This window comes from Ralstonia sp. 110700041-2, assembly GCF_056280165.1.
Genome location: NZ_JBSFAI010000003.1, coordinates 1 through 56,350, shown reverse-complemented (window position 1 = coordinate 56,350; position 56,350 = coordinate 1). Strand labels below are relative to the sequence as shown.

Below are 56,350 nucleotides of genomic sequence, written 5' to 3'. Positions count from 1 at the left end.
CGCCTGCGCCATCAGGCTGGCGTATGGGAACTGTTCCTGCCCAGCGGCCTGGGCGTCGGCCCCGGCGCACGCTACAAGTTCGAACTGATCGGCGCCGACGGCCGGCTGATGGTCAAGGCCGACCCCGCTGCCCGCCAGACTGAACCGCCGCCCGCCACCGCATCGGTGGTGGCCGACCCGGCGCCGCTGCGCTGGAACGACGACGCGTGGATGCAAACGCGCGCCGAACGCCAGAAGCCCGACGCGCCCATCAGCATCTATGAAGTGCATGCCGGCTCCTGGCTGCGCGATCTGGAAGACGGCGGCCGCAACCTGCAATGGGATGAGCTGGCCGACCGGCTGATCCCCTACGTCACGGCGCTCGGCTTCACGCACATTGAACTGCTGCCAGTGGCGGAACACCCGTTTGGCGGCAGTTGGGGCTATCAGCCGCTGGGGCTGTTCGCACCGTCTGCGCGCTTTGGGGCGCCCGAGGCGTTTGCGCGCTTTGTCGACCGCTGCCATCAGGCTGGCCTGGGCGTCATCGTCGACTGGGTGCCCGCGCACTTTCCGACCGACGCGCACGGGCTGGCGCAGTTTGACGGCACCGCGCTGTATGAACACCAGGACCCGCGCGAAGGCTTCCATCAGGACTGGAACACGCTCATCTACAACTTCGGTCGCAACGAAGTGCGCGGATTCCTCATCGCGAGCGGGCTGGAATGGCTGGAGCGGTTCCACATTGACGGCCTGCGCGTGGATGCCGTGGCGTCGATGCTGTATCGCGACTACTCGCGCCGCGCCGGCGAATGGGTCCCCAACCGCTACGGCGGCCGCGAAAACCTCGAGGCCGTGGCGTTCATCCAGCAGATGAACACGGTCGTGCACGAACGCTGCCCCGGCGCCATCACCATCGCCGAAGAGTCGACCGCCTGGCCGGGCGTGACCGCGCCCGTGGAATTCAACGGCCTGGGCTTCGACTACAAGTGGAACATGGGTTGGATGCACGACACGCTGCACTACATGCAGCGCGACCCCGTGTACCGGCAGCACCATCACGACGGCATGACGTTCGGGCTGGTGTACGCGTTCTCCGAACACTTCATCCTGCCGATCTCGCACGACGAGGTGGTTCACGGCAAAGGTTCGCTGCTGGGCAAGATGCCCGGCGATGAGTGGCAACGGCTGGCGAACCTGCGTGCCTACCTCGCGTTCATGTGGACGCATCCGGGCAAGAAGCTGCTGTTCATGGGCTGCGAGTTTGGGCAAGTGGGCGAATGGAATCACGACGCATCACCCGAGTGGCATCTGCTGGATGACCCGCGGCACCGTGGCGTGCAGCGGCTGGTGCATGACCTCAATGCGCTGTACCGGAACGAACCGTCATTGCATGCGCGAGACACCGCGCCCGAAGGGTTCAACTGGGTGATTGGCGACGACCGCACCAACAGCGTGTTTGCGTTCCTGCGGCTCGACGGCGAAGGGCGGCCGATGCTCGTGGTGGCGAATATGACGCCGGTGCCGCGGGAGGGGTATCGCATTGGCGTGCCGCCGGCGGACGGGGCCACGCAGTGGCGGGAGGTGCTGAACACGGATGCTGCCGTGTATGGCGGCAGCGATTTCGGGAACGGTGGGGCGGTGGATGTGGACCACGTGGCGGCGCATGGGCAGGGGCAGTCGTTGGTGTTAAGGCTGCCGCCGTTGGGGGTTGTGGTTTTGAAGGTTTGAGTTTTGTTTTGGCGTTGGTGGCTTGCCTTCCTTTCATCCCCTGCCGGGGCTGACTTACTTTCTTTGTCTTGCCAAAGAAAGTAAGCAAAGAAAGGCGCGCCCGAGATGGCGAAAGACTCCTTGAACTTATGTCGCGGAGAGGGGAAAAACTCGCTTCGCTCAGACAGTTTCCCTTCCTCTTTCCTCTCTGCAACAGAAATTCCAGGCGCCATCTAGGGCTCCAAGGGCCAAACCATCGACCACAAGTGCAGTAGGCACCAGCAGCACAACGCGAAGCAAAGCGAGCAACACAGCAACAAGCAAGTGCCACTCGGGCACGCATACCAACGGTTCGGCCGTTGACGTTCCTGCCCTTGATGGCGCCTTGAATTTTTGTAAGCGGGCGGAAACAAGACGGAGAACTGTCTGAGCGAAGCGAGTTTTCCCCGTCTCCGCCCGATTACGAAAATTCAAGGGATGGGTCGCCATCTCGGGCGCGCCTTTCTTTGCTGACCTTCTTTGGCAAGACAAAGAAAAGTGAGTCGGGCCCGGCAGGGTACGAAACAGGGATGCACCACCAAGCCAAAAAGACGCACAACGAAACAACCTCTAATGCTCCGCTTCCCCAAAACCCTCTCCCCCGGCAAACCCTTCCCCCTAGGCGCCCAATGGGACGGCCTGGGCATCAACTTCGCCGTCTTCTCCGCCAACGCCAGCAAGATCGAGCTCTGCATCTTCGACCCCGCTGGCCGCAAGGAACTGACCCGCTTCGCCCTGCCCGAATGCACCGATGAGGTCTGGCACGGCTACCTGCCCGGGGTGGAAGCCGGCCTCGTCTACGGTTACCGCGCCTACGGCCCGTGGGAGCCGCAGCACGGCCATCGCTTCAACCCCCACAAGCTGCTGCTCGACCCCTACGCCCGCCGGCTGGTAGGCGCGCTGCGCTGGTCCGATGCGCTGTTCGGCTATCGGCTGAACTCCAACCGTGGTGACCTTTCATTCGACCGGCGCGACAGTGCACCGGCCATGCCCAAGGCCGTGGTCACCGATGAGTCGTTCAACTGGGGCAACGATATCCGCCCGAACACACCATGGTCGCGCACGGTCATCTATGAAGGACATGTGCGCGGGATGTCGATGCTGCGCGAAGACCTGCTGCCGCCCGAGCGCGGCACCTTCAGCGCGCTGGGCGACAGCGTCTTTATCGAGCGCCTGCAGCGGCTGGGCATCACCGCCATCGAACTGTTGCCCATTCACGCCTTCCTGCAGGACCAGTTTCTGGTGGAGCGCGGCCTGCGCAACTACTGGGGCTACAACACGCTGTGCTTCTTTGCGCCAGAGCCGTCGTACCTGTCGGCGCCTTCGCTGCATGAGCTGAAGGTGGCGATCCGGCGGCTGCATGCAGCCGGCATCGAGGTGTTGCTCGACGTCGTCTACAACCACACGTGCGAGGGCAGCGAGTTGGGGCCGACGCTTTCGTTCCGGGGGCTGGACAACGCGAGCTACTACCGCCTCGTGCCGGGCCAGGAACGCTACTACATCAACGACACGGGCTGCGGTAACACGCTGAACCTGTCGCATCCGCGCGTGCTGCAGATGGTGATGGATTCGCTGCGCTACTGGGTCAACGCATTCCATGTGGATGGCTTCCGCTTTGACCTGGGCGTCACGCTCGGGCGCGAGGGCAACGGCTTCGATCCGGGCTCGGGCTTCTTCGATGCCATACGCCAGGACCCGGTGCTCTCCACCGTCAAGCTGATCTCCGAACCTTGGGACGTCGGCCCTGACGGCTACCAGGTCGGCAACCACCCGCCTGGCTTTGCCGAGTGGAACGACCGCTTTCGCGATGGCATCCGCCGCTTCTGGCGTGGCGATTCGGGCCAGCGCCCGGACCTCGCCGCGCGCCTGACCGGCAGTGGCGACATGTTCGACCGCCGCCATCGCCGGCCGTGGGCGTCGATCAATTACGTGGCCTCGCACGACGGCTTCACGTTGCACGACCTCGTGAGCTACGCCGACAAGCACAACGATGCCAATGGCGAAGACAACCGCGACGGCCACAATGACAACTGCAGCGCCAACTGGGGCACCGAAGGCCCCACCCAGGACCCTGCCATCCAAGCCCTGCGAGAACGCGTGACGCGCGCACTGCTGGCCACGGTGTTCTTCTCCAACGGCACGCCGATGCTGTTGGCAGGCGATGAATTCGGCCGCACGCAAGACGGCAACAACAACGCCTATTGCCAGGACAACGCCCTTTCATGGCTCGATTGGTCGCTGCTGCAGAAAGACCCCGGGCAGGCGCTCGCCCGCTATACGGCGCGGCTGATCGCGCTGCGCAAGGCAAGCCCGGCGCTGCGCTGGCCGCATTACGTGCACGGCAACACCGAGATCCTGCCGGGCGTGCCGGACATCGCCTGGTTTGACGAGCGCGGCCAGACGCTCTCACCCGACGCGTGGAACGACAGCGAGGCGCGGGCGTTGGCGCTGCGCCGCGCCTGCGTCGAGACCATCGACGCAGAGGCGCGCCCTCACGTGGCGTTGTTGCTCATCAACGGTGCGGCGACAGACCTGACGTTCACGCTGCCCGAGCCGGCCATGGACTGGCTACTCGCCATCGACAGCGCAGCGCCCGAGCAAGACGCTCGACCACACAGCGGCGGTACCCTCAACGTGGCAGGGCGCAGCGTTGTGCTGCTGCTCGCCACGCAGCTCGCCACGATCGCCCAGATTGCCGGGCAGCCCGATGCAGACGCCAGCGGCGAAACCCTCGGGCACGTTCCCGACGCGCACAACGCAGCGCAGAACGCACTGCAGAACGCCACCCCAGAACAACCGGCGTCTGACGACGAGCGCACCGCCCCAACCGCCGGCCAAGCAGCCAGCGATGCCAATGGAGACGCCACGCGATGACCGCACCCGCCCCCCGGTTTGCGCACGACATGCCGTTCGGCGCCACCGTCCTGGCTGACGGCAACACCCGCTTCCGGTTGTGGGCGCCCGACGCGACCGCGGCCTGGATCGACTTCGACGACGTGCGCGGCGACGAGGCCATCCGCATGGACCCGGAACCCGACGGCTGGTATGCAGCCGTGGCACCCGTGGGTGCCGGAACATGCTACCGGTACCGCCTCACCAATCGAGACGGCGTGACGCTGTCAGTGCCCGACCCCGCCGCACGCGCACAGTGGCAGGACATACCTGGCCCAAGCCTTGTCGTTGATCCGCAGCGTTACCGCTGGCAGCACGCCGACTGGCAAGGGCGGCCCTGGCACGAGACGGTGCTGTACGAACTGCACGTCGGCGCGCTGGGCGGTTTCAAGGGTGTGCGGGGGCGGCTGCCGGAACTGGCGCGGCTGGGCATCACGGCCATCGAGTTGATGCCGGTGGCGGAATTTCCGGGCGCGCGCAACTGGGGCTATGACGGCGTGCTGCCCTTTGCGCCCGACGCCAGCTACGGCACGCCGGACGATCTCAAGGCATTGATCGACACCGCGCACGGGCTCGGCATGATGGTGTTTCTCGATGTGGTCTACAACCACTTCGGGCCGGATGGAAACTACCTGCACCACTACGCGCGCAGCTTCTTCCGCGACGATGTGCATACGCCCTGGGGCGCCGCCATCGATTTCCGCAAGCCGCAGGTGCGCGAGTTCTTCATCCAGAACGCGTTGATGTGGCTGATGGAATACCGCTTTGACGGCCTGCGGCTCGACGCCGTGCACGCCATCACCGAGCGCGACTGGCTGGGCGAACTCGCCGCCCGCGTGCGACTGTCGGCCGAGCCTGGCCGGCATGTGCATCTGGTGCTGGAGAACGAGCACAACGCCGCATCGCTGCTGCGCGATGGCAACACCCATGGCGACTTCGATGCGCAGTGGAACGACGACGGCCACAACGTGCTGCATGTGCTTCTCACCGGCGAGCGCGAAGCCTATTACGCCGCATACGCCGAAGCACCGGCGCAGCGCCTGGCGCGCGTGCTGCAAGACGGCTTCTGCTACCAGGGTGAGCCGTCACCCATCCATGACAACGCGCCGCGCGGTGAACCGAGCGCGCACCTGCCGCCGACCGCGTTCGTGCTGTTCCTGCAGAACCATGACCAGATCGGCAATCGTGCCTTTGGCGAACGACTGACGCAGCTTGCCCACCCCGATGCGCTGCACGCCGCGCAGGTGCTCTTGCTGCTGAGCCCGCAGATTCCGATGCTGTTCATGGGCGAGGAATGGGGCAGCACATGCCCGTTCCAATACTTCACCAGCCACCACGGCATGCTGGCCGAAGCCGTGCGGGAGGGCCGCCGCAGGGAGTTTGCCAAGTTCGAGGCGTTTGCCGATCCGCACCAGCGCGAGCGCATTCCCGATCCCAACGACGAGCTGACCTACCTCGCCTCCTGCCCCGGCGAGGCGAACCTGGCCGAACCCGCACAGCTCAACACACTGAACCGCATGCACCGCCTGCTGGCACTGCGTCACGCAGAGATCATCCCGCGCCTGCCCCATGCGCGCGCGCTCGATGCGGTGGCGCTGGGCCACGCCGGGGCCATTGCCCGCTGGCGCATGGGCGATGGCAGCGTGCTCACGCTGATGCTCAATCTGGCCGATCAACCCGTGGCGGTGCCCACGGTGCTGGCGGGCAGCCCAGCCGATCTGCTGCACGAATCGCGCGAGGGCGCCGCCGCGGCACTCATCGCACACCGCCTGCCGGAGCGCGCATGCGTGGCATTGCTGCACACGCCATCACCCGGCTGACGTCTGACAACCGCAACGCGCCAACGCACCCGCACACCATGGATCGCACGACCAACCTATCCGGCACGCCGCGCACGCCGCTCCAGCAACTGGCCACCGATGCCGGGCTGCTGGTCGACTGGGAAGATGCTGCCAGCCGGCCCATGCGCGTGGCCGACGAGGTGCTGCGCGCCGTGCTCTTCACGCTCGGCCTGCCGGCCGGCACCCCGGCCCAGGTGTCGGAAAGCCAGGCGCGCCTGCGCGCGGAAGCCGAAGCGGTGGCCATACCGCCGCTCGTGACCGGCGTGGTCGGGCAACCGATCGTGCTGCAGACGTCTGCGCCCCAAGCCGCGTTGCTGGACGGACAACCCTATCGTGTTGATTTCGAGTCCGACGGCAGCACCGAGGGCAGGATCAGCGTCAGCGCAAGCGAGCACCATGCAACGCTGCGCCTGGCAGCGGTACAGGCCGTTGGCTACCACCGCCTGGCCATCGACGCCGGGCCGGGCACCGTGATCGAAGCCACGCTCGCCATTGCCCCTGCGCGTTGCTATGGCGTGGCCGATGCGCTGCGCCAGCACGATCGCCCCACCGACACACGCCTGTGGGGCGCCTCCGCACAGCTCTACGGCTTGCGATGCGATGCCGAACGCGCAGCCAGCAGTGCAGGCCTGGGCGACTACACCGCTGCGGGCACGCTGGCGCGGCACCTCGCGCAGCGCGGCGCGGATGCGTTGGCACTGAGCCCTGTGCACGCCATGTTCACGGCCGACGCGCGTCGGTATTCGCCGTACTCGCCATCGAGCCGCCTGTTCCTGAACGCGTGGATGATCGACCCAGCCGCGCTCTTTGGGAACGAAGCCGTGCGGCAAGCCGTGGTCGACTGCAACCTCGTCGCGGACTATGCCCGGCTGGAAGCCGCACCGCTCATCGACTGGCCGGCCAGCGGCAACGCCCGCATGACGGTGCTGCGCGCGCTGCATCGGCGCCTGCTGCAAGCACCGCTCGGAGACACCATCGGCCAGACGCTGCTGGACGATTTTCGCGCGTACTGCATCAATGGCGGCGCCAGCCTGCGCGACCATGCGCACTTTGAAGCGCTGAATGCGCACCTTGGGCCCGCGCATTGGAAGCAGTGGCCCGCGCAGTATCAAGATCCGAGCTACCTGGGCGTGCAGGCCTTCGCGCGTGAGCATGAAGATGCGGTGAACTTCCACCTCTTCCTGCAATGGGCGGCGGCACGCCAGTGGGCCATCGCGCAGCGCACCGCGGAGGGCGCCGGCATGGCCATCGGCCTCGTCGCCGACCTGGCTGTTGGCACCGACAGCGCAGGCAGCCACGCGTGGGCCCGGCAACGCGACTTGCTGATCGGCGTGACTGTGGGTGCGCCGCCCGATGTGTTCAACGCACAGGGCCAGGGCTGGGGCCTGACCACCTTCAGCCCGCGTGCCATGCGCACGCAAGGCTTTTCGGCCTTTATCGAGATGCTGCGCGCGGTGATGGCCGTGCCCGGCGGTGTGCGCATCGACCACGTGCTCGGGCTCATGCGACTGTGGGTGATTCCCGATGGCGCGCGGCCGCTCGACGGCGTGTACCTGCGCTACCCGATGCAGGATCTGCTGCGGCTGGTGGCGCTGGAATCGTGGCGCAACCGATGCATCGTCATTGGCGAAGACCTGGGCACCGTGCCTGCTGGCCTGCGCGACAAGCTCGCCGACGACGGCCTGCTCGGCATGCGCATCCTCTGGTTCGAGCGCGAATACACGCGCGACGATGCGCCCTTCAAGGCGCCGCGCACGTGGGCGCCAGCCTCCGTCGCGATGACCAGCACGCACGACCTGCCCACGCTCGTCGGCTGGTGGATCGGCAACGATCTGCGCTGGCAAGCCCAGCTCGGCCTGCTGCCGGCCGGCATGAGCGAGAGCGAGGCGCACGCGCGCCGCATGGACGATCGCGCCGCACTGGTTGCCGCCTTTGCAGAGCACAACCGGCTGGTGCTGGCCGATGGCGGCGTGCCGATGATCGGCGTGGCGTCGCTGCAGGCGGCGCTGGAACAGACGCGCGTGGCCACCGCGGCGCAAGCTGAAGTCATCTTGCAAGCCAGCGCGCAGGACTTTGCCACGGCAGCCACCGTGTTTACGGGCGCGGCCAATACGCCGCTTGCGCTGGTGCCGCTGGAGGACTTGCTCGGCCTTGTCGAGCAGCCCAACCTGCCGAGCACGATCGACACACACCCGAACTGGCGACGTCGTCTGCCAGGGCCGGCCGGCACGCTGATCGAGGCACCCACGGTGCTGGCGCGCCTGTCAGCGCTGGCCAACGCGCGCAACAGCATGTCATGAGCGAACTGACCACACCCCCCGCACCCGTCACCCTCCAACGTGTGCCGCGCGCCACGGTGCGGCTGCAACTGCACCGCGACTTTACGTTCGACCATGCGCGCGCGTTGCTGGATGACTTCGCCGCGCTCGGCATCTCGCACCTCTACACGTCGCCCATCACCACGGCGCAACCGGGCTCCACGCATGGCTATGACGTCGTCGACCCCACACACGTGAACCCCGAGCTGGGCGGCGAACGCGCGCTCGAACAGTTGGTGGATGCGCTGCATGCGCGCGGCATGGGGCTCGTCGTCGATATCGTGCCAAACCACATGGGCGTGGGGGGCGCGCACAACACGTGGTGGTTGGACGTGCTCGAATCCGGCCCCGAGAGCACCTACGCCAACTTCTTCGATATCGACTGGCAACCGCCCAACCCGGCTCTGCGCAACAAGGTGCTCGCGCCCTTCCTTGGCGAAAACTACGCCGACGCGCTGGCCGGCGGCCGACTGCAGCTGACCTACGACGACACGGCTGCGCGCCTGGCGATTGCGTACTACGATCACCGGTTCCCGATTGCGCTGGCCGACTATGCCGCGTTGCTTCGCGCGGGCAACGCTGACACCGCCACCCACGCGGTGGCCGACCGCTTTGCCGCGCTCGGCACGATCCGCTCACTGCGCACGCGCCGCGAACGTGCCGACGAAGCACGCGACGCGCTGCGCAACCTCGCCACCACGGAAGCCGGCGCCGCACACATCGCAGAAGCCGTGCGCACGCTCAATGCGCAACCCGATCAACTCGATGCGCTGATGGCGCGCCAGCACTGGCGCCTTGCCCACTGGTGCACCGCCAATGATGAGATCAACTGGCGCCGCTTCTTCGATATCGGCTCGCTGGCCGGCCTGCGCATGGAGCGCGCCGAAGTCTTTGAAGCCACGCACGCGCTGCTGTTCCGGCTCTATCGCCTGGGCTGGATTGACGGCGTGCGCATCGACCACGTTGATGGCCTGGCCGATCCTGCCGCCTACTGCCGCCAGCTACGCCGCCGTCTGCAAGACGAGCATGCCGCACGCCCCGCCGACCGGCTCACGAACCACCCGTGGATCGTCGTCGAAAAGATCCTCGCCAGCGATGAACCCATGCGCACCGACTGGGGCGTCGACGGCACCAGCGGCTACGACTTCATGAACCAGGTGGGCGCACTGTTGCACGACGCGCACGGCGAGACCGCCCTCACCCAGGGCTGGCTGGAGTGGATCGGCGCACCGGTGGCTGACGCGCCGTTCTCCGCGACGACTGCGCCCGCACGCCGCCAGATCCTGCATGTGCACTTTGCGGCGGAACTCGATTCAGCCACGTCGGCGCTGCACGCGGTGGCGCAGCAGAACCACAGCAGCCACGACGTGACGTGGCACGCCATCCGCCGCGCACTGGCCGAGGTGATCGTCCACTTTCCGGTGTATCGCACCTATGCGAATGCGCAACAACGCGACGCACAGGATTCGGCCATCCTGCAAACCGCCATGTCGCGGGCGGCGACCTGCCTGCGGCGCGTCGATCAGCCTGTGCTCAGCTGGCTCGATGCTTGGCTGGGCGGGCAACCGGCCGGGCAGGACAAACTGCGCCAACTGGCCTTGCGGCGGTGCCAGCAGTTATCGTCGCCGGTGGCGGCCAAGGCGGTGGAAGACACGGCGTGCTACCGATACGGGCGGCTGCTGTCGCGCAACGAGGTCGGCGCGAATCCGGGCGAGTTTTCCATGAGCGCCAACGCGTTCCATCACGCCATGCAAGCGCGCGCCCACACGTGGCCTCACGCGATGCTCACCACCGCCACGCACGACCACAAGCGCGGCGAAGACGTGCGCGCGCGATTGGCCGTGCTGTCTGAGCGTCCGACGCAGTGGCTGGCCGCCGCACACCAATGGCGTGCGGAACACGCTGCGTGGGTGCAAAAACTGCCTGCCGGCCCCGCGCCCTCGCCCGCCGCGCAGTGGATGCTGTATCAAACGCTGGTGGGCATCTGGCCGGCGGACCTCGACTGGCATGACGCCGATGCCGTGCGCGAGTTGGCCGAGCGCGTCGCACAGTGGCAGGAAAAGGCGCAGCGCGAAGCCAAGCTGCGCACTGACTGGTTCGCGCCCGATGCGGACTACGAAGCCGCCAGCCGCAATTTCGTCTTCACGCTGCTGACAGGCGAAGCGGCCCCGACCTTCCTGCCTTCGCTCTGCGCTTTCGTGCAAAGCGTGGCGCCCGCCGCGGCCATCAACGGCCTCGTGCAGACCTTGCTGCGCACCACGCTGCCCGGCGTGCCCGACCTCTATCAGGGCGCCGATTTCTGGGACACCAGCCTCGTTGATCCCGACAATCGCCGGCCGGTCGACTACGCCGCTCGGCACCGCGCATTGCGGGCATTGCACTTGCATGCGGGCCATGGCCTCGCGTCACTGCTCGCGCATTGGACCGACGGCCGCATCAAGCAAGCCGTACTGGCACGTGCACTGGCCCTGCGTGCCGCGCTGCCAGCCGTGTTCGAATCCGGCGACTACCAACCGCTGGCCGTGACCGGCAGCGGCGCACAGCACGTGTTGGCGTTTGCGCGTGTGCATGGCACCAACGCGATCATCGTGATCGTGCCGCTGCATGCCTCCGCACTGCTGGGCCATGCCCCCGCACCAACGTTCGCGGATGGTGCTTGGCGGGACACCACGGTCTGTTTGCCGTCCACGCTCTCGCATCTTCCCCTGCATAACGCATTCGACGGCCAGACACTGCACAGCCCGCGCCTGGCGTTGGGCCAGGTGCTGGCGCACTTGCCGGTCGCCCTGCTGCATACCTGATCGCTGCTGCACCCCTCCGCACGGGTTAACACCGACTGCACCGTCCCTTGGCTCACTCTAGAATTCCTCTATTCATATAGATGACTAGAGCAATGCGTGAATCATGCATCGCTCACGTCACCCGGAGGAGACTGCATGTTCGGCTGGTTCAAAGAGATTTCGAAAGGGGAAAAGCGCACGTTCTGGGCCTGCTTTGGCGGCTGGGCGCTCGACGCGCTGGACGTGCAGATGTTCAGCCTCGTCATCCCGACCATCATCGCGGCCTGGCACATCGGCAAGGCCGAGGCGGGGCTGGTGTCGGGCGTCACGCTGGTGGCGTCGGCCCTGGGCGGCTGGATTGCCGGCGCATTGACCGACCGCTTCGGCCGCGTGCGTACGCTGCAGATCACGGTGCTGTGGTTCTCGCTGGCCACATTCGCCTCGGCCTTCGCGCAGAATTTCGAGCAGTTCCTGGTGCTCAAGGCCATCCAGGGTTTCGGCTTTGGCGGCGAATGGGCGGCGGGCGCCGTGCTAATGGCCGAGAGCATTCGCGCCAGCCACCGCGGCAAGGCCATGGGCACCGTGCAGAGCGCATGGGCCGTGGGCTGGGGCGCCGCGGTGCTGCTGTATGCGCTCACATATACCTTCATCGAGCCCGACCTCGCCTGGCGCGTGATGTTTGCTGCGGGGTTGCTGCCGGCGCTGCTCATCATCTACATCCGCCGTGGCGTGAAAGAACCGGTGCCGGCCGCCAAGCCGGATGCGAACGCCAACGCGATGCCGATCTCGCGCTTTCCGCTGCTCGACATCTTCCGCCCGCAGGTGCTGCGCATGACGCTGATCGGCGGCCTGCTGGGCGTGGGCGCGCATGGCGGCTACTACGCGCTGATGACGTGGCTGCCGACGTATCTGAAGACAGAGCGGCACTTGTCGGTGCTCGGCACGGGCGGCTACCTGGCGGTGATCATCTTCGCCTTCTGGTGCGGCTGCGTGGCCAGTGCATGGCTGCTGGACGTGCTCGGCCGTCGCGGCAACATCCTGCTGTTCTCGTGCTGCTGCGTGGTGACGGTGCTGGTGTATCTGCTCGTACCGCTGTCGGATGGCGCGATGCTGGTGCTGGGCTTTCCGCTGGGCTTCTTTGCGGCGGGCATTCCGGCCAGCATGGGCGCGTTGTTCAACGAGCTGTATCCGCAGGGCGTGCGCGGCACGGGCGTGGGCTTTTGCTACAACTTCGGCCGCGTGGTGTCTGCCGCGTTCCCGGTGCTGGTGGGCAAGATGAGCGCCTCGATGTCGCTGGGCACGGCCATCGGCATCGACGCGGCCATCGCGTATTCGATCGTCGCAGTGGCCGTGCTGATGCTGCCCGAAACGAAGGGCCGCGACCTCGCTGCCGTTACGGTCTGAACACCCATCACAACATCATGACGACGCACTCGATCCGTCGCCGCCAGGAGACCCCATGCCCACCCGCCGCGCCTTCAACACCGGATTGCTTGCCATGCTAGGTTCCACCGCCCTTGCCGGCTGCGCCGCCACCGGCAACAGCGACGCCACGCGCGGCACTTCCGCGGGCATCACTGCCATCGATACGCATGCGCATGTATTCGAGCGCGGCTTGCCGCTGGCCGATGCGCGCCGCTATGCGCCCACGTATGACGCGCCGCTGCCGGCCTACCTGGCGCAGCTCGACGCGCATGGCGTGTCGCACGGTGTGCTGGTCCAGCCGAGCTTCCTGGGCGTCGACAACAGCTACCTGCTGGCCGCGCTCAAACAGGCGCCGCAGCGCTTGCGCGGCGTGGCCGTCATCGACCCGGCCGCGCCCGAAACCCTGCTCGCGCAGATGAACGCCGAGGGCATCGTCGGCATCCGCCTGAACCTGATCGGTGCGGCAGACCCGCAATTGAAATCGCCCGTGTGGCAAGCCGCGCTGGCACGCCTGCATGCGCTGGGCTGGCATGTGGAACTGCACGTCGAGGCACGCCGCCTGCCCGCGCTGCTGCAGCCGCTGCAGGAAGCGCAGGTGAACGTGGTGGTCGATCATTTCGGCCGTCCCGACCCGGCACTCGGCGTGGACGACCCCGGCTTTGCCGCATTGCTCGCCGCCGGCCGCTCGCGCCGCGTGTGGGTGAAGATTTCCGGTGCCTACCGTAACGGCGCCAACGGACGCGGCGAAGCCATCGCGCAGGCCGCCATGCCGCGCCTGAAAGATGCGCTCGGCCTGGACCGCCTGGTATGGGGCAGCGACTGGCCGCACACGCAGTTCGAATCGCAGATCGACTACGACAAGATGTGGGCCTTCGCCGGCGTGCTCCTGCCCAGCGCAGCGGACCGCAAGCAGGTGCTGGTCGACACGCCCGCGCAATTGTTCCGCTTCGGCTGAACGCGCGATAACCCGAAGCGCTCGCGCGATACCCCGTTTCGCGAATCACGAATTTCGCCGCGCGGGCCGCGCTCCTACACTGGCCGCTCCTCATCCCCACAAGCCGTAAGGAGCAGCCATGCAGCAGCATCGACTCGTCGACCAGCAATTCGGCCAAGTCGCCCAGGCCTACCTGACCAGCGCCGTGCACGCGCAGGGCGCCGATCTCGACGCGCTGGCCGCGCTGGCGCAATCGGCGCCGCACGCCAAGGTGCTCGATCTGGGCAGCGGCGGCGGGCACGTGAGCTTTGCCATGGCGCCGCACGTGGCCGCCATGGTGGCGTATGACCTGTCGGAAGACATGCTGGGCGTGGTGGCCGCCGAAGCCGCGCGCCGCGGCCTCGCGCAATTGCACACGCAAGCCGGCCGCGCCGAGAGCCTGCCCTTCGACGATGCTGCGTTCGACATCGTTGCCACGCGTTTTTCTGCCCATCATTGGTACGACGTGCGCAAGGGCCTGTCTGAAGCGCGCCGTGTGCTCAAACCCGGCGGCAAGCTCGTCATCGTGGATATCGTCGCGCCGGAGGTGCCGCTGCTCGACACACTGCTGCAAACCGCCGAGGTGCTGCGCGATGCGTCGCACGTGCGCGACTACCGTGTGTCCGAATGGCAGGCCATGCTGGCCGAGGCCGGCTTCCAGCCTGGCACACCGCGCACCTGGAAGCTGACGATGGCCTTCGACAGCTGGATCGCCCGCATCCGCACCCCGCAGGTCCGGGCCGATGCCATCCGCGACCTGTTCGACCGCGCAGCCGACGAAGCGCGCGCGTACTTTGCCGTGGCGCCCGACCATTCATTTGCCATCGACGCGATGCTCATCGAGGCCACCTGAGTCACATGAGCGGCTTTGGCGCCTTCACCCCTCTCATCCTTTTTGTCACACCCATTCGAGGGGTGCCGCGATACGGCGCCATTTTCAGGGTTTCGCTTAATCCTGAATGAAAAAAATGTGATATCGGAACACGTTTACGAACGCGGGGTTGCCGGTAGCCTTCCGGGTTACCGTCGACTCCGGTCGCCATTGGCGCGCGGCCATCGCGCCGACTTCCGATTTCCATGTACGCCCTGTTCCCCGCCTTCGTCTCGTCGCTCTTCCTGTTCTACGGCGTCTACGTCGTGACCACGCGCGGCCGTACGCGAGCGAGCCTGGCGTTTCTCGGCATGACGACACTCACGTGCCTGTGGCAAGGCATCTGGGCGTTTCTCTTCCAGACCCATGACATTGGCACCGCCCAAGTGCTCGCCAAGCTCGGCTGGATTGCCATCCTCGTCATGCCGACCATGCTGTATCACTTTGCCGTGGAGGTGGCCGAAGCGCCGAGCGAGCGGCCCTGGCTCCTGGCGGCGTATGCGCTGGATGCCGCGCTGATCGCGTTGTTGCTGACCACCAACCTCGTCATCGATGGTGTGCATCAGTTCCACTTCGGTTTCTATCCGAGGGCCGGCGTGCTGGAAGCCGTGCACATCGCCCAGACAGTTGTGCTCGTCACGCGCGGCATGTGGGTGCTCTACCGCGAGCAGCGACATGCCACCGCCGAAAAGCGCAAACGGTTGCTGACGTGCCTGTTCGGCGTCGGGCTGATTTCGTTGGCGGCGGCCGACTACGCGGTCAACTACGGCATTGCGTTCTACCCGCCGGGTGTGCTGCCGCTGGCCGTTGCGCTGGGCATCATCGCCGTGGGCGTGGTCAAGTTCGACCTGATGCGCCCGTATGCACTGGCCGCCACCGTTGCGCATGAAGTACGTACGCCGCTGACCACCATCCGCTTGCAGGCAGCCGAAATCGCCCGCGCCTGGCCCGACGTTTACCGCGGCTATCAACTCGCCATCGACAACGGCCTGTGCCAGCCGCCGCAACATCCGGCCATGCTGGATCGGCTGTCCAAACTGGCGGGGGCTATCACGTCGGAAGTCGCGTCCGCGCACAGCGTCATCGAAATGGCGTTGGCCTCTGTCACGCTGGAGCGCCTCGACCGGCGCACCTTTGCGGCCCACTCGCTGCGCGAATGCGTAGAGACGGCCGTGGCGCAGTATCCGTTCCAGGCCGGGGAGCGCGAACGCGTGCACGTGCAGCCGTTCAACGCCGACTGGCGCTTCGTGGGCTCCGACACGCTGCTCGTCTATGTGCTGTTCAACCTGCTGAAGAATGCGCTGCATGCCATCCAGATCGCGCGCAAGGGGCACATCGAAATCTCCGCCCGCCAGGATGGCGACAGCTATGTGCTCGTGGTGCGCGACAGTGCCACCGGCATTCCGCCCAGCGTGCAACGTCGTATCTTTGACCCGTTTTTCTCCACCAAGCATGTCGGCAAGGGCTCGGGCGTGGGGCTGACATTCTGCCGCCGTGTCATGCAGGCATTCGGCGGGCGCATCCAGTGCGAATCCGTCGTTGGGGAATACACGCTGTTCTCCATGCGGTTTCCCCAACCCCCTGCTATCTGACGTTCACACCTTCAGAACATCAGGACACGTGCGCCAGCTCCGGCAGCGTGTCCAGCTCGTACGCCTTCACACGCGTGCGCACGTGTTCTGGCAACCGCTGAATCACGCGCTCGGCGTTGGCGCACACCACTTGCTGATATCCCAACGACACCAGCCGCCCGCCTGAAACAAAGCGGAACACCATGTAGAACGAGCACGGCTGCACCCGGAAGGTGTTCAGGTGGCATTCCACGCGCTGAAACGGGAATGTCTCTTCAACGAATTCCTGATGCGCCAGCTTGGTCACAAAGATCACGCGTCCGCTCATGAGCAGATCTGCGTCAATGCATTCGTGGAACCAGCGCTCGCGCACCACGCCCTGCCACTCGAAATACCGGGCGAAATACGTGTTTGCGTAGGCGTTGGAATCCTTCAGATAGACATCGAAGGCGTGCTGAAACGTCTGCTGCGCGGAAATGGCTTCGGGCAGCTCGGCATTGCGCAGATAGTGGTCGACGACTGTGGCAATGGATTGGCCTGTCGGCATCGCATACTCCAAGAATGGATTTGGCTGCTGGCGGCAGCCGCGCATGTGCGGTGGTCCCGCGCATGTGTCCATTCTTCCGATGCACTTGCCGTTGCGTAACAGGCCAATGACGTAGCCCTACGAACGGGCGGCCTACTCCGCGGTCGCCACACTCCGCAGCCCTGGCGGACTCTGGTGAAAGCGGAACGTATTGCGCCCGCTGCGCTTGGCATCGTAGAGCGCTGCATCGGCCCATTCGAACAGCTCGTCCAGGTGTTCGTCGGCGGGCGTGAGCGTGACGGCGCCGGCTGATAGCGTGACGTACGGCGCGACGACAGACGCCGCGTGCGGTTCCGCCCGTTCGGCCACCATGGCCACGGCGCGGGCCACGACCTGGCGGGCGTCATCGCGGTTCAGGTCGAACAGCATGGCGACGAATTCTTCGCCGCCCACACGCGCGATGAAGTCATCTGGGTGCCGGCACGCCATGCCCAGCGTGTCGGCCACCATGCGCAGGCAATCGTCGCCACGAAGGTGGCCGTAGGTGTCGTTGTATTGCTTGAAGCAGTCGATGTCGAACAGCGCCAGCGTGACTGGGCGATTGTCGCGGCGGGCGTGGTCGAACAATCGCGGGGCCTGCGTCTCAAAAAAGCGGCGATTGAACAGCTGTGTGAGTGCGTCGCGGTTGACGTCGTTCTCGAGCACGCTGAGCAACGCCCGCGTACGCTGCAGTTCGCCGCGCAGTGCATCCTGGGCGCTGGCCATGCCGGCACGCTGCAACTGCTCGACCGTCACGTCGCGCAACAGCAGGAAAACACCCGCGTGGCGTCCGCGCGCGTCGCGCAAGCCTTCGAGCGTGACTTCCAGCGTGCGGCCCGTGTCGGGCAGCCAGACCTGCTGGCGGTTGGGCAGGCGCGTACGTTCGAACTCGCGCAGGATGCCGGCCACGTTCAGCACGGGGGGCGGCATGGCATGCACCTGGGCGCTCGGCAACAGATAGCGCGCGGCGGCGTTGATGCTGGCGATGGAGCCATCGCGGGCCAGCACGATGCAGCCGTCTCGCATGGCTTCGATGATCTTGCCTCGCGCATAGCCGGCGGTGTCGCGCAAGCGCGGCCGCAGCACGACCCACCCGAGCATTGCGGTGCTGACGGCAAACGTGGCGGGTGTGAGATCGCCGCCCAGCGCCGTCGTCCAGTGCTGCAGATATGCCAGATGCGCGACCAGCGGCAGCAGTTGCCCGATGACGAGCACCAGCCGCACCTGCGTGCGCGACGACACGTAGAGCCCGGAGGCGGCTTCGTCGATGGGCAGCACCAGCAACACAAGGCTGATGGCCAGCAGCACGTAGTTGTAGGCGGTGCCCACCCAGAACATGCGCCCGTGATCGAACACCGCGCGCTTTATCCCATCAATGACGACGAAGCGCCAATCGAGCCATACCAGGTGGTGCAGTTCATTGGTGGCGACCAGACCGATGAAGCCGGCGGCCACCAGCAGCGCCAGCACCCAGCCTGCGCGCACCACCGGCAATGCGTTGAATTCGGGCCGTATGAGGCCAACGACCATGCGCAGCCATGCCGCGGGCACCATCATGATTCCGAGATAGGCGACCTTGGCCCAACCCACGCGCACGGGCATGTCGAAGGTGACGACTTCCATAAGACGCGCGCCGCTCCATAGCGCGGTGCCGAGCGCCAGCAGCATGAAGGCGGAGACTTCCGCGTCATCGCGGCGCGGCCACGATAGACCGATCAGCGCGATCGAAACGAGTGCAGCGCTAGCCAGTGCAGCGATCAGCATGATCGGCAGGCCCAGCGCGCATGGCGATGCCGGCGAATGACGACGCCAGCCGATTGCTCCACGTGTATTCCCCGTTCGTTCGTTGTTCTTGCAGTGTATCGCGCACTGTTGTTGGGTGAATGACAGCGTGGTGCGCCTTCGATCACCTGCCATTTCTATCGGCATGAAATGTAAAAACTGAAGGCCCGCGCGGCTTTGCGGCGCATGGCTGGACCAGTGCGCGCGGGCGGACGCATATCGATCTGCCAACGAATTCGTTTGCGCGGCGCAACAAACGCCCTACGCTTGGCCCCTAAAAATTCATCAGGGGGTTGTCATGCAGGCAAGCGTTTCGGGCGCATTTTCGTTGCAAGGTCTGACGCAAGCGCTGAGGAAATTGTCGCGCCAGGCAGTGGGGGTGGTCATCGGGGCGGCGCTCGCGGTGGCGGTGCTGCACGCGCCGCAAGCCCACGCCGACAAGCTGGACGACATCAAGAAGGCGGGTGTGCTGCGGGTGGGCGTGTTCGATGCCAATCCGCCCTTCGGTTACGCCGATGCCAAGACCGGTCAGCCCGTTGGGTTGGACGTGGACTATGCGCAAGAGATCGCCAACAAGCTGGGCGTCAAGCTGGAACTGCGCGCCACAAACCCGGCCAACCGCGTGCCGCTGCTCACCTCGGGCAAGGTCGATATCGTGGCCGCCAACTTCACCATTACCGACGAGCGCAAGAAGCAGATTGAATTCAGCACGCCGTACTTTGCCAGCGGCCTGCAGTTCATCGCCAGGAAGGGGGTGCTCAAGCAGCCGGACGATTTGAAGAGGGACGGTATCCGCCTCGGTGTCGACAAGGGCACCACGCAGGAAACCACGCTGCGCGACGGCTATCCCAACGCCCGCGTGATCGCCTATGACGATTCCCCGCTGGCGCTCACCGCACTGCGCACCGGTGCCATCCAGGCATTTGCACAGGATGGTGCCAAGCTCGGCGCGCTGCTTGCCACGCTGCCCAACCGCAGTGAGCTGGAGATCTCGCCTTTCGTGCTGACGCGCGAGTACATGGGCATCGGTGTGCCGAAGGGTGAAACGAAGCTGACGGCCACCATCGACCAGATCCTGCAAGGGCTTGAGAAGGACGGCTCCGCCGGCCGCATCTATGACCGCTGGTTCGGCCCGAAGAGCGCCGCCCCGCTGCCGCGCGACTTCATCATCGGCAGCACCAAGTGAGCTTGAGCCTGCCGGCCGTCTTCCAGCCCCTGCCGCCGCGTTATCTCGGCTGGATGCTGGAGGGCTTTAGGATGACGCTGCTGGTGTCAGCGGCTGCCATCGCGGGCGGGCTAGCCATTGGCCTGCTCTTGACGGCGCTGCGCGCGAGTGCTCAGCCGTGGCTGCACTTGCCGGCCCGCGCGCTGGTGGCCTTTCTGCGCAAGACGCCGTTGCTGGTGCAATTGTTCTTCTGGTATTTCGGTGCGGCGCAATTGCTGGGCGAAGACGTGGTCGGGGCCATCACCGGCTGGGGCGGCATCGCCGTGGGTGCCTGGCGGTTGCCTGCGCCGTCGTTCGAATTTCTGGCGGCGGCGTTCGGCATCGCGTTGTATGCCGGTGCGTTTTTCTCGGAAGAGCTGCGCGCAGGCATCCGGGCCGTGCCGCGCGGGCAGCGGGAGGCCGCGCTATCGCTGGGTTTCACGCCGCGTGCCGCCTTCCTGCATGTGGTGCTGCCGCAGGCACTGCGCGTGTCGGCGCTGCCGTTGCTGGGGCAATGCGCCAACACCATCAAGAACACCTCGCTGGCCATGGGTATCGGGCTGGCTGAGCTTGCGTATAGCGCGCGACAGGTGGAAACCGACACGCTGCTCGCCTTCCAGGCCTTTGCCGTGGCAACCGTGCTGTATGCCGGGGGGATTCTGTTGCTGCAATGGGCCGCGCCCGTAGTGCTGCGGCAGCTCGGTTGGGCACCCACATCGACGCTGCCAGCCGGAGGCCCCACGTGACGATGGAAGCCGTGCTCCTGCACCTACGCTACCTGCTGGTTGGCCCGTATCCGAACGGCCCGCTGGCCGGCGCGGCGCTCACGTTGTGGATGGCGCTGTGGGCCTGTGTGATCGCCACCGCGGCGGGTGTCGGCGGTGCGCTGTTGCTCGACAGGCTCGACACCACGCCAGGACTGCGCCGGCTGGCGCGCCTGCTGCGCGGGCTGCTGGCCACGCTGCGCGCCATCCCGGTACTCATGCTGATGTTCTGGGCGTACTTTCTGATCCCCATGGCCCTGGGCGTGTCGGTGCCGGAAACCGCCACGGTGGTCGCTGCGCTTGCCGCCGTGGGCGCGGCCTACATCACCCAAAGCATGGAAGCCGGCTTGCGTGCCGTCGGTGCCGGGCAGCGCAATGCGGCACTGGCGCTGGGCATGTCGCCCCCACAGGCGCTGCTGACCGTGGTGCTCCCGCAGGCGTGGCGCATCATGCTGCCGTCACTGGCCAACCAATGGGTATCGACGGTCAAGGACACCTCGCTGGCGTATATCGTGGGCGTGGTGGAACTGTCCACCGCCGCCAGCCAGGTCAACAGCCGCACGGTGGCCTACCCGGCCGAGGTGTTCGGCGCGGTGGCCGTACTGTATTTCCTGCTGTGCACCGGCATCGAGGCCTTGCCCAATTGGTTGCGCGCAGGCCCCCGCACGCCTGCGGCGCAACCGGACCACATGTCGACCTGGCAACGCTTTTTGCGCTGGCGCGAACGCCCTGTTTCAGATGCCGTGACTTGAGCCACACCGCTATCTTGGCTTCACAAAACGTCGGTATCATCGAGAACATGACCGATACCCGCGCCACCGCCCATCTCTATCCTGCGCACGACCTGGCGATCTGTACCGACGCCAATACCGCCGTCGAGCGCATCACCGCCATCTACGAGCGCTCTGCGCAGGCGGTTCGCGATCGCTTCCACGCCTTTGCGCGTGGCGAGGATTGCAGCGAAGACCTGTCCGCCTGCTACCCCTACCTCGGCATCACCGTCGACCCGAAAACGCTGGTGAGCGACGCGCGGCCGGCATGGGGCACAGTGGCGTATCCGGGCGTGTACGGCACGACGCTCACGCGGCCGGACCTCTTCCGCGACTACTACCGCGTGCAGATCGAGCGGCTGCTGCACTATCACAACAGCCCCGTCGTGGTGGGTGTGAGCAACCGGCCGATCCCGCTGCCGTTCGTGGTGGAGGCGTCCACCGTGGACATCACGCCCGAACAAGCACGCGCGTTGGGCGGCGCGTTTACGCTGCCCGACCTCGCGCAGATCGACGACTCCATTGCCAACGGCACGTACCGCCCGATTGGCGACGAACCGCAGCCGCTGTCGATGTTCACCGCCGAGCGGGTCGACCTCGCCCTGCAGCGCCTGTACCACTACACCGCCACGCATCCGAAGCATTTCCAGCGCTTCGTGCTGTTCACCAACTACCAACGCTACGTCGATGAGTTTGCCGCCCTCGGGCGCAAGCTGATGGAAGACGGCAACGACGAGGGCTACATCCGCTTTGTCGAGCCCGGCGACACCGAACACGAACTCGGCACCCCGGCGCCTGACGACTCCCACCGCATCAAGGGTCTCCCGCAGATGCCCGCCTACCATTTGGTGCGCGAAGACCGCCTGGGCGTGACGCTGGTGAACATCGGTGTGGGCCCGTCCAATGCCAAGACCATCACCGATCATCTGGCCGTGCTGCGTCCGCACTGCTGGATGATGATCGGCCACTGCGGCGGCCTGCGGCGTTCACAGCAGTTGGGCGACTACGTGCTCGCCCACGCCTATGTGCGCGACGACCACGTGCTAGACCAAGATCTGCCGCCATGGGTGCCCGTGCCGCCCATCGCCGAGATTCAGGTGGCGCTGCAGGAAGCGGTGGCGCGCATCACGGGGCTGTCCGGCGCCGACATGAAGTCACGCATGCGCACCGGCACGGTGGTCTCCACCGACGACCGCAACTGGGAGCTGAAGTACCAGGCGCTGTACAGCCGCTTCAACCAGTCGCGCGCGATTGCCATCGACATGGAAAGCGCGACCATTGCCGCCAACGGCTTCCGCCTGCGCGTGCCCTACGGCACCCTGCTGTGCGTGTCCGACAAGCCGCTGCATGGCGAACTGAAGCTGCGCGGCATGGCCAACCTGTTCTACCGCCAGCGCGTGAGCCAGCACTTGGACATCGGCATGGAGGCCGTGCGCCTGTTGCGCGAAAGCGGCGTTGAAGCGCTGCACTCGCGCAAGCTGCGCAGCTTTGACGAACCCGCGTTCCGATAGCGCGGGTGAGCACCGGTTAGCGCGGGGGCTGCTCCGGCAGCGCCTCGCGCAGGAAGTCCAGAAACACCCGCACCACCTCGGGCAAGGTGCGCCCCGCGAGGATCTGCAGTTCTACCGTCCGCCCGCGCATGCCGCGCTCGCGGATCTCCGCGGCATGCAGCTCACCGCGCTGCACGCGCTCGCGCACCGTGATCTCCCCCGCGATGCCCAAGCCGCCGCCTTGCAGCACGAAACTCAACAGCCCATCGAAGCGGTTGCTGACCAGCACTGGCTCGAACACGAGCCCGCGTTGACTGCAGCCCATGTCGAACAGCTGGCGCACCGTGTTGTCCGGCCCCGAAAGCGCAATCGGAAACGGGTGCATCTGCGCCAGCGTCACGCTGTTGAACTTCGCCAGCGGGTGGTCGGGCCGCATGATGGCAAACACTGAGCCACGCTGCTGATACGCCACGCGAATGCCGTGCACGGCGGCGCGGCTGTAGGTCAGGCCGATGTCCACGTCGCCACGCAAGACGGCCTCGGTCACGCGCATGGGCTCTTCGGCGCGCAGGTCGAACTGAATGCCGGGATGCCGCTCGCGAAACGCCACGATGGCGCGCGGCACAAACTCGATCGCAAAACCATCGGAGCACGCAATGCGCACACGGCCGCGCTGCAGCCCTTGCAGGCGCTGAATATCCGAAACCACGCGCTCCGCCTCCAGCGCCTCGCGCAGGGCATGCGCGGCAAGCAGCTCGCCGGCTGCGCTGGGCCGCATACCGCGCGGTTGACGCTCGAACAGCGGCACGCCCAACAGCTCTTCCAGCATCGCCACTTGCCGGCTGATGGCCGAGGCGCTGACATGCAGGCGCGCGGCGGCCTCCGTCAACGAGCCCGTGCGCACGACCTCTAGAAAATAGCGGAGGGACGTCTCCTGCAGGCGATGAGATGACATAGGCGACGTAGGCGCAGGGGGCCTTTTTGCTTTGCAGAAAACGCAAAGATATCCCAAGAAAATTCTAATGGTCAAAAAGATGTGGTATGCGCAGACTCACCCGGAACTGTTCGACCAGCGGAGTGTCCAGATGCCCCTTCAGCCAGCAGCCCGTCAAACTACTGCGCACCGCGCGTCGCATCGCCTCCGGGCCCTCGTGCCGGCTCTCATGCTGGGTGCCGCTGGCCTGGCCGGCGCCGCTGAACTGTCTTCGGCAGACGCCGAACGCCATGCCCAGGCAACCTACCGCGAATACTTCGAGCTGCTCTCCGTGCCCAACGACGCCATCGTGCCGGAGGATGTCCGCAAGAATGCCGATTGGCTGGAGCAGGCGTTCCGCAAGCGCGGCTTCACAACAAAACAGTTGGCGAACAACGGCAAACCGATGCTCTACGCCGAGCTGCCGAACGAGGATGCTGCGCGCAAGACGGTGCTGTTCTACATGCACCTCGACGGCCAGCCCGTGATTCCCGCGCAGTGGGCGCAGAAGAGTCCGTGGACGCCCGTGCTCAAGCACAAGACCGCACAAGGCGACTGGGAAGAGATCGACGCGGCGCAGCTTTTCAGCGGCCCACTGGATCCGGAATGGCGCGTATTCGGCCGATCGTCCGCCGACGACAAGGGCCCGATCATGATGATGCTGGCCGCCATCGACGCACTGAAGGCCAGCGGCGCCCAGCCGGCCGTCAACGTCAAGATCATTCTCGACAGCGAGGAGGAGAAAGGCTCGCCGTCGATCAGCAAGGTCATGCAGGCAAACCGCGAGCTGCTGCGCTGCGACGCCATCGTCATCCACGACGGCCCCATGCATGCGAGCAACCTGCCAACGCTGGTCTTTGGTAACCGCGGTGCAGCCGAAGCGAGGCTCACCGTCTACGGGGCCAAGGTGCCGCTGCACAGCGGGCACTACGGCAACTACGCCCGCAATCCGGCCCAGCAGTTGGCCAACCTGCTGGCATCGATGAAGAACGACGCGGGCCGCGTGACGGTGCCAGGCTATTACGACCACGTGAAGATCAGCGAGGCCGACCGCAAGATCATGGCTGCCGTGCCCGACGACCAGGCAGCGCTCAACAAGCGCCTGGGCATTGCGCATGCCGACAAGGTCGGGGCCAACTACCAGGAAGCGATGCAGTACCCGTCATTGAACGTGCGCGGCATGGCCTCTGCAGCGGTGGGCGACAAGGTGGCGAACATCGTGCCCGACAAGGCCGTCGCCGAACTGGACCTGCGAACCACGCCAGACTCCAGCGCGGCCTACCTCGGCAAGCTGATCGAGCGGCACATCGAGCGCCAGGGCTACCACCTCGTCAAGAACGCCCCGACCGACGAAGAGCGCAGCCGCTACGACAAGCTCGCCACGTTCACGTATCAGAGCGAGGGCGCGGATGCCGCGGGTTCACCGATCGACTCGGCTGTGGGCACATGGGCCTACAGGTCGCTGACCGACACCTTTGGTGCGAACCCGGCGCCGGTCCGCATCCGCATGATGGGCGGGACGGTGCCCACGGCGGAAATCGTTGGCGTGCTGCAGGTGCCGTTTGCGATCATTCCTCTGGTCAATGCCGATAACAACCAGCATGCCGCGAATGAGAACCTGCGGATGGGCAACTACGTGGGCGGCGTGCGGACGATCTACGGCCTGCTGACGCACCCGCTCTGACAGGCGGCCGCTTTAAGCCGCGCGAAACAATCCATGCAGCCCGAGCGGCGCCACGCCGTTCAGGCTTGCCGTGGCGACGGGCCCCGCGGCAACATGCTGTGCATCGAACGCCGTCAGCCTCGTACAGCCGGCATCCACATCGAACACCGTACCGATCAACCAGCCCTCGCCTTCACGGGCGGTGGCCGATGCAGGCACGAACACGTGTTCTTCCACCAGCGTGCGGTGCCCGAAGCGGTATTGCTGGGCCTGCCCTGAATCCGTATCGACGCGCATGACCGTGTCGAAGCCGTGCAGCGCGTGCGGGCTTCCATTCGACGATGGCGCCGTGTGGGCCACCATGAACAGCGCACGATGACGCTGCGCGGTGCGCCGCGTGTCGATCTTCGGGAATTCGGCCACATGCGCGGTGCTGAACTGCTCAGCCCGACCTGTTCGCAGGTTCAGTTGCACTTGCGTGAGGCGCGCGCCCGGCGACGGGCGAATCTGCCCACGCATCAATTCACGCAGCGACGTGATGACGACCGAGGCATCGTCCGAGCGAAGGTAATCGAGGTGGATCTCCTGCCCATCCGGCGACGACCAAGCATTGCCCAGGTGGAACACAAAGCCCTCCGGCAACTTCAGCCAGCGCATGCGCGTGATGTCGTCCTTATCCAGCACCAGCACGCGCATGCCCAGCTCCGGCCGCCAGACATGGGAATCGAGAAACGACATGCCGGCGTGCGAGCGTTCAACGTCGTACACGAACGGAGGCAGCAGAAACACCAGGTGGCGCTGCGTCACGGCAAAGTCATGCACCATCGCCACGTCCGGAACGTTGACCGATTCCACACGCTTGAGCGCAGCGTCCGCGCCCACGCAGTAGACAGTCAGCAGACCAGCCGCGCTGCTCACGCCAAAATTCCACAGCGTGCCGTCGGGCTCGACCTTGGGGTGGGCGGAGAACGGCATGCCCTTGTAGTCGTCGCGCCAGGTCTGCACTCCCAGCGTACGCAGAGAATCCGGATCGACACGCGTGGCCGAGCCACCTTCCCAAAGCGCGAGCATCTCATCGCCATGCATCATCAGGCTGGTGTTGGCCACATTGATGCTGTCGGGCGAAGCGACCGGCTCCATGTCGGGGCTGGCCGTACCGAACGTTGCGCGCAAGGGCCGGCCGGCGATGGTGTCGGCGACAAACTTGTCGGTGCGCACAAACACGCCGCGATGCGTCACGCCCTGCTCGGTGATGTCGTACCGCTGGATCATGCCGTCGCCATCAAACAGATGGTGATAACGCACGCCGCCGATCTCATGCCGCGCCGGGCCGTTTCGATAAAAGGCACCGCGCAACGCAGGCGGGAACCTACCTTCCACCTTTAGCGCGCGAGTCGGCATGTCGGCGCCGACACCCTGGTAACCGGCAAGCCATGGAGTTTGCGCGCGAGTTGCTGCAAACCCGGCAGCCCACGGGTCGGGGGTGGCGGCCATCACGTCGGTCAAGGTCAAACCAAAGGGTGCGGCGCCCAAGGCCGCAAGAAAGGATCGGCGTTGCATGACGGGCCCTCGCTCAGCATCAGTGCATGTGGATCGTCACGCGCTGGTCGCCCTGCACGTCGATGGCGGCATCGTCAAATGCGGGCGGACCGAAGCGGCCGCGCGCATCGCGGCTGAAGCCGTAGGGCTCGATGGGAATGCCGGCCGGGTTGGTGCCGAGTTTGCCGTCGTTGTTGGTGTCATGAAAGACCGACAACGCATAGCGCCCCGCCGGCAGATCCGGATAGACGAAGGTAACGCTCGCGCCCGACACGCTATCAAGCGCAGCAATGTCGGCGCGGATGGCCGAATCGGGCTTGAGCCAGCCGGCGGCGTCGCGGAACAGTGCGGCACGCGCGGCGCCCTGGCGCCCTTGCGCGCCTTCCACCACCACTGTGAGCGTGGCCGCGGCCGCACTTGCGGCAAGCGCCGTCAACATCAGGGCCAGCGCAACGCGCGGCAGAGCAAGCATGGCACGCATGAAAGTCTCCTAATGGCCGGCGATGCGTTGGTAGGCCGGCGGTCAGGAGGCAATGTAGGCGGACACTGAGCGGCAGTCAGCGGTCATGCGACGAAGTGCGGATGCCGCGGCGCAAACGGTCGCTTGCGGGCGATGAGCAAATCACAACAGCTTGATGGAATCACGCCAGACGTGCTGACAAAAACGCCCGCAGGCTCGGCGGGCGCTTTGTGGAGGTGGATGCTAATGCGGCAAGCTCGACAAACGGTGGTCGGCCAGCAGCACACTCGCACTCAAGGCGAGCTGGGCGGAGATGAAGCCCTCGGGCATCTCAACGTTTTCCCAGTCACAGATGATGTGGCCGGCGCGGCAGATCTGGAAACGGGCCGTCCAGCGATGATCATCGCGTTGCAGCGGATCAACGAAGATGACATGCGCGCCATGTGTCACTTCCTGAATTGGCATTGTGGTTCCCCGTTGTTGATCGTTGGAAGACCACGTTAACAAAGGCGCGTGACACAAATCTGTCCGCCGCTCACCTACAAATGGGGGAGGGCGCACCTCAACCGACCAGGGGATCGGGCCGCGCCGACGAGCGCGTGCCCGGCAACGGGTAGTTATCGGGACCGTAATACGTAAACACTGCCGAGAACTTGACGGCGGCCGTCTGGTTGGCACGGGCCGCATGGAAGGTGTTGCAGTGGAAGAGCAGCACGTCGCCGGGCAGCAGCGGCACAGGGCGCGCGGTGTCGATCAGCGCGCGGTTCTCTGGCTGCTCCTGGCGCAGGAACAGCTTGGCGTCGAACCGGTCAGCGGGCAGGTCCAGCGTGTGGCTGCCCGGAATCACCCACAGACAACCGTTGTCGACCGTCTCTTCCACCAGGGCCAGCCACGACGACACCAGTTCGTTCCGTGCGAACGACCAGTAACGGCTGTCGCGGTGCCAATGGGTGGCCGTGCCAAACGCGGGGTGCTTGGTCATCACGCAGTTGTGGTGCGCGAGCGAAAGATGCACAGGGCCGCCAATCAGTTGTGCAATCGCGGCGGCCACGCGCGGGTCGCGCGCCCATTCCGTATAAGGCGTGCCGCGTGAATCGGCGTCGAGCAGGCGGCGCACCGTCTGGCCCCCTTCGGCTTCGCGCGAGGTCGGTGCTCCGGCATAGCCGACGTCGGTTTCCAGCTCCACCGGCGCCGCCGCGCTGGCCAGCCCGTCCTGTGCGGCGGCAAGTAACGCGGCGCTCACCTGCTGGCTGGCAAACCCGCGCAACACGACATAGCCGTGCTCCTTGAAGAAGGCTTGCTGCTCGTCGGAAAGCGGATGTGCGTGGGTGGCGGTGGGGGCAGACGCAGACATGGTGGAAAAATGCGTACGGAGACGGCGAAAGACAATGAGTGTAACGCGCCGCCGTATGCGTTGCAGACCCGACACACGACGGGCCTGCGCAGGATCAAACGTGGGATGTACTGTCCTGTTCGAGCCTTACCAAAACGACTGTTGGCCCGACAACCGGAAATACTTTGCGATCACCATCAAACCGAGCAGGCGTTCCTGGTCACGGTTCATGAATTGCGCCACCCACCGATTGGCGTTGCGGACGATCGCCAATGCATCGCCAGGGTATTTCCGGTAATGCTCAATTTTCTCCTGGAGATCGGAATAATCATCTTTCAGAAGGACATAATGCACGTCCGGGATCAACCTTCCTTCCATGAACCACGTCTCATACCGGGGCCGCCTCATGAAGCACAGCGAATTGGACGCCATGATCCATTTCAAATTCGTTGCAACGTCGTTTCCCTCGACACTCACAATAAATTTGTATTGCAATTGCTCCGCAATCGTCATCGGCGATTTGTAAGTCGCTTTCCCAAGTTCTGATTTTCGAGTATCCCCGATGTTAACGTTTGCCAGGTCATGACATCGCTCCACAAACGCCCTGCGGTGTTCCTGATGGCACGGCCCCCGAAAGACCGCCATGGGCTTCTTGTCTTGGAAATCGATGGGGTCGCGTGCCAGCGAAAAATGCCGGATGGCGTCGAGCTTCAAGAGAATGCCATTATGGGAGCTGTTCTTGATCGGGCGGCTTTTTACGAACGCCGGGTGGTTCGGCTCGGCAGTCACATCCCCGCAGTCGTAGTCAAAGCTGTAGCCCGGACCAAAATAATCCATCAGGTCGACCAGATCATAGAAATAGGTACTCCCTATTTCACAATCCTTGTCGCCGATGGTGCTTGTTGAGGATTTCAACAAGAAATTTGAATATTCCACGGCATTGCAACTGGTGTCGAATGCCTCCGAAATTGAGTTGTAATAGCTCAATCGATCGAAGACGTCCTGCGTACGACGCTGACCACTTTTTCTTTTCAGAAGCGTCTCAGCTTTTCCATTTTTTGTAGCACGCGCGAGAAAATGGTTAGAGGCATTCGAAAAGTAATACCAGAATTTTTTTGCAGAGACTCTGCTCAAGCGGTATTTGAGATGACGCATGAAACAAAAGATGCCGCGGAAATTTAAACCCAGGGTGTCGCTTTTCGGGCGAAAAGCTGTAGCCCCCACCCGCAGAAATGAGTGGCACATGATCCACTTTCTACTTGCCGCCGATGTACGGGACCACCGATCGCGCTTCCCCCTACAGACAGCGCGTCGGCCCCGGTTATGCCTAGTATCCGCAGCGGACCTCACTTTACCGTAAGAATCTTGCGACTCATTCCGTTTCTGGGTGGCAAGCCGCCCGCTCCCGCACCGGGTCTATTCCCGGCCGGCTGACCGTTGTCATGGCGTCACAGTGTTCTGCCTTTCGCGGCCGGCCCCTCACGTTGGCCTCACCCACGGCCCTGAAGGCGCGAGCGGGTAGGTACCTCCCCGCCCGCCTCGTTACTACTGCACGTCCAACGCGGTCACGGTCAGCGCGCCATTCACCTTCTCGGCGACGAAGTGCACTTTGCTGCCGACCTGCACTTTGGTGAGCATGGCCGGATCCTGCACGCGGAACACCATCGTCATGGGCTCCATACCAAGGTTGTCGAGCGGGCCGTGCTTGATGGTCAGCTTGCCGGCAACCGTGTCGATCTTCCTGATCTCGCCTTCGGACATGGCTGCGGGAGTTGTGGCCGCGGGCGCAGGCGCAGGGGCGGTGTCTTCGGCGGCGTGAACAAGCGGTGTGCCGACCAGCAGCGCGGTCAGCATCAGGGCATGACGAAACATGTTGGGCTCCTTGTCGAAAGAGGTGGTTGGGGGGATCAGGACTTGTTGCCGCGCACCTGCACGGCGCCGCGCATGCCGGCCTCGAAATGGCCGGGCTGCAGACAGGCAAACTCGACCGAGCCGGCGTGCGTAAAGTGCCAGACGATCTCGCCGCGCTGGCCAGGGTCAATGGTGACGGCGTTGGCGTCGGCGTGCTCCATCTCGGGGTGCCTGCGCATCTGCTCGGCGTGGGCGAGGAGGTCGGCCGGCCTGCCCAGCGTCATCTCATGCCGCACCTGGCCGCTGTTGACGACTTCGAAGCGGATGGTCTCGCCGCGCTGAACGGTGATCTGCGCGGGCGTGAAGCGCATGGTGTCGGTCATGTCGACGTGCACCATGCGCGTGATGCGGGCGGCGTCGCCGGGTTCACCGATGGCGGCATCGCCGTGGTCGTGCCCGCCGGCGTGATTGCCGGATGCGTGGGCGATGGCGGCCATGGACATCAGCGCGGCCAGGAAGGTGGAACGGAGCAGATTGCGTTGCATGTTCGGTCTCGGTTTCGTATGGGATGTGGATTCAGCATCGATCAGTCGTCGATGCTGGTGCCGGTGTATTCGTAGGCGACGGTGCCCTTGGGGTGCTTGTACCAACCGGGGTCGGCATAGCTGTTGCGCGGCAGATCCCGGCGCACCTTCATCACCGTGAACATGCCGCCCATTTCAATGGGGCCAAACGGGCCCTGCCCCGTCATCATCGGCAGCGTGTTGTCGGGCAGCGGCATTTCCATCTCGCCCATGTCGGCCATGCCAGCCTGGCCCATGCCCATGTAGTCGGGCACCAGCGCATTCATCTTCTTGGCGAGATCTTTCTGCTGTACGCCGATCATGGTCGGCACGTTGTGCCCCATGGCGTTCATCGTGTGATGCGACTTGTGGCAATGGAAGGCCCAGTCGCCGGGGTTGTCTGCAATGAACTCGATCGCGCGCATCTGGCCCACGGCAATGTCCGTCGTCACCTCCGGCCAGCGCGCGCTGGGCTGGACCCAGCCGCCGTCGGTGCCGGCCACTTCGAAGGTGTGGCCATGCAGGTGCATCGGGTGGTTCGTCATCGTGAGATTGCCCATGCGGATGCGCACGCGATCGCCCAGACGCACGGGCAATGGGTCAATGCCGGGGAAGACGCGACTGTTCCACGTCCACATGTTGAAGTTGGTCATCTCGGCCACGCGCGGCGTGTAGGAACCGGGGTCGATGTCGTACGCGGCGAGCAGGAAGACAAAGTCGCGGTCCGCGCGGTGCTGCGCCGGGTCTTTCGGATGCACAACGATCAAGCCCATCATGCCCATCGCCATCTGCACCATCTCGTCGGAATGCGGGTGGTACATGAAGGTGCCGGACTTCTTCATCTCGAACTCGTAGACGAAGGTCTTGCCCGGCGGAATGTGCGGCTGCGACAAGCCACCCACACCGTCCATGCCGGCGGGCAGGATCATGCCGTGCCAGTGCACCGTGGTGTGCTCGGGCAGCTTGTTGGTGACGAAGATGCGCACGCGATCGCCTTCCACGCATTCGATCGTGGGGCCGGGGCTCTGGCCGTTGTAGCCCCACAGGTGGCCCGTCATGCCGGGTGCAAATTCGCGCTCGACCGGTTCGGCCACGAGGTGGAACTCCTTCCAGCCGCCGCGCATACGCCATGGCAGCGTCCAGCCGTTGAGGGTCACGACGGGGTTGTAGGGCCGGCCGTTGGGCGGCGCGAGCGGCGGCTGCGTGGCGGGCTTCGATTGAAGCGGTGCTTCGGGCAGTGAGGCTGCGCCGGCGCGCGAGACCATCGCTGCGCCCAGCATGGCCGCGCCCGTGCCGCCGAGAAATTGACGTCGGGAAACCATGTTCAATGTCCTTGAGGAGGGTTCGGCGCTGTGGTGGCCGCATTCGCTTCAGCGGGCGGCAGCCTGCCGCCCAGCGCCATCTGCAAGTCGGTCTGTGCAATCCAGTAACCGCGCAGCGCGTCGATGTAGCCGTTCACGGCATTCACCTGCTCGCGCGCATCGGCCAGCAGTTCGAACACGCTCACGAGCATGCCGTTGTAGCGCAGCAGCATCTCGTCGGAGATGCGCTTGCGCACGGGCACCACCTCGTCGCGGTAGTGGCGCGTGAGGTCGTACGCGGTCTGGTACCGCACGTACGATTCGCGCACTTCAGAACGCGCACGCACAGCCGTGTCGGCAAGCTGATCGGCGGCCTGCATGTAGATCGACTGCGCACGTGCCACGCGGGCGCCGCCCCAGTCGAACAGCGGGATCTCGATGCCGATCTCGTAACCCGTTTCGCGTGGTTCGTTGGATTTGCTATTGCGCACGTAGCCGAGGTCGAGCACGTTGATGAAGCGCGTGGCCTGCGTGAGCCCCAGCGACGATGCCAGGCCATCGACCTGCAACCTGCCCGCCTGGATATCGAGCCGGTTGCGCAACGCATAGGCCTCGATCTGCTGCAGCTCGGGGCGATCCTTCGGCAGGTCAGGCAGCCGCTCGGGCAATTTGAAGCCGGTATCCGTGCCCCACACACCAAGCAGGCGGATCAACGCCTCGCGCTCGGCCTGCGCCTGCTGACGCGGGCGCGCCAGGGTGGCAGTGGCTTCCGCATAGAAGGCGTGTTCACGTGCACGATCAAGCTTGCTGAAGTTACCTGCGGAAGCCAGACGCTTGGCGAACTCGGCACCGGCTTCTGCGGCTTGCTGAACCTGCTCGGCATAGCGCGCCGATTGCTCCGCCGCCACGGCATTGATGTACGCGCGGCGTGTGTCGGTCGCCACCTGCAGCATCTGGTTGGCGACCAGCAACTTCGTTTGTTCGAAGTAGCGGCCTTCGATGCGCGTGGCCATCGGCAGCGTCAGCAGGTTCAGAAAAGATAGCGAAAACGTGCGCTCGATCGACAGGTCGTCGCCGCTGCGCGTGCGTTTGAAACTGAAGCCGGGATTCGGCAGACGGCTGGCCTGCACGAGCGCGGCTTCGGATAGCCCCAACTCCGCATACGAAGCCTGCAGGCCACGGTTGTTCAGCAGCGCGATCTGCACGGCGCTGTCCATCGTCAGCGGCTGGGCGAGCAGCTCGCGCATGCGTTGCGCGGCGCTGTCGCGGGCTTCTGGTGAACGATGCCACGTGGCGTCCTTGCCGAGCCGATCGCGCGCCACGTCGGCAACGGTCTTGAAGCCGCTGTCTTGCGTGATGGTGGCGCAGCCTCCCAACAGCAGCAGCGTGCCGGCCAGCGCGCACAGGGCGAGGCGGCGTGTGGATGGTTTGAGCACGGCGCCTCCTCAGTGGTGGTGCATGCCGGGCATGGACTCGCCGGCAGGCTTGTTGGAGGTGGCGGCTGGTGCGCTCGCTGGTATGACGTGCCCCGCGTGGCCGCCATCCGCAGAAGCGTCTGACTTGGAGCTCACGGCCGCGTTGGTCTCGCGCCAGGGTGCTGGGCCGGTATCGCGATACGCGTGGTAGCTGTCGAATGTGCGCGGCGCGGCCACGGCGGGCACGGCCGCGTCCGCATTCAGTGGGTCAGGCGGTGATGCTGCCGGCGCAGACCCAGCGCCTTGCGCCAACACCCATGGCGGCGCCAGCGCCAGCAGCGCGGCAGCCACGAACCATCGTGTGAAAAGCATGAGAAACCTCGATCGAGCGTGATGACGTACGGCCCCATGTCTTGCAAGGAGCCATCAAACCAGAGGCCAGCCCGTTCTATGGACGGACTGGTGGCGTCAAACGCGAATCGAGGGTGGACGTTGCAGCGCTTCGGGAATGAAGCTGCGGAAGGAAACCGCAAGGCCGCGCGGCGCAGCGGCCGGCAGCTTGATCAGCGGCACACCAAGGCTGGCGGCCAGGGGAACGACCGAACCGAGCGAACAGGCCGCGCAGATCGGGCAGGTCTTGCAGTGCGACTGTGCCGGCGCTTTCGACTCGGCGCCGGTGGCCATGGCATCTTCATGCTCATGGCAGGCATCGGACATGACGGCGCCGCCATCTAGCATTGCCACGGCAACTGTCGTGTCGTCCAGAGCGCCGCCGCGCGCCATCATGGTCGTCGCGGCCAACCCTTGCAAGGGGAGTGCCAGGACAACCAGCCAGAGCAGGAGGCGGGTCAGGAATCGGTGCATGGAAAGCAGGAGGGGGCTGAAAATCGTTTGCCGCGCAAACCGGTAGTGTAGCGCGATGCCATCAAATTTCACGCAATGCAGCACAAGATGAGTTGAGCGCGGCACAATGTCGGCCTGCTGCGTACCCATTTCTGCGCGCCCTGCTTTCCCCATCATTCCAGCTTCAACGCCCCCATGAATACGCAATCCCACCAGCTCAGCATGACGGTGCTGATGACGCCCGACATGGCCAATTTTTCCGGTAACGTGCACGGCGGCCACATCCTCAAGCTGCTCGATCAGGTCGCGTATGCGTGCGCGAGCCGCTACGCCGGCCGCTATGTCGTGACGCTGTCGGTGGACCAGGTGGTGTTTCGCCAGCCGATTCACGTAGGTGAACTGGTGACGTTCCTCGCGTCGGTCAACTACACCGGTCGCACGTCGATGGAAATCGGTATCAAGGTCGTGACGGAAAACATCCGCAACCAGGTCGTGCGCCATACCAACAGCTGCTACTTCACGATGGTGGCCGTGGACGATGACGGCAAACCGGCCGACGTGCCTCCGCTGGTGCCCGCCAACGCCGAAGAACAGGAACGCTTCGAGGCAGCGCAGCAGCGCCGCGCCCTGCGTCAGGAAATGGAAGCGCGCCACAAGGCGATCAAGGCGACCTACAGCACGCCGGTTTCGGGCGGTTGAGCTGCCTGCCTACGCCGTCAGCAAGGAACTGCAGGCCGCGTGGTATCGCCGTCGGGTATCGTTATCCACAGGCTTACCCACTGTTTCTGTGGATAACGCGGCGCCAGTGTTGCGCAAACCCGTTCGGCCTCGACGCGGCCTACGTCTGACAAATTCCGTGAAGGAACGCGCGCACGGCGTCGTTGAACAACGCCGGTCGCTGCAACGGCGCGAAATGGCTCACGCCCGGCAGCAAAACAAACTGTGCTTCAGGAAGGGTCCGTGCCAGATAGTGCGCGTGCTCGGGCCAGATGAACTCGTCGTGTTCGCTCTGCGCGATGGTGACCGGCACACGGGTCGCCGCCATTTCCTCGGCTGTTGCATTCGGCTGCGTCTGCATCATTTCGGTGACGGCCTCGACAAAGGCATCGAAGTCGTCCGGTGTGGATGACAGCGCGGTGTAATCCTTTAGGTGGCGACCGAAGCAGCGGTCGATGACGGGCGTCGGCGCGAAGGGCTTGGCGCCGCTTGGATCCATGTTGCAACCGAAGAAGAACACGCCAATAGCGCGCTCCGGTGTCTGCATGGCGAGGGTGAGCGCAACGCAAGCACCGTCGCTCCAGCCGATGAAGGCGGCGCGGTCGATGCGCAGCGCAGCCATCACGGCCCGCACGTCGGAAGCCATGCGCGTGTAGGCGTAAGGCTGCGCATCGCGCGTGCTGCGACCGTGCCCACGGCTATCAATGACGATAGGCCGGTAGCCCGCAGTCATGAGTGCCGGAACCTGATATCCCCAATTGCCGCCATGGCCGAGCCCGCCATGCAGCAAGATCACAGGTGTGCCGGCACCGAAGGTCGCATACCAGATGCGGGCGCCGTCGTGCTCGACATGGCCATGCTCAACTGCAGCCGGCAGTGGTTCAGCACCGTGGGCCGCAAACCGGGTCAGATCGTCGTCGAAGGCATCCATGTCGATCAGGTCTCAGTTGGCATAGCGAAGCGCCGCTAGCGCGCCTCTTCGATCTCTATACCGAGTTCATTGAGCACCTCACGTGCCGAACGAAACGCCTCGATGGCAGCCGGTGCGCCGGCATAGATGGCGCTATGCAGCAGCACTTCGCGGATCTCCACCGCCGTTGCGCCGTTGTTGATGGCGCCACGCACGTGGCCCTTGAGCTCGGTGCTGCGGCCCAGCGCGGCGAGCATCGCGCAGGTGCACAGGCTGCGCGTTTTCAGGTCGATGCCGTCACGCTGCCACGTACTGCCCCAGGCGTGCTCGTTGAGCCAATCCTGCAGCGGCGCCGAGAAAGCGTCCAACCCGCTCATCGCACGCTCCACGAATGCGTCGCCCATCACCTGCGCGCGGCGTGCGCGCCCGGCCTGCTTGTCTTGTTCCGACACGATGCCCTCCTCCGCATTGAAAATCAGGTCGATCAGGCTGGCTTGACCAGCAACATCATCAGCGCCGTACCAAGCAGCACTGCGCAGAACGCCAGCCGCAAACGCCGCGCTGAAAACCGATATGCCAGGGCCACACCCCACGACACGCTGACAACACCGCCGGCCGCCAGCGGAATGCCCGTACCCCAATCCACGTGGCCCGCATGCGCATACGTGGCGAGTGCAATGAGCGAGCCTGGCACCACCAGCGCGAGCGCCATGCCCTGCGCGCGCGTCTGCGGCATGCCGAAGAACGTCACCAGCGCCGGCACCACCACCAGCCCGCCCCCCACCGTGAAGATGCCCGACATCGCGCCGCTGGCGATGCCCATCAACGGCAGCGCGGCGGCCGGCATGGTGTGCGGCACAGCGTGCGCAGCACCAGCGGCATTCGGCTTCTCCTTGAGCTGCGAGGCAAAGTACACGGCGAGCACGATCAGGAATACGGCAAACGCCGTATGCAGCAGGTTGGCGTCCAGCCCCGCCGCAAAGCGCGCGGCAACGTAGGTCGCCCCCATCGAGAACACGCAGATCAGCGCGACGGAACGCAGATGCACCGGATGCCGCTGGTGATACCGCCAGAAGCCGATCAGCACATTGGGCGCAATCATCACCAGCGCCGTGCCCTGCGCCAGGTGCTGGTCCATTCCGTACAGATAGCCGAGCACAGGAATGGCGATGAGCCCGCCTCCAATGCCGAGCAAACCGCCCGCCACGCCGAGACCCATGCCGAGCAGCAAATTGATCAGGCCCGTGAAAACCGCGTGAGACGTCATGCCGACAAGAAGGGAGGGAGGAGAAACAAACGCGGCGGCGCGCTGTATCCGCTACAGCGCGCCGCCGGAGATGAATGCGAAATTGTAGCGCTTGCCGCCCAGGCGAGGGCTAGGCGAGATGCGCAGCGAAGCCCGATTTTTCAGGCGCGATCTCGGCACGCAGCGTGAGCGACGGGATCTCGTATTCACCTGCATTCTGCGGGCGGAACGGGATCGGCGCGGTGGTGAACAAGGTGTCGAGTCGCTGGCCCAGCGCCTGCGTGGTCTGCGCAAAGCGCGCGTCGTCCATGCGGCCGGTGCGGTAGCTCACGAACGGCGGCACGACCTCAAAGCCGGGGTAGTACAGGATGCCGTGCTGGATCGGGAACAGGATGTCATCGATCGGGCCGTTGATGCCGCGCGGGCTGTAGTGCGACTCCCAGCCACCCGTGGTGACGATCAGCATGGCACGTTTGCCGGCGAGCGTGCCTTCGCCGTAGCGGTCGCCCCAGTGGGTGTCGGAGTGCTCGCCAACGCCATAGGCAAAGCCGTATGCATAGACGCGCTCGACCCAGCCTTTCAGGATGGCCGGCATCGAAAACCACCACAGCGGAAACTGCAAGATCACGGCGTCGGCCCATTGCAGCTTGGCTTGTTCGGCAGCAATGTCATCGGCTTGCAGGCCGTTCTCGAACGCGTGCTTGGAATCGAGTGACGGATGGAAATGCGGACCGACCGGCCCAACAGTGCTGTCGCTTGCATCCAGCGCGGCCTTCCATTGCATGGCGTACAAGTCCGATACCTGCACGGTGTGGCCGGCGGCTTCCAGACGCTGGACGGCAAAGTCCTTGAGGGCGCCGTTGAGCGACTTGGGTTCGGGATGGGCGTAGACGATCAGGACATCCATGGTGGCAACTCCAAATAATGAATGGCTCCAGAATGCGGGGCGCCCCGGTATATTGGAAATGAATTGTCAATATTCCAGGCATAGCCATGAATAATCTCAGGCGGTTGGACCTGAACCTGCTGGTGACACTCGATGTGCTGCTGACCGAGCACAACGTCACGCGTGCGGCCGAGCGGCTGAACTTCTCGCAGCCTTCCGTGAGCGTGCATCTGGCCAAGTTGCGCGACATTTTTGGTGACCCGCTACTGCTGCCCGGCCCGCGCGGCATGCGCCCAACCGCCCGCGCTGAAAGCCTGCGCGAACCGCTGCGGCTGGCGCTGGAAGCGCTGGAGCAGGCCGTCGCGCCCGCCAGCCCGTTCGACCCGGCGCACGCCACCAACACCTGGCGCGTGGCCGCCACGGACTACGGCGAATCGACCATCGCGCTGCCGGTGCTGAACACCCTGCGCACAAGCGCACCGGGCACACGGCTCGCCATGCTGGGACTGGTGCCCACGCGTATTGAAAAGCAAGCCGAGCAAGGGGAGATCGACCTCGCGTTCCACACCACAGACGGCGCGCCACCCGGCCTGCGCCGCCGTGCGCTCTTCACTGAACGCTATGTGTTGATCGGCCGCGCGGGGCACCCGCGCCTGAAGCGCAGGCCGACACTGGCGCAGTTTTGCACGCTCGATCACGTGATCGTGTCGCCCGATGGCGGTGGCTTCTTCGGCGTGACGGACGAAGCCCTGGCGGCAGCCGGTGCCACGCGACGCGTAGTGCTGTCGGTGCCGCACTTCCTCTTTGTGATGACAGCGGTGGCGAGCACTGACATGGTCGCCATGCTGCCCGAGCGGCTGGTGCGCGGGGCCAGTGCGCTACAGGCGGTTGAACCGCCGGTGGAGGTGCCAGGCTATGAGATGTCGATGCTGTGGCATGAGCGCGTGCATCGAGACCCCGGGCATCAGTGGTTGCGTGATGTGATTGCAGGCGCGGTCTGAAGAACCGCGCCGCAGCCGTCACAGCCCGACCGTCGGCGCGGTGAAGATCCGATGCAGCCCGAGCCCGCCGATCGCCACGGCCGCCACGCGATCGACCCAGGTCTTGGCACGCAGGTACATCTCACGCGGCACCCGGCTCGAAATGCACAACTCGACGATGGTGTACCCACCGAACTTGACCAGGGACACCAGCCGCGGCCTCCGCTGCCTTCCACCCCCCTTACTTGCACTGCGACTTGTTGATGGACACGTCGCTCAAGTCGGAGGCGGTGTAGAGCACCGGCACGTTCGGGTCGCCGGCAATCGTCATTGCCGCGTTCAGGTTCGCCAGGGCCTGAAGGTGGCCAGCCTCGCCGCTTGAAAAGCGCTGCTGCGCCGGTTTCGATGCGCCGTACATGCCGTTGCACAGCAGCGCCTTGCGGAAGATGTCCAAAACCGCGATCCGCGCTGAATACGTCTCGCGCCGTTCGGCCGCAGTGGCGGGCGCGTGGTTGATCTTGGCGTAGTGGTTGGCGCACTGCGTGCCGAGAATCGGGTACGCATCCTTGATGCCGTCACAGGATGCGACGGTCGCTGGCGGCGCAGCCAACGCGGCCGTGGCCGCCAGCGAGGCGATCAGGGACACCACCGTCAACAGCACGATACGGGTGACAAGCACATTCGAGCGGATGTTCATTGCAGCTTCTCCTCAGTCAGATACGTGGACAAGAAACACAGCGGCAACCGGCAGCGCTGCGTGGACTGACGATACGGGCGGGGTCTGCGGCGGCGGAATGCACCAGAGGTTCTGGCGCAGGTCAGGGGAAGCGCGACATGGGAAGAATGGCGGAAGGCCGTCACTGCTTCATTGGCGTGATGGTTGATTGCCATGGCAACGCGCAACGTGGGGTCTCGACAACGCTTCATGCGACAGCCGACTCGTTTGCGCAATCTCCGTTTGCCGGGCTGGCGCCGCCCCGGTAGAGTCCTTCTCCAATGGGTTCACACCCAGAGGTCTGGGCAAAACCGGAGTGATCCGGCGACGCAAAGCTACAGGGACTTCTCCAGAAGAAGTCAGCCAGTTGCCCGCCAACCCGCAGGGGGGCGGGCCTGAGGACGCACGCAGCGATTTGCGTGGTCAGGGGCACACAATGAAAACGATACAAACGGGGGGGCGTTCGCCCGCATTCGCCACGCTGGCCGTGGCATCGCCAATGGGCAACGCAAAGCGCAGGTTTGCGCGCGCCGCATGTGCTGCATTCGCTCTGGTGTCCGGCGCGCTGATGGGCGCCCCGCATGCCAGTGCTGAAGCGCTGCTGGTACCGTCCTACATCTATCCGTCGGGCACCGGCGCCACGCAATGGGGTGCGCTAGCCACAGCGGCGACGTCGGTACCGACCACAGTCATCCTCAACCCGAACAGCGGCCCAGGCACCACGCAGGACGCCAACTACGTTGCCGCCGTCGCCAAGGTGCATGCCGCCGGCGGCAAGGTGATCGGGTACGTGTCCAGCTCGTACGCAAACCGGTCGTTGTCGGCGGTGGTGCAGGACATCAACACCTACCAGGCGTTGTATCAGGTCGACGGCTTCTTCATCGACGAGATGACCGCCGACAGCACAACGGCACACATCCAGTTCTACCAATCGGTCTACAACTACATCAAGGGGCTGTCGCCCAACTACACGGTCACGGGCAACCCGGGCACCAATGTGCCGGAAATCTATGCAAGCCTGCCGGTAGCGGACCAGCTCGTTGTGTTTGAAGACAGCGCAAAGCACTACGCCAGCTATGCGCCACTGGCGTGGCAGGCCAACTATCCGACGGCACGCTTTGCGCACATCGTCTACGCGGCATCGGCCACGCAGATGCAAACCTTCGTTCGCAACGCATCCAGCAAGGGCGCTGCCGCCGTGTTCATCACGAACAAGACGTTGCCGAACCCGTATGGCGCGCTGCCGACTTACTGGAGCCAGGAGGTGTCCGCCACGGCCGTTGCCCCGTAACCGCGCGGGCGTGACGCACGCCGCTTGTGCGGGCTGAGGCTCCGCACATGCTTTATATTCGGGCCACACCGCATCCATCCCTTCGCTGCATGCCGGCGTTGAGGCAACAACAAGGAGAACTCCGTGGCCCTTTCTTCCAACAAGCTGCCCCCCTGGACAGTCGCTGCCCCGCTGCTCGCGTGGGTGGTGCTGGCCGGCGGCGCGTTCATGACGCCCCCCGGCTGGCTGATCGCACTGATGGCGCTTGCACTGGCGAGTGCCGTCTTTGCAGCCGTCCACCATGCCGAGGTCGTCGCGCACAAGGTGGGCGAGCCCTTCGGCACGCTCGTCCTGGCGATTGCCGTGACCGTGATCGAAGTCGCGCTGATCGTATCGGTGATGCTCTCTTCGGGGCCAGAGAAGGCGGGATTGGCGCGCGACACCGTGTTTGCCGCGGTCATGCTCATCTGCAACGGAATCGTGGGCGTGTGCCTGTTCGTGGGCGGCCTGCGTCACCGCGAGCAAGCCTTTCAAGCGCCGGGCGCCACCGCCGCGCTGGCCGTGCTGGCTGCACTGGTCACGCTGACCATGGTGCTGCCCAATTACACGAGTTCCACGCCGGGGCCGGTCATGACTTCGTCGCAATTGGCCTTTGCCGGGGTGACGTCGCTGGTGCTGTACGGCTGCTTCGTCATCGTGCAGACCATCCGCCACCGCGATTACTTCCTCGTCGACAGTGCCAACGAAGACGTGCACGCACCGCCGCCGCCCGCACGCGTGGCGGCGCTCAGCGCGGTGTTGTTGATGGTGTCGCTGGTGGCAGTTGTTGGGCTGGCCAAAGTGCTGTCGCCTTCGGTGGAAGCGGCCATCCTGAATGCCGGCGCACCGCCCGCCACCGTCGGCATCGTCATCGCCGCGCTGGTGTTGTTGCCGGAATGCCTGGCCGCCCTGCGCGCCGCCAATGCAGACCGCATCCAGACGAGCCTGAACCTCGCACTGGGCTCGGCGCTGGCGAGTATCGGACTGACCATCCCGACGGTGGCCGCCGTGTTCATCTGGATCGGCCGTCCGCTCGAACTGGGCCTGGGCCCGAAGGAAATGGTCCTGCTGTTCCTCACGCTGATCGTGTCGTCGCTCACGCTGGGCAAGGGGCGCACGACCATCCTGCATGGCGTCGTGCATCTGGCGATCTTCGCGGCGTATCTGTTTCTCTCGATCGTGCCCTGAGCGGCGCGCACGCTAGCGAATCGATGTGTGGGGCGCCTGGAAGGCGCCCTTCTTTTTTTCAGGCGCCACGTCTTGCGTTATTGCTCGGGCTCCATGCTTTGCAGCAACGTGGGAATCAGCTCCGACACCGTGGGGTGAATGTGCATGGCGCGGCTGATAGTGGTGTACGGCGCCTTGGCATACATCACGTCGAGAATCGAATGCACCGCCTCGTCGCCGCCCACCCCGAGAATCGACGCGCCCAGGATTTCGTGCGTCTGCGCGTCGACCACCACGCGCATGAAGCCCTGGCTCTCGCCCTTCTCTACCGCGCGGCCGACCCGCGTCATCGGGCGGTTGCCGACCAGCAGCGTGCGCCCCGATTGCTTCGCTTCCGTGAGCGACATGCCGACGCGTGCAAGTGGCGGGTCGATGTACATGGCGTACGCCTGGATGCGGTCCGACACCTTGCGCGGGTCGCCATCAAGCAGATTGGCCGCGACGATCTCGTAATCGTTGTAGGACGTGTGCGTGAAGGCGCCCCGGCCGTTGCAATCGCCCATGGCCCAGATGCCGGGGACGTTGGTGCGCAACTGCTCGTCCACGCGGATATTGCCGCGCTTGTCGATTTCCACGCCGGCCTTGTCGAGGCCCAGATCATCGGTATTGGGCACGCGCCCGACGGCCATCAGCAGATGCGAGCCTGACACCTCGCGCGCGCCGCTGCCGCACTCCAGGCCGACCACGACACCGGCGCCGTCGCGCCGCACGCTCAGGCAGTCGGCGTTGACCTGCACGTCGATGCCTTCGGCTTCCAAAATCTCGCGCACCGCCTGCGATACGTCTTCGTCTTCGCGCGCGATCAGGCGCGGACCTTTCTCGACGATCGTCACGCGCGAGCCGAAGCGGCGAAACATCTGGCCGAACTCCAGCCCGACGTAGCTCCCGCCAATCACGACAAGGTGCTCGGGCAGGAAATCCACATCCATCATGGTGGAGTTGGTCAGAAACGGCACCTGATCGAGCCCCGGCATTGAGGGCACCAACGCCCGGCCGCCGACGTTGATGAAGATGCGCTCGGCTTCGAGCAGTTCGTCCCCAACGCGCACCGCGCGCGCGCTTTCGAAGCGGGCATGGCCCTGGAAGACCGTGCCGTGCTCCAGGCCACGCACCCATTGCTCCACGCCGTGGCTGGAGCGGCCGGAAATCTCATCCTTGCGGGCCTTCACACGCTGCATGTCGACGGTGACACCGCCGTTGATCAGCACGCCGTATTCGGCGGCACGCTGGGCCATGCGCGCCGCATAGGCGCTGGCTACCATCGCTTTCGTGGGGATACAGCCGGTGTTGACGCACGTACCGCCAAAGCGGCCGCGCTCGATGATGGCCACCTTCAGGCCGGCGCCGGACAGGCGCGCAGCCAGCGGCGGGCCGGCCTGGCCGGTGCCGATGATGATGGCGTCGAAGCGTTGCGTCATGGCGCTCTCCTTCGTGTGCGGGCCGGTCGCGGCCGTCTCGCTATGGTAGGCGGCGCACGCGGCAACGGCGAGTCATGGCAACAGGAGTTGCCGACGCGCCGGGCAACATACGCAGGCAGCGCCTTCGCCGGAAGGAAAGCAGGAAGTCGGCCGGTGCGCTCAATGGCGAGCGCACCGGCGCATCACATCAATGGTGGTGATGGTGCTTGCCATGGCGACGGTAGCCCCGGTCGTCGCGGTCGGAATACGAATTGCGCTGGACGTTGCCGCCCAGAGCTGCACCGGCGCCGCCACCCAGGCCCGCACCAACGATGCCGCCCGTGTGGCCGCCCATGGCATTGCCCGCAGCCGCACCCACGCCGCCGCCCAGCGCGCCGCCCACGATGGCGCCCTTGCGCTCGCGGCCGTTGGCCGTCAATGCGCCGCCCGCGCCGCCGCCGATCGCCCCACCAACGATGGAGCCGGTCTGCCCGCCGAGCGCGCCGCCCACGGCCGCCCCGCCAGCACCACCCAGCGCGCCGCCCAGGGCATTGCGCAGGTCATCCGCCGCTGCGGGCAAAGCCGTCAGGCCGGCGAGCGTTGCCACAATCAGGGCCGGTGCAATTTTCTTCAACATGGTGTTCTCCTTTTGCGCAAATGCAGGATGCGGCACTCAATCAACACTGAGGGAACCGATCCGGGCTCGATGATTCGGGGCGAAGAATACAAGTCGCACAACAGGGCGGGTTAAACACATTCGTCAATCTCGTAACAGAATGTTGCGGACCGGAGCACGCCCGTAAGCCGTTGATCAGGCAGATAGAACAGGAGAACCCATGCCCAGCTACATCGCCTTCCTCCGCGCCGTGAACGTTGGCGGCACAGGAAAACTGCCCATGGCCGAATTGCGCGCGATGTGTGAATCGATCGGGCTGACCGGCGTACGCACCTACATTGCGAGCGGCAACGTGGTTTTTCAAAGCCGGCTGGCAGAAACGACCGTCAAGGCGAAGCTGGAACGCTGCCTGGAGGACTACGCCGGCAAACCCGTGGGCGTGCTCGTGCGAACGGGCGCCGAGCTGGCGGCGGTACTGGAAGGCAATCCGTTCAAGACAGCGGCGCCCAGCCGGACGGTCGCGATTTTCCTGGATACGCCGCCACCCGCCGATGCATTGGCTGCCGCCACCGGCCGCCGGACGGAAGAAATGGCCTTGGGCACCCGCGAAATCTACGTGCACTACGGCGACGGCATGGCCGATTCCAAACTGAAAATCCCCGCCGCCAAGACGGGGACGGCGCGCAACATGAACACCATCGCCACGCTGGTCGACTGGGCGACCGAATAGCGGCGCTAAGCGCCCGTCATTGCGCTGCCGACTTGCGCTTGGTCATGTGGTGAAAATACGCCAGCAGGTCATTGAGCTGCGCATCGGAAAGCGTCTTCTCGTCGATGGCCGACATGCGTGCGTTGGGCCACCAGCGCAGCGATTGCGGATCGCGGATCAGGTGGCGCAGCTTTTCGTCGCCCAGATATTCCACCGGGCTGTACGGCACGTTCAGATCGGGGCCCAGGTTGGCATCGCCGGCGCGATTGAGCGTGTGGCACGAGAAGCAGACGCGCTGGAACGTGGCGAAACCGCGCATGACCGGGCCATCTGCAGGCAACCCCGCAGCCGGGCGGATGGCCGCAAAGCGCTCGCCGGGCAGCGCGGCAATGTCGATACGCACGATGCTGTAAGTCCACAGGCTTTCGTTCACCACCGACGCCTTGGCCGGTGGCGCCGTCCAGATCAGCCGGAACGGGCCGATGTCCTGGCCCTTGAGCGTCGGCCACGGTGCGGCGGGGTCTTCCACGGCCAGCCAGGCGCGGGGCCCGTCGGCGCGATCGCCCAGCAGCAAGCGGATCGGCAGGTGCGATACGTAGCCGTCGCTGGCGGCGGTGGTGGCGCTGGCCTCTGGGCTGACCGCCTGCCCGCGGAACAGCGCCGTCACCGGGATCGCCTTGAAGGTCAGGCGGCGCTTCAGGTTCTGGTCTTCCACGGTCACGCTGGTCAGGTGCGGATCGTGCAGCAATGCGTCGCGCGACAGCGTGCGGTGCTCCGTGCCGATGTTGACGCTCAGCGTCGCGCCGTCATCAGGCGCATCGGCCGCATGGGCGGCGTTGCCGAACGCTGCGCATGCGCAGAGCGTCCACCCGGCGATCGTCGCAAGCCAGTTCTTCATAGGGTCTCCTGTCGGGAAATTGGGCCATTTCGTTGCGACGAGAGTGTAGGCAAGCGCACGAGGTTTGGCACGGTTTTCGTTATCGATCCACCTGCGCTTGCACGCGCTGCCTGACAGTCTGCAATGCGGTGTCGAGGCGGTCGGGCGCAACCGAGCCGAGCGCCAGCCGCAGCGCATGCGGTACCTGCTTCGACGTCGCAAACGGCTCTGCCGTGCACACGGAGATGTCATCCTCCTGCAGCGCCACGGCGACGCGGTCGGCAGCGGCATCCGCACGCGCGATGTGATGTCCGATCCGGCCTTGATGGCGCGTCTGGCGCTCGATCCGTCACGCCAGTTATCGGGGCGCACTGCTCAGGGACGTTGGTATCGGCCAAGCTGGGGCTGCTGGGCAGCGTCCCGGCCTGCACGGACCTGACCACCAAGCCGTGGGTGCAGGAAGCCGGCGTAGGAGTGCTGAACCAGCCGTTCTACGCCAACGGCAATGTGGCGCCGGCCGGCGGCTGCTTTGCTTCGCCATACCTGGCGGCGTGGATCATTGCACGCACAGAGGCCTTGAAGCCGCCGCTGAAGCGCTGCACTACGTCGCGCCCCGTCGGCGAAAAAGAGGCCTATGTGGAAAACGCCTTGCGAACCTGCGGCCTCACCTGCCTGGCTGATCGCGGAGGCGCGAGCGGGCCGATAGACTGATTGGCCCTTCACGCATCGCAGACACGCGATCAGGAGTCATTTCTTGAACACGCTGACGACACTGAAGACGCTCGCCCTTCCCGTTGCCGTTGTGCTGCTGACACACAGCGCCGGCACATTTGCAGCCGAGAGCCTGGCCAACGGCATCAAGCGCCGCGCACCACAGGGCATTACCACCAAGCTCTATGCCTGCGTCGACAAGGCGCCGGACAACGCGGACGCAATCGGCGCATGCCTGTCTGCAGAAAAGGCCGCGCAGAATGAGCGCCTCGACCGTACGTACAAGACGCTGCTCGGCACATTGAACGGCAAGGCGAACGAAGCACTGGTGAGTTCAGAGCAGGCGTGGCAGGACTTCCACACCAGAACAGCGGCCTTTGAGACCGCCATCTACGGCAAGGGCAAGCTCGACGATCTGCAGCGCCTGGAGAACGAAATCTTCCGCCTGAGCGAGCGCGCCAACGCACTCGACAAGTATCTGGCCGCGAAGGGTCATTAAGCCGTTCAGGCGCCAGCGGCCGTCGACAGCCATTTGCGCAGGATGGCCACGGCGTAGCGTGAATCCACCTGGGTGATGAACTGCGCGAAGTCCACGCTGGCCGCGTCATCCGCGCGGTCGGAAATCGTGCGGATGGCGGCAAACGGCACGCCCCACTCGTGGCACACCTGCGCCACCGCGGCGCCTTCCATCTCGACGGCCAGGGCATCCGGCAATGCCGTGCGCAGCACCGCGCTTTCCGCCGAGGTGCAGACGAAGCGGTCCCCGCTGACGATCAGACCACGATGCGCCTGCGGCGCGGCAATCCCGAACGCCCGCATGACATCCGGACCGAGCAGCGCATGCGGATCAGCCAACACGGCGCCGGCGCTTTCCAGCAGCCCGCTGGCCAGTGCCGCGTCGGCGGGAAAACGCGCCATGCCGGTCAGCGGAATCTCCCAGCGCGGGAACAGCGGCGACGCGTCGACATCGTGCTGCAGCAGTTCTTCCGACACCACCACGTCGCCCACGGCCACGCCCGGGGCCAATGCCCCCGCCACGCCAGCGAACACCACGGCGCGTACGTTGAACTGTGTGATCAACACGGCAGTGGTGGACGCCGCCGCCACCTTCCCGACGCGCGACAGCACCACAACGACCGTTTGGCCGTCCAACTCGCCCGTCCAGAAATCTCGGCTGCCGATGTGGATGCACTGCGCGTCAGACAGCCATGTCAGCAATTCGTTGATCTCTTCATGCAGGGCAGCAACGATGCCGATCGGACCACGGGCGTTGGGTTGGGAAGACGGTGTGTTCATGCAGAATGCGGCGCCAGTCTGGAGCGTGGATACGTCGAAAGACGTCATTGTCGCCGCAATCCGGCTCCGGCCGGCGCCGGCGCTCAGAGGCGCTGCGCCGCCCGCTGCACGGCGTCATGGCGATCCGCACGCAAACGATCCAGCCGCGACGTCACCGCTTCGAGAATCTCCGGTGCCGCACGCTCGGGGCGGCCGCAATCGAACGGCGGCGCGGGCGCGTATTCGATACCGAGCTGCACGGCCTGCGCATGCTCGGCACCGGCGATGTCCGCCATGACCGTCAGCGCCATGTCGATGCCCGCGGTCACGCCGCCGCCGGTAATGAGGTTGCCGTCACGCACTACGCGGGCTTCGTCGACGGTGGCGCCAAACGCGGGCAGCAGGTTGCGCCATGCCCAGTGGCAGGCCGCGCGCTTGCCCTGCAGCAACCCCGCCGCGCCCAGCACGAGCGAGCCGCTGCAGACGGACGTGACATAGCGCGCGCCGTCGGCCAGGCGCCGCACCTGGCGCACGAACTCTGCGTCTTCCATGGCTTCGATCACACCGAAACCGCCGGGCACGCAAATCAGGTCAGCATGCGGAATGTCCGCCAACCTCTGCACGTTCGAGATGGTGAGACCGCCATCGGCATGGATCTCGCCACCGCTTGCGGAAGCCACCACGCATTGCGCGCCGGGCAGCCGCCAGAACACCTCATGCGGACCGGTGAAGTCGAGCTGGGTGACACGGTTGTACAGCGCAAAGACAACGATGAATGGGGAAGTCGTCATGGTTCGGATCTCCTGAAAGTGATGTGATGGCAGGTTGACGCTTAACAGGATCGCGCTCTATCGTGTTGGCAGCAATGACCAGTCTCCCACTTTTTCTGCCATGGCCCACCGCATCGCTGTGCTCATTTTTCCGGACTTCCAACTGCTCGACGCTGCGGGGCCGGTGGCGGCGTTTGAAGTCGCCAGCCGGTATCGGGACGACCACTACGCGCTGCGCACGGTTGCCGCGCAGGCCGGCCTTGTACGCAGTTCTTCCGGGGCCCGCTGGGATGCCGACGCCCTGCCCCCGGCCAGCCAGGTCGACACGCTGCTCATTGCCGGCGGCGACGGCGTGGATGCGGCCATGGCGGATGCACGCACGCGCCGCTTCGTGCAACGGTGCGCAGCCCGCGGCGCGCGCGTCGCCAGCGTGTGTTCGGGCAGCCTGCTGCTGGCCGCCACGGGCTTGCTGAACGGTCGGCGCGCCACCACCCACTGGAGCCGCAGCGAGCAGTTCGCGCGCGCGTTCCCGCAGGTGCAGCTCGAACCGGACCACATCTACGTAAACGACGGCCCCATCTGGACCAGCGCCGGCATCAGCGCCGGCATCGACCTGGCGCTCGCGCTCATCGCCGAAGACCTGGGCGAGCGCCTGGCACGCGCGGTGGCGCGGCAGTTGGTCGTGTACTACCGCCGGCCGGGCGGGCAGTCGCAGTTTTCCGCGCTGAATGAGATGGATTCGGCACGCGGCCGCTTCAAGCCGCTGCTCGACCACGTGCGGCGCAACCTGGGCGCACCGCACCGCGTGGGCGATCTGGCCGAGCACGCCTGCATGAGCCCGCGCCATTTCGCCCGCGCGTTCCAGGTCGAAACCGGTCTCACCCCTGCAAAGGCCGTGGAAAAATTGCGCGTTGAGGCGGCCCGCGCCGCGCTGGAAAGCGGGGCCGTCTCCATGCAACGGGTGGCCACCGAGTGCGGATTTGGCGATACCGAGCGCATGCGCCGCAGTTTTCAGCGCTTGCTGGGCGTGCCGCCGTCTTCGTTGCGCGCACGGTAAGACAGCAAACACCCGCGTCACTCCGCCATTTGGCTTCCTCAGGCCTGAACTTTGCGTCCGTGCTGCAACGCCGCCCGACACCGACAAGACAGGGCGCAAACCACGCACACAAGGAACCTAAGGAGCCAAGGAGGAGATGCGTATGGACACCCGGGAAATGCTGGCCATCGTGGGCGTCACGCTGGCCGTGATCACGGCGTATTCGCTTGCCCGCGATCTGACCGACGAGCCGCTGGGCCTGCACGCGCCGCAAACCGGCCTGATGCACGTGCAAGCGCAGGTGAGCGCGCCGCATCGGTGACGCGCACCGCGCGCACAGGGCAACCCGCATTCCTGATCGAATGGCCGCTGCGGCTGGTAGAAGACATCGCGTCGACCTCCGCCTGCATGGCGCCGATGCGCTCTACAGCGGCGCCTATGCCGATGCCGCGCTCGACCGCTGGGCCGATCGCATCCGCTGATAACGATAAAAAGGTCGAAGCGCCTTCCGATACCCGGCGCCTGCTCGAACGGCTGGGTCTTGCCGAGTGAAACGGCGGCTCGCGCCTGAGCGCTAACGCTCAGCCCGCCTTCGCCCGCTGGCGCTTCGTCGGCCTGATGGCCGATGGGTGGACGACCACCGTATCCTCCGGTGCCAGCGCGCGCCCGTCCTGCGCACGGAGTTCAAGGCGAGGCACCGGCTTACCCGTTGCCTTGTCGACGAGTACAACGTGCGCCTCATCCGGCGCAAAGCAGAACGCTTCACCCCACTGCCGCAGCGCCACCAGCAGGGGAAACAGCGCGCGCCCTTTCTCGGTCAGCACGTAGTCCTGATACGCGCTGCCGTCGGACGCCGGCACCGTCTCGAGAATGTCGTGCGCAACCAGGTTGCGCAGGCGCACCGCCAGGATGTTCTTCGACAGTCCGAGACTGCGCTGAAACTCACCAAAGCGGCGCAGGCCGTCAAACGCATCGCGAACGATCAGCAGCGACCACCCGTCGCCAATGGCGTCCAGTGGCCTGGCGACGCCGCAAAGAGAATCCGCGTGGCTCGTACGTTTGACCATCTGCATCGCGCATACCGTGCGCGCCCTCACATTGAATGTGGTTGCAATATAAAACCTCGACTGCTATAACGCAACGGTTTCATTTTGCAACCACATGAATGAAGAGGGACAGGGCATGCGTACTGATACGTTCGATGGGATGTACCCCTATGCACCTCGCTTTACCGATGCACCGGGCTTTCCGATGCATTACGTGGACGAGGGACCCGCCGATGGCGAAGTCGTCCTGTGCCTGCATGGCGAGCCCACATGGGGTTTCCTCTTCCGGCACCTGATCGCGGTGCTGCGCGACACCCACCGCATGGTGGTGCCCGACCACATGGGCTTCGGCAAGAGCGGAACGCCGCCATCACGCAGCTACTGGCTGCAAGACCACATCGACAACCTTGAGCGCTTCGTGCTCACGCTGGACCTGCGCGATATCACGCTCGTCATGCACGACTTTGGCGGACCAGTCGGGATGGGGTTGGCCTCACGGCATCCGGACCGCATGCGGCGCATTGTCAGCGTCAATGGGCCAACGCCGTTCGGGCAGGCGACGCTGGGTGAACGTCTGGCCGCCAATGCGGCGGTATCGCCGTGGTTTCAGTGGATCGTGCGGGCCGAATCCGAGGGGCGTCTTGAAGCCGTACTGGGTGAACTCGGCTTCAATATCCTCAGCACCTTGAAGCTCAATGGCTTTGAAGACCACCGGCTCATCAACGATGCGTGGTTGCAGGCGTACGGCGCGCGCTTTGCGACGCCGGCGGACTGCGCTGGCGCCATCGGCTGGGCCAAAGGCTTTGCTACCGGCGCGCATCGTTTTGAACTGCCGGACGCTGCAGCGCGCCGTGCCATTGTCACCAAACCCGCCATGGCGATCTGGGGCATGGCCGATCGCACGTTGCATGCGGAACATTTCCTGCCGCTGTTCAGCGAGCTGTTTCCGGATGCACCGGTGCATCGGTTGCCTGGCGTTGGGCATTACAGCCTGGAAGATGCACCCGATGCGATTGCCGATCGCATCGCTACGTTTCTCGCGCAAACGTGATGGCGTCGCATTCGCTGGCTGCCACCCAACCGCGTATCCGGCGCCCGGGCGCAGGCGGCGCTAAGTCGCGAGTCCGGGCACGGCCGCCTGACCCCGCCCCAACAGCGCCTACGAGCGCCAGCGGGCGGGGCGTTTTTCCAGGAAGGCATCGATGCCCTCGCCGGCGTCTTCTTCCATCATGTTGCGGGCCATGACATCGCCTGCGTAGGCATAGGCATCGGCAAGCGGCATCTGCCGTTGCCGGTAGAACATCGCCTTGCCGTAGCGGATGGCGGTGGGGCTCTTCGACACGATGTCCGCCACCTTGCGAGCGACCGCGTCATCGAGCTCTGCCGCCGGCACGGCCTCGTTGATCAGGCCCCAGTCGACCGCCGTGGCCGCATCGATAAAGCGCCCAGTCACCAGCATGTCGAACGCGCGCTTGGCGAGCACGTTGCGCGATAACGCCACCGCCGGCGTCGAGCAGAACAGGCCGACGTTGATGCCCGACACCGCAAACCGCGCCGCATCCGAGGCAATGGCCAGATCGCAACTGCCGACCAACTGGCAACCCGCCGCCGTTGCCACGCCATGCACGCGCGCGATGACCGGCACCGGCAGCGCCTGAATGGCCTGCATTACCACGCTGCAGCGCGCAAACAGCGCACGGTAATACGCAAGCTCCGGCGTGCCGCGCATTTCACGCAGGTCGTGCCCGGCGCAGAACGCCTTGCCCTCGGCGCCAAGCACCACGCAGCGCACCGTCGCATCTTGTGCAATGTCGTCCAACACGCGCTGCAGCGCATCGAGCATGGCTTCAGACAACGCGTTGAACTGTAGGGGCCGATTCAGCCGCAGGGTGACGACGCCGTCGTGGTCGTCGCGCAGAACCAGTGCGTCGTTCGTGGCGGGGGTTGCCGTGGCGGCAGTGGTGGAATGAGGTTGCATGCGCACTCCTTTGCAGGGCGGTGCCGTGGGGTGGCCACCAGTCTATTCCCGCACAACGCAAGCCGCACTCGGGCGTTCCCCGTAACACCCTGCTGGCCGCCAGCGGCACCAGGCCTGAAAGTTCTACCCCTTCGCCGCGTTGACATCGGGCAGGCCGCTGACTATCACGCGTCTATAGCAGGGGTTGCACCCGGGCTGCGCAGTCGCACAGCAAGTCACACCACAAGCGAACGAGTGACACAGTCACCGCAAGGGGGCCAACGGGATGACGGAAACGCTGGACATGCAGCGAGGCTTGTTGCTGAACCTCTCGCCAGGACGCCGGACATACTGGATGGCGCAGGCAGTGGCCATACTGTCGCTGGTGGTGCTGGTGTCGGCCGTGCCGTTCGCCAAGGTGCAGTTGGCGCAACTTCCATCGTTCGTGCCGATCTACGAATCGGCCCTCATCCTCAATGACCTGATTACCGCCGCGCTGCTCTTCGGGCAGTTCGCCATCACGCGGTCGCGTGCGATGCTGGCGCTCGCCAGCGGCTACCTGTTCACGGCCGCCACGGCGGTGGGGCACCTGCTGTCATTTCCGGGGCTGTTCGCATCCGGCGGCCTGCTGGGCGCCGGGCCACAGAGCACCGCCTGGATCTACATGTTCTGGCACACGGGCTTTCCGCTGTTTGTCATCGCTTACGCCGTGCTCAAAAGCCGCGAAGAGCGCGAGCCCGGCCGCTTCCCAGTCCACACGCTGACGCGGCAAACGGCGCTGGCCACCGTGGGGGCCGTGCTGGGCGCGTCCATCGCCTGCGTGTTACTTGCCACCGTGGGCGATCACCTGCTGCCCACCATCATGGCCGCCAACCGCTACACGCGCACCATGGGCATCGTGGCGGGCGGCACGTGGTGCTTTTGCGTGGCTGCGCTGGTCGCGCTCTGGCGCAGCCGCCCGCACCTGACGCTCGATGTCTGGCTGATGGTGGTGCTGTGCGTGTGGATCTGCGATGTCGCGCTCAGCGCCGTATTCAACGGCGGGCGGTATGACCTGGGGTTCTATGCCGGCCGCATGTTCGGGCTGTTGGGTGCGAGCTTTGTGCTGCTGCTGTTGCTGATCGAGAACACTGTGCTGCACTCCCGGTTGGCAGCGGCGCGCGCGGAACTCAAGCGGCTGGCGGCGAGTCATGTGGGGGATGGGGAGCGGTGACGCATTGACGCGGCGATGCGGTTGTGTCGCGCTACGCCCGCAGCACCTGCGTGGCCCGCGCCGGCATCGACATTGCCGCCACCCCCACCACCACACACGCCAGCCCGATCCACGCTGAAGGCGGCAACGATTCCCCCAGAAACACCACGCCGATCGCTACCCCGATCGGCACGCGCAGATTGGCCTGCGCAGTCGTACCGATCGCGCCGAGCGTTTGAATGAGCCGGAAGTAAATGGCAAACGCGAGGGCCGTAGAGAACACCGCCAGCGCCACCAACGCCATCAGCGAACGCGCAGAAGGCTGAAGTGCCCAAGGATGATCCACAAGCAGACTGGTGGGCGTCAGCACCAACGCGCCCATCAGCAACGAACCGGTAGCAGGCGCCGCAGGGTGCAGCCCCTTGAACGACCGGCCGTAGATGGCCGCGCCTGCGTAGCACGCCGTGGCCGCCAGGATGGCCAGTTGCGCAACGAGCTGGCCTCCCAGCCCATCGAGCGCGCTCGGCCCAATCACAAAACACGTGCCGACAAACCCGGCAATCACGCCGACCAGCTTGCGCAACGACACCGATTCGTGCCGCGTAACGAACGCCGTGGCCACAAACACCATCACGGGCGACGTCGAATTCAGGATGGTCGCCAGACTCGCCCCCACCGAGCGCTCGGCCCAGGCGATGAGTGCGAACGGCACGACGCTGTTGAGCAGCGCCTGCACGCCGAAGCGCATCCAGACCTGCCTGTCTCGGGGCATGCGGATATTGCGGCTGCGCATCCACGCCAACAGCAGCGTCGCCGCGATCAACGTTCTGGCGGCGATGAAGGTGAGCGGCGGAATGGTCTCCACGCCCACCCGAATGAACGTGTACGACGCGCCCCACAAGGTCGACAGCGGGAGCAGCAGGGCCAGATCAGTGACGTGGCTGGATGCGGGCGTGGTGGTATGCGGCACGGAGTGCCCTCCTGTTTGGCGGTCAGACTGCCGCCACGTGATACAGGAGGATCGTAGCGAGGCTGGGCGTTGGGTGTGCGGGAAACGGTTTGGTGTGGGGCGAAGTGTGGGCGTGGGGCAGCAGACGCACACAGACCGTTGTTAAGTTGGGATGACCTTTCCGTGTCCCGTTGCAGAGCCCCGCTTGGTACGAGTCGCGGGCTTCTTGCTTGTAGGCTTGTTTGCACCGCCATTTCGGGACGCGCTCACCTTTGCACCTTTCGCTTTGGCGTTGGCCCCACGCTTGCCGGACTCCACATTCTCTTTGGATACGGCGGGCTTGGCCTGCAAGTGCAACCCAAGTGCCTTCATGACCTGCAGTACCGTCGAGAACGCCGGGTTCCCCTCTGCGCGCAGTGCCTTGTATAGGCTTGTACGTCCAAGGCCCGTTTCTTCTGCAATTTGAGCGATACCCTTCGCTCGAGCGATCACGCCGATCGACTCCGCAATAAAAGCGGCATCCCCCGTTTCGAGCGCCGCTGACAGAAATTCGGCCATCGTCTCTTCACTGTCCAGGTATTCGGCAGCGTCAAACTCTCCGTGATATGCGGCGCGTTCGACGCCCGCGAGTGGAGAGACCTCGGCGACCCGGGTTGGCAGGCGTGGGATCCTGCGCGGCGAGCATGGACTTGGAAAGGCAGTTCAGAAGCACTCATGCCGTCCCAGCCCATTGCAATCGATGATTATCCCGGTCCGCTCCTGATCAGCGCTGGCGAGAAAGACACAACATGGTCATCGAAGATGAGCAAGCGGCTGTCCTGACCTGCCCCCGGTTTTAGTACGAAGCACAGTTAGAGTCCGAGGTTAAAAACTCTTGCTCATGCCCCTGCGCAAACTGCATCGGGGTCAGGTA

54 protein-coding genes, 2 pseudogenes and 1 riboswitch (1 of these 57 cut by a window edge) are annotated in these 56,350 nt (G+C 65.2%); of the genes and pseudogenes, 26 read left to right on the top strand and 30 right to left on the bottom strand.

From position 1 onward, the window contains the following. From glgB to ACUXH0_RS05175, 9 genes are all read left to right on the top strand, one after another. Positions 1-1,707, top strand: the 3' portion of a protein-coding gene (gene glgB, locus ACUXH0_RS05215; protein ID WP_182594910.1) for a 1,4-alpha-glucan branching protein GlgB. 600 nt of this gene lie to the left of the window's left edge; 1,707 of the gene's 2,307 nt are visible here — the last part of the coding sequence; its start codon lies beyond the left edge, outside the window; its stop codon occupies positions 1,705-1,707. Between the two features lie 591 nt (positions 1,708-2,298). Next, positions 2,299-4,599 (top strand): glycogen debranching protein GlgX, encoded by a 2,301-nt coding sequence (gene glgX, locus ACUXH0_RS05210; protein WP_012430071.1) that lies wholly within the window; start codon positions 2,299-2,301, stop codon positions 4,597-4,599. After that, complete coding sequence (gene treZ / locus ACUXH0_RS05205) at positions 4,596-6,437, top strand: malto-oligosyltrehalose trehalohydrolase (RefSeq protein WP_182594909.1); 1,842 nt, start codon at positions 4,596-4,598, stop codon at positions 6,435-6,437. The genes glgX and treZ overlap by 4 nt, the downstream gene beginning before the upstream one ends. 38 nt (positions 6,438-6,475) lie before the next feature. Next, complete coding sequence (malQ, locus tag ACUXH0_RS05200; RefSeq protein ID WP_182594918.1) at positions 6,476-8,758, top strand: 4-alpha-glucanotransferase; 2,283 nt, start codon at positions 6,476-6,478, stop codon at positions 8,756-8,758. Next, positions 8,755-11,577 carry a malto-oligosyltrehalose synthase gene (gene treY, locus ACUXH0_RS05195; RefSeq protein ID WP_182594908.1) on the top strand — a complete coding sequence of 941 codons (2,823 nt, stop codon included), beginning with the start codon at positions 8,755-8,757 and terminating at the stop codon, positions 11,575-11,577. The genes malQ and treY overlap by 4 nt, the downstream gene beginning before the upstream one ends. Before the next feature lie 135 nt (positions 11,578-11,712). Next, on the top strand, positions 11,713-12,960 hold the full coding sequence (locus ACUXH0_RS05190) for an MFS transporter (RefSeq protein WP_004628011.1): 1,248 nt from the start codon (positions 11,713-11,715) through the stop codon (positions 12,958-12,960). 55 nt (positions 12,961-13,015) lie between these two features. After that, positions 13,016-13,936: an amidohydrolase family protein gene (locus ACUXH0_RS05185; protein ID WP_004628013.1), complete on the top strand. Its 921-nt coding sequence runs from the start codon at positions 13,016-13,018 to the stop codon at positions 13,934-13,936. 118 nt (positions 13,937-14,054) lie between these two features. After that, positions 14,055-14,807: a class I SAM-dependent methyltransferase gene (locus ACUXH0_RS05180; protein WP_182594907.1), complete on the top strand. Its 753-nt coding sequence runs from the start codon at positions 14,055-14,057 to the stop codon at positions 14,805-14,807. Between the two features lie 224 nt (positions 14,808-15,031). Next, complete coding sequence (locus tag ACUXH0_RS05175; protein WP_182594906.1) at positions 15,032-16,417, top strand: sensor histidine kinase; 1,386 nt, start codon at positions 15,032-15,034, stop codon at positions 16,415-16,417. Between the two features lie 19 nt (positions 16,418-16,436). Here ACUXH0_RS05175 and ACUXH0_RS05170 read toward each other — a convergent pair whose 3' ends face one another. Both ACUXH0_RS05170 and ACUXH0_RS05165 read right to left on the bottom strand, forming a co-directional pair. Beyond that, positions 16,437-16,943 carry an acyl-CoA thioesterase gene (locus ACUXH0_RS05170; RefSeq protein WP_103519280.1) on the bottom strand — a complete coding sequence of 169 codons (507 nt, stop codon included), beginning with the start codon at positions 16,941-16,943 and terminating at the stop codon, positions 16,437-16,439. A 132-nt stretch (positions 16,944-17,075) separates the two neighbouring features. After that, positions 17,076-18,725, bottom strand: a complete 1,650-nt coding sequence (locus tag ACUXH0_RS05165) for a diguanylate cyclase domain-containing protein (RefSeq protein ID WP_182594905.1) — start codon at positions 18,723-18,725, stop codon at positions 17,076-17,078. A 316-nt stretch (positions 18,726-19,041) separates the two neighbouring features. Here ACUXH0_RS05165 and ACUXH0_RS05160 point away from each other — a divergent pair, with 316 nt between their 5' ends. The 4 genes from ACUXH0_RS05160 to ACUXH0_RS05145 are packed head-to-tail and all read left to right on the top strand — an operon-like array spanning position 19,042 to position 22,992. Continuing rightward, positions 19,042-19,929 carry an ABC transporter substrate-binding protein gene (locus tag ACUXH0_RS05160; RefSeq protein WP_182594904.1) on the top strand — a complete coding sequence of 296 codons (888 nt, stop codon included), beginning with the start codon at positions 19,042-19,044 and terminating at the stop codon, positions 19,927-19,929. A 53-nt stretch (positions 19,930-19,982) separates the two neighbouring features. Beyond that, positions 19,983-20,693: an amino acid ABC transporter permease gene (locus ACUXH0_RS05155; protein ID WP_182594917.1), complete on the top strand. Its 711-nt coding sequence runs from the start codon at positions 19,983-19,985 to the stop codon at positions 20,691-20,693. 2 nt (positions 20,694-20,695) lie between these two features. Beyond that, positions 20,696-21,463, top strand: coding sequence for an amino acid ABC transporter permease (locus ACUXH0_RS05150; protein ID WP_182594916.1), 768 nt, complete (start codon positions 20,696-20,698; stop codon positions 21,461-21,463). Positions 21,464-21,510: 47 nt separating this feature from the next. Beyond that, positions 21,511-22,992 carry an AMP nucleosidase gene (locus ACUXH0_RS05145; RefSeq protein ID WP_004628021.1) on the top strand — a complete coding sequence of 494 codons (1,482 nt, stop codon included), beginning with the start codon at positions 21,511-21,513 and terminating at the stop codon, positions 22,990-22,992. Positions 22,993-23,008: 16 nt separating this feature from the next. Here the strand turns inward: ACUXH0_RS05145 and ACUXH0_RS05140 are convergent, their stop codons facing one another. Continuing rightward, complete coding sequence (locus ACUXH0_RS05140) at positions 23,009-23,926, bottom strand: LysR family transcriptional regulator (protein ID WP_004628022.1); 918 nt, start codon at positions 23,924-23,926, stop codon at positions 23,009-23,011. A 208-nt stretch (positions 23,927-24,134) separates the two neighbouring features. On the opposite strand from ACUXH0_RS05140, the gene ACUXH0_RS05135 reads away from it, so the two are divergent. Continuing rightward, positions 24,135-25,628: a M20/M25/M40 family metallo-hydrolase gene (locus tag ACUXH0_RS05135; protein WP_259393777.1), complete on the top strand. Its 1,494-nt coding sequence runs from the start codon at positions 24,135-24,137 to the stop codon at positions 25,626-25,628. A gap of 12 nt (positions 25,629-25,640) precedes the next feature. On the opposite strand, the gene ACUXH0_RS05130 is transcribed toward ACUXH0_RS05135, so the two are convergent. The 11 genes from ACUXH0_RS05130 to ACUXH0_RS05080 form a co-directional block, all read right to left on the bottom strand. Beyond that, positions 25,641-27,167 (bottom strand): carotenoid oxygenase family protein, encoded by a 1,527-nt coding sequence (locus ACUXH0_RS05130; protein ID WP_182594902.1) that lies wholly within the window; start codon positions 27,165-27,167, stop codon positions 25,641-25,643. Between the two features lie 19 nt (positions 27,168-27,186). Beyond that, complete coding sequence (locus tag ACUXH0_RS05125) at positions 27,187-27,627, bottom strand: DUF2141 domain-containing protein (RefSeq protein WP_182594901.1); 441 nt, start codon at positions 27,625-27,627, stop codon at positions 27,187-27,189. 222 nt (positions 27,628-27,849) lie between these two features. Then, the gene (locus ACUXH0_RS05120) at positions 27,850-28,071 is read right to left on the bottom strand and encodes a hypothetical protein (RefSeq protein ID WP_012430055.1); all 222 of its coding nucleotides are present in this window, start codon (positions 28,069-28,071) and stop codon (positions 27,850-27,852) included. 97 nt (positions 28,072-28,168) lie between these two features. After that, a complete protein-coding gene (locus tag ACUXH0_RS05115; protein WP_004628030.1) occupies positions 28,169-28,960 on the bottom strand; it encodes a phytanoyl-CoA dioxygenase family protein in 792 nt (263 codons plus the stop codon). Positions 28,961-29,086: 126 nt separating this feature from the next. Further along, on the bottom strand, positions 29,087-30,184 hold the full coding sequence (locus ACUXH0_RS05110) for a glycosyl transferase family 90 (protein WP_182594900.1): 1,098 nt from the start codon (positions 30,182-30,184) through the stop codon (positions 29,087-29,089). Between the two features lie 300 nt (positions 30,185-30,484). After that, positions 30,485-30,811 (bottom strand): copper-binding protein, encoded by a 327-nt coding sequence (locus tag ACUXH0_RS05105; protein ID WP_012430053.1) that lies wholly within the window; start codon positions 30,809-30,811, stop codon positions 30,485-30,487. 35 nt (positions 30,812-30,846) lie between these two features. After that, positions 30,847-31,335, bottom strand: coding sequence for a cupredoxin domain-containing protein (locus ACUXH0_RS05100; RefSeq protein WP_004628036.1), 489 nt, complete (start codon positions 31,333-31,335; stop codon positions 30,847-30,849). Between the two features lie 41 nt (positions 31,336-31,376). After that, the gene (locus ACUXH0_RS05095; protein WP_182594899.1) at positions 31,377-32,675 is read right to left on the bottom strand and encodes a copper oxidase; all 1,299 of its coding nucleotides are present in this window, start codon (positions 32,673-32,675) and stop codon (positions 31,377-31,379) included. A 2-nt stretch (positions 32,676-32,677) separates the two neighbouring features. Beyond that, a complete protein-coding gene (locus ACUXH0_RS05090; protein ID WP_182594898.1) occupies positions 32,678-34,090 on the bottom strand; it encodes a TolC family protein in 1,413 nt (470 codons plus the stop codon). A 9-nt stretch (positions 34,091-34,099) separates the two neighbouring features. Next, positions 34,100-34,441, bottom strand: a complete 342-nt coding sequence (locus ACUXH0_RS05085) for a hypothetical protein (RefSeq protein ID WP_004628042.1) — start codon at positions 34,439-34,441, stop codon at positions 34,100-34,102. Positions 34,442-34,537: 96 nt separating this feature from the next. After that, positions 34,538-35,089, bottom strand: coding sequence for a hypothetical protein (locus ACUXH0_RS05080; RefSeq protein ID WP_259393776.1), 552 nt, complete (start codon positions 35,087-35,089; stop codon positions 34,538-34,540). An 18-nt stretch (positions 35,090-35,107) separates the two neighbouring features. Between ACUXH0_RS05080 and ACUXH0_RS05075 the strand changes: the two genes are divergently transcribed. Beyond that, on the top strand, positions 35,108-35,611 hold the full coding sequence (locus ACUXH0_RS05075) for an acyl-CoA thioesterase (protein ID WP_182594897.1): 504 nt from the start codon (positions 35,108-35,110) through the stop codon (positions 35,609-35,611). Between the two features lie 139 nt (positions 35,612-35,750). Here ACUXH0_RS05075 and ACUXH0_RS05070 read toward each other — a convergent pair whose 3' ends face one another. The 4 genes from ACUXH0_RS05070 to ACUXH0_RS05055 form a co-directional block, all read right to left on the bottom strand. Next, on the bottom strand, positions 35,751-36,560 hold the full coding sequence (locus ACUXH0_RS05070) for an alpha/beta fold hydrolase (protein ID WP_182594896.1): 810 nt from the start codon (positions 36,558-36,560) through the stop codon (positions 35,751-35,753). A 35-nt stretch (positions 36,561-36,595) separates the two neighbouring features. Next, the gene (locus ACUXH0_RS05065) at positions 36,596-36,991 is read right to left on the bottom strand and encodes a carboxymuconolactone decarboxylase family protein (RefSeq protein ID WP_103519294.1); all 396 of its coding nucleotides are present in this window, start codon (positions 36,989-36,991) and stop codon (positions 36,596-36,598) included. A 32-nt stretch (positions 36,992-37,023) separates the two neighbouring features. Further along, positions 37,024-37,806: a sulfite exporter TauE/SafE family protein gene (locus tag ACUXH0_RS05060; RefSeq protein WP_182594895.1), complete on the bottom strand. Its 783-nt coding sequence runs from the start codon at positions 37,804-37,806 to the stop codon at positions 37,024-37,026. Between the two features lie 109 nt (positions 37,807-37,915). Then, the gene (locus tag ACUXH0_RS05055; protein ID WP_182594894.1) at positions 37,916-38,692 is read right to left on the bottom strand and encodes an NAD(P)H-dependent oxidoreductase; all 777 of its coding nucleotides are present in this window, start codon (positions 38,690-38,692) and stop codon (positions 37,916-37,918) included. Between the two features lie 86 nt (positions 38,693-38,778). On the opposite strand from ACUXH0_RS05055, the gene ACUXH0_RS05050 reads away from it, so the two are divergent. After that, a complete protein-coding gene (locus ACUXH0_RS05050; RefSeq protein ID WP_004628071.1) occupies positions 38,779-39,672 on the top strand; it encodes a LysR family transcriptional regulator in 894 nt (297 codons plus the stop codon). An 18-nt stretch (positions 39,673-39,690) separates the two neighbouring features. Here the strand turns inward: ACUXH0_RS05050 and ACUXH0_RS05045 are convergent. Together ACUXH0_RS05045 and ACUXH0_RS05040 are read right to left on the bottom strand one after the other, a co-directional pair. Then, positions 39,691-39,870 (bottom strand): annotated as a pseudogene (locus ACUXH0_RS05045) (LysE family translocator); the annotation flags it as partial. Between the two features lie 22 nt (positions 39,871-39,892). Beyond that, positions 39,893-40,348, bottom strand: a complete 456-nt coding sequence (locus ACUXH0_RS05040) for a hypothetical protein (protein WP_182594893.1) — start codon at positions 40,346-40,348, stop codon at positions 39,893-39,895. Positions 40,349-40,660: 312 nt separating this feature from the next. Beyond that, a riboswitch (cyclic di-GMP riboswitch) is annotated at positions 40,661-40,741 on the top strand. Between the two features lie 61 nt (positions 40,742-40,802). Here ACUXH0_RS05040 and ACUXH0_RS05035 point away from each other — a divergent pair. Further along, complete coding sequence (locus ACUXH0_RS05035; RefSeq protein WP_004628077.1) at positions 40,803-41,657, top strand: spherulation-specific family 4 protein; 855 nt, start codon at positions 40,803-40,805, stop codon at positions 41,655-41,657. 123 nt (positions 41,658-41,780) lie between these two features. Next, positions 41,781-42,863, top strand: coding sequence for a calcium:cation antiporter (locus ACUXH0_RS05030; RefSeq protein ID WP_004628078.1), 1,083 nt, complete (start codon positions 41,781-41,783; stop codon positions 42,861-42,863). Between the two features lie 77 nt (positions 42,864-42,940). On the opposite strand, the gene ACUXH0_RS05025 is transcribed toward ACUXH0_RS05030, so the two are convergent. Beyond that, positions 42,941-44,320: an FAD-containing oxidoreductase gene (locus ACUXH0_RS05025; protein ID WP_182594892.1), complete on the bottom strand. Its 1,380-nt coding sequence runs from the start codon at positions 44,318-44,320 to the stop codon at positions 42,941-42,943. Between the two features lie 187 nt (positions 44,321-44,507). Next, on the bottom strand, positions 44,508-44,936 hold the full coding sequence (locus ACUXH0_RS05020; RefSeq protein WP_012430043.1) for a hypothetical protein: 429 nt from the start codon (positions 44,934-44,936) through the stop codon (positions 44,508-44,510). A 199-nt stretch (positions 44,937-45,135) separates the two neighbouring features. Here ACUXH0_RS05020 and ACUXH0_RS05015 point away from each other — a divergent pair, with 199 nt between their 5' ends. Then, complete coding sequence (locus tag ACUXH0_RS05015; protein WP_004628084.1) at positions 45,136-45,645, top strand: DUF1697 domain-containing protein; 510 nt, start codon at positions 45,136-45,138, stop codon at positions 45,643-45,645. A gap of 16 nt (positions 45,646-45,661) precedes the next feature. On the opposite strand, the gene ACUXH0_RS05010 is transcribed toward ACUXH0_RS05015, so the two are convergent. Further along, positions 45,662-46,522 carry a c-type cytochrome gene (locus ACUXH0_RS05010; RefSeq protein WP_182594891.1) on the bottom strand — a complete coding sequence of 287 codons (861 nt, stop codon included), beginning with the start codon at positions 46,520-46,522 and terminating at the stop codon, positions 45,662-45,664. A gap of 79 nt (positions 46,523-46,601) precedes the next feature. Next, complete coding sequence (locus ACUXH0_RS05005) at positions 46,602-46,769, bottom strand: hypothetical protein (protein WP_182594919.1); 168 nt, start codon at positions 46,767-46,769, stop codon at positions 46,602-46,604. Between ACUXH0_RS05005 and ACUXH0_RS05000 the strand changes: the two are divergent. Together ACUXH0_RS05000 and ACUXH0_RS04995 are read left to right on the top strand one after the other, a co-directional pair. Continuing rightward, positions 46,698-47,181 (top strand): annotated as a pseudogene (locus ACUXH0_RS05000) (type 1 glutamine amidotransferase family protein). The gene ACUXH0_RS05005 and the pseudogene ACUXH0_RS05000 sit on opposite strands and share 72 nt — an antisense overlap. Positions 47,182-47,255: 74 nt before the next feature. Beyond that, positions 47,256-47,711, top strand: coding sequence for a lysozyme inhibitor LprI family protein (locus tag ACUXH0_RS04995; RefSeq protein WP_182594890.1), 456 nt, complete (start codon positions 47,256-47,258; stop codon positions 47,709-47,711). A 5-nt stretch (positions 47,712-47,716) separates the two neighbouring features. Here the strand turns inward: ACUXH0_RS04995 and ACUXH0_RS04990 are convergent, their stop codons facing one another. Together ACUXH0_RS04990 and ACUXH0_RS04985 are read right to left on the bottom strand one after the other, a co-directional pair. Beyond that, positions 47,717-48,508, bottom strand: coding sequence for a 5'-methylthioadenosine/adenosylhomocysteine nucleosidase (locus ACUXH0_RS04990; protein WP_024542290.1), 792 nt, complete (start codon positions 48,506-48,508; stop codon positions 47,717-47,719). An 83-nt stretch (positions 48,509-48,591) separates the two neighbouring features. After that, positions 48,592-49,278: a DJ-1/PfpI family protein gene (locus ACUXH0_RS04985; protein WP_182594889.1), complete on the bottom strand. Its 687-nt coding sequence runs from the start codon at positions 49,276-49,278 to the stop codon at positions 48,592-48,594. Between the two features lie 100 nt (positions 49,279-49,378). Between ACUXH0_RS04985 and ACUXH0_RS04980 the strand changes: the two genes are divergently transcribed. From ACUXH0_RS04980 to ACUXH0_RS04970, 3 genes are all read left to right on the top strand, one after another. Then, entirely contained in the window at positions 49,379-50,314 is a 936-nt protein-coding gene (locus tag ACUXH0_RS04980; RefSeq protein WP_004628094.1) for a GlxA family transcriptional regulator, read from the top strand. 142 nt (positions 50,315-50,456) lie between these two features. Further along, a complete protein-coding gene (locus ACUXH0_RS04975) occupies positions 50,457-50,615 on the top strand; it encodes a hypothetical protein (protein WP_004628097.1) in 159 nt (52 codons plus the stop codon). Next, complete coding sequence (locus ACUXH0_RS04970; RefSeq protein ID WP_404944702.1) at positions 50,612-50,845, top strand: hypothetical protein; 234 nt, start codon at positions 50,612-50,614, stop codon at positions 50,843-50,845. Before ACUXH0_RS04975 ends, ACUXH0_RS04970 begins: the two co-directional genes overlap by 4 nt. A gap of 29 nt (positions 50,846-50,874) precedes the next feature. On the opposite strand, the gene ACUXH0_RS04965 is transcribed toward ACUXH0_RS04970, so the two are convergent. Next, complete coding sequence (locus ACUXH0_RS04965) at positions 50,875-51,360, bottom strand: winged helix-turn-helix transcriptional regulator (RefSeq protein WP_024974505.1); 486 nt, start codon at positions 51,358-51,360, stop codon at positions 50,875-50,877. Between the two features lie 115 nt (positions 51,361-51,475). On the opposite strand from ACUXH0_RS04965, the gene ACUXH0_RS04960 reads away from it, so the two are divergent. Next, the gene (locus tag ACUXH0_RS04960) at positions 51,476-52,390 is read left to right on the top strand and encodes an alpha/beta fold hydrolase (protein WP_182594888.1); all 915 of its coding nucleotides are present in this window, start codon (positions 51,476-51,478) and stop codon (positions 52,388-52,390) included. Positions 52,391-52,498: 108 nt separating this feature from the next. Here the strand turns inward: ACUXH0_RS04960 and ACUXH0_RS04955 are convergent, their stop codons facing one another. Then, positions 52,499-53,317, bottom strand: a complete 819-nt coding sequence (locus ACUXH0_RS04955; protein ID WP_182594887.1) for an enoyl-CoA hydratase — start codon at positions 53,315-53,317, stop codon at positions 52,499-52,501. 265 nt (positions 53,318-53,582) lie between these two features. Between ACUXH0_RS04955 and ACUXH0_RS04950 the strand changes: the two genes are divergently transcribed. Continuing rightward, positions 53,583-54,509, top strand: coding sequence for an MASE4 domain-containing protein (locus ACUXH0_RS04950; RefSeq protein ID WP_182594886.1), 927 nt, complete (start codon positions 53,583-53,585; stop codon positions 54,507-54,509). A 31-nt stretch (positions 54,510-54,540) separates the two neighbouring features. Here the strand turns inward: ACUXH0_RS04950 and ACUXH0_RS04945 are convergent, their stop codons facing one another. Beyond that, a complete protein-coding gene (locus ACUXH0_RS04945) occupies positions 54,541-55,458 on the bottom strand; it encodes a DMT family transporter (RefSeq protein ID WP_182594885.1) in 918 nt (305 codons plus the stop codon). Positions 55,459-55,599: 141 nt separating this feature from the next. After that, the gene (locus tag ACUXH0_RS04940; RefSeq protein WP_310736321.1) at positions 55,600-56,097 is read right to left on the bottom strand and encodes an addiction module antidote protein; all 498 of its coding nucleotides are present in this window, start codon (positions 56,095-56,097) and stop codon (positions 55,600-55,602) included. Positions 56,098-56,350 lie beyond the last annotated feature (253 nt).

Bases quoted from the DNA above. Each gene is read 5' to 3' on its own strand.
- glgX (WP_012430071.1), top strand. From the start codon at position 2,299: ATGCTCCGCTTCCCCAAAACCCTCTCCCCCGGCAAACCCTTCCCCCTA.
- treZ (WP_182594909.1), top strand. From the start codon at position 4,596: ATGACCGCACCCGCCCCCCGGTTTGCGCACGACATGCCGTTCGGCGCC.
- malQ (WP_182594918.1), top strand. From the start codon at position 6,476: ATGGATCGCACGACCAACCTATCCGGCACGCCGCGCACGCCGCTCCAG.
- treY (WP_182594908.1), top strand. From the start codon at position 8,755: ATGAGCGAACTGACCACACCCCCCGCACCCGTCACCCTCCAACGTGTG.
- ACUXH0_RS05190 (WP_004628011.1), top strand. From the start codon at position 11,713: ATGTTCGGCTGGTTCAAAGAGATTTCGAAAGGGGAAAAGCGCACGTTC.
- ACUXH0_RS05185 (WP_004628013.1), top strand. From the start codon at position 13,016: ATGCCCACCCGCCGCGCCTTCAACACCGGATTGCTTGCCATGCTAGGT.
- ACUXH0_RS05180 (WP_182594907.1), top strand. From the start codon at position 14,055: ATGCAGCAGCATCGACTCGTCGACCAGCAATTCGGCCAAGTCGCCCAG.
- ACUXH0_RS05175 (WP_182594906.1), top strand. From the start codon at position 15,032: ATGTACGCCCTGTTCCCCGCCTTCGTCTCGTCGCTCTTCCTGTTCTAC.
- ACUXH0_RS05170 (WP_103519280.1), bottom strand. From the start codon at position 16,943: ATGCCGACAGGCCAATCCATTGCCACAGTCGTCGACCACTATCTGCGC.
- ACUXH0_RS05165 (WP_182594905.1), bottom strand. From the start codon at position 18,725: ATGCTGATCGCTGCACTGGCTAGCGCTGCACTCGTTTCGATCGCGCTG.
- ACUXH0_RS05160 (WP_182594904.1), top strand. From the start codon at position 19,042: ATGCAGGCAAGCGTTTCGGGCGCATTTTCGTTGCAAGGTCTGACGCAA.
- ACUXH0_RS05155 (WP_182594917.1), top strand. From the start codon at position 19,983: ATGCTGGAGGGCTTTAGGATGACGCTGCTGGTGTCAGCGGCTGCCATC.
- ACUXH0_RS05150 (WP_182594916.1), top strand. From the start codon at position 20,696: ATGGAAGCCGTGCTCCTGCACCTACGCTACCTGCTGGTTGGCCCGTAT.
- ACUXH0_RS05145 (WP_004628021.1), top strand. From the start codon at position 21,511: ATGACCGATACCCGCGCCACCGCCCATCTCTATCCTGCGCACGACCTG.
- ACUXH0_RS05140 (WP_004628022.1), bottom strand. From the start codon at position 23,926: ATGTCATCTCATCGCCTGCAGGAGACGTCCCTCCGCTATTTTCTAGAG.
- ACUXH0_RS05135 (WP_259393777.1), top strand. From the start codon at position 24,135: ATGCTGGGTGCCGCTGGCCTGGCCGGCGCCGCTGAACTGTCTTCGGCA.
- ACUXH0_RS05130 (WP_182594902.1), bottom strand. From the start codon at position 27,167: ATGCAACGCCGATCCTTTCTTGCGGCCTTGGGCGCCGCACCCTTTGGT.
- ACUXH0_RS05125 (WP_182594901.1), bottom strand. From the start codon at position 27,627: ATGCGTGCCATGCTTGCTCTGCCGCGCGTTGCGCTGGCCCTGATGTTG.
- ACUXH0_RS05120 (WP_012430055.1), bottom strand. From the start codon at position 28,071: ATGCCAATTCAGGAAGTGACACATGGCGCGCATGTCATCTTCGTTGAT.
- ACUXH0_RS05115 (WP_004628030.1), bottom strand. From the start codon at position 28,960: ATGTCTGCGTCTGCCCCCACCGCCACCCACGCACATCCGCTTTCCGAC.
- ACUXH0_RS05110 (WP_182594900.1), bottom strand. From the start codon at position 30,184: ATGTGCCACTCATTTCTGCGGGTGGGGGCTACAGCTTTTCGCCCGAAA.
- ACUXH0_RS05105 (WP_012430053.1), bottom strand. From the start codon at position 30,811: ATGTTTCGTCATGCCCTGATGCTGACCGCGCTGCTGGTCGGCACACCG.
- ACUXH0_RS05100 (WP_004628036.1), bottom strand. From the start codon at position 31,335: ATGCAACGCAATCTGCTCCGTTCCACCTTCCTGGCCGCGCTGATGTCC.
- ACUXH0_RS05095 (WP_182594899.1), bottom strand. From the start codon at position 32,675: ATGGTTTCCCGACGTCAATTTCTCGGCGGCACGGGCGCGGCCATGCTG.
- ACUXH0_RS05085 (WP_004628042.1), bottom strand. From the start codon at position 34,441: ATGCTTTTCACACGATGGTTCGTGGCTGCCGCGCTGCTGGCGCTGGCG.
- ACUXH0_RS05080 (WP_259393776.1), bottom strand. From the start codon at position 35,089: ATGATGGGGAAAGCAGGGCGCGCAGAAATGGGTACGCAGCAGGCCGAC.
- ACUXH0_RS05075 (WP_182594897.1), top strand. From the start codon at position 35,108: ATGAATACGCAATCCCACCAGCTCAGCATGACGGTGCTGATGACGCCC.
- ACUXH0_RS05070 (WP_182594896.1), bottom strand. From the start codon at position 36,560: ATGGATGCCTTCGACGACGATCTGACCCGGTTTGCGGCCCACGGTGCT.
- ACUXH0_RS05060 (WP_182594895.1), bottom strand. From the start codon at position 37,806: ATGACGTCTCACGCGGTTTTCACGGGCCTGATCAATTTGCTGCTCGGC.
- ACUXH0_RS05055 (WP_182594894.1), bottom strand. From the start codon at position 38,692: ATGGATGTCCTGATCGTCTACGCCCATCCCGAACCCAAGTCGCTCAAC.
- ACUXH0_RS05050 (WP_004628071.1), top strand. From the start codon at position 38,779: ATGAATAATCTCAGGCGGTTGGACCTGAACCTGCTGGTGACACTCGAT.
- ACUXH0_RS05040 (WP_182594893.1), bottom strand. From the start codon at position 40,348: ATGAACATCCGCTCGAATGTGCTTGTCACCCGTATCGTGCTGTTGACG.
- ACUXH0_RS05035 (WP_004628077.1), top strand. From the start codon at position 40,803: ATGAAAACGATACAAACGGGGGGGCGTTCGCCCGCATTCGCCACGCTG.
- ACUXH0_RS05025 (WP_182594892.1), bottom strand. From the start codon at position 44,320: ATGACGCAACGCTTCGACGCCATCATCATCGGCACCGGCCAGGCCGGC.
- ACUXH0_RS05020 (WP_012430043.1), bottom strand. From the start codon at position 44,936: ATGTTGAAGAAAATTGCACCGGCCCTGATTGTGGCAACGCTCGCCGGC.
- ACUXH0_RS05015 (WP_004628084.1), top strand. From the start codon at position 45,136: ATGCCCAGCTACATCGCCTTCCTCCGCGCCGTGAACGTTGGCGGCACA.
- ACUXH0_RS05010 (WP_182594891.1), bottom strand. From the start codon at position 46,522: ATGAAGAACTGGCTTGCGACGATCGCCGGGTGGACGCTCTGCGCATGC.
- ACUXH0_RS04990 (WP_024542290.1), bottom strand. From the start codon at position 48,508: ATGAACACACCGTCTTCCCAACCCAACGCCCGTGGTCCGATCGGCATC.
- ACUXH0_RS04985 (WP_182594889.1), bottom strand. From the start codon at position 49,278: ATGACGACTTCCCCATTCATCGTTGTCTTTGCGCTGTACAACCGTGTC.
- ACUXH0_RS04980 (WP_004628094.1), top strand. From the start codon at position 49,379: ATGGCCCACCGCATCGCTGTGCTCATTTTTCCGGACTTCCAACTGCTC.
- ACUXH0_RS04975 (WP_004628097.1), top strand. From the start codon at position 50,457: ATGGACACCCGGGAAATGCTGGCCATCGTGGGCGTCACGCTGGCCGTG.
- ACUXH0_RS04965 (WP_024974505.1), bottom strand. From the start codon at position 51,360: ATGGTCAAACGTACGAGCCACGCGGATTCTCTTTGCGGCGTCGCCAGG.
- ACUXH0_RS04960 (WP_182594888.1), top strand. From the start codon at position 51,476: ATGCGTACTGATACGTTCGATGGGATGTACCCCTATGCACCTCGCTTT.
- ACUXH0_RS04955 (WP_182594887.1), bottom strand. From the start codon at position 53,317: ATGCAACCTCATTCCACCACTGCCGCCACGGCAACCCCCGCCACGAAC.
- ACUXH0_RS04950 (WP_182594886.1), top strand. From the start codon at position 53,583: ATGACGGAAACGCTGGACATGCAGCGAGGCTTGTTGCTGAACCTCTCG.